This is a genomic window from Streptomyces sp. NPDC050759, assembly GCF_044456945.1.
Taxonomy (GTDB): Bacteria; Actinomycetota; Actinomycetes; order Streptomycetales; family Streptomycetaceae; genus Streptomyces.
In genome coordinates this window covers 1179221-1236891 of record NZ_JBITGI010000001.1, presented here as the reverse complement: position 1 = coordinate 1236891, position 57671 = coordinate 1179221, and the positions used below count along the sequence as shown (strand labels likewise).

At 70.6% G+C, this 57671-nt stretch carries 49 protein-coding genes and 1 pseudogene (1 of these 50 cut by a window edge); 25 read left to right on the top strand and 25 right to left on the bottom strand.

Annotated features, from left to right (window positions below; all coding sequences use genetic code 11):
- A protein-coding gene (locus ACIBJB_RS05475; protein WP_398926713.1) for a PaaX family transcriptional regulator C-terminal domain-containing protein crosses the window boundary here: on the top strand, positions 1 to 113 show its final stretch. The gene continues 739 nt to the left of window position 1, outside the view; the window shows 113 of its 852 coding nt (coding positions 740-852); the start codon falls outside the window, past its left edge; the stop codon is at positions 111 to 113.
- A 133-nt stretch (positions 114 to 246) separates the two neighbouring features.
- The gene (locus ACIBJB_RS05470) at positions 247 to 1821 is read left to right on the top strand and encodes an MFS transporter (protein ID WP_398926711.1); all 1575 of its coding nucleotides are present in this window, start codon (positions 247 to 249) and stop codon (positions 1819 to 1821) included.
- A gap of 251 nt (positions 1822 to 2072) precedes the next feature.
- Here ACIBJB_RS05470 and ACIBJB_RS05465 read toward each other — a convergent pair whose 3' ends face one another.
- Positions 2073 to 2879, bottom strand: coding sequence for an endonuclease I family protein (locus ACIBJB_RS05465; protein WP_398926709.1), 807 nt, complete (start codon positions 2877 to 2879; stop codon positions 2073 to 2075).
- Between the two features lie 188 nt (positions 2880 to 3067).
- Positions 3068 to 5263, bottom strand: coding sequence for a glycosyltransferase family 39 protein (locus ACIBJB_RS05460; RefSeq protein ID WP_398926707.1), 2196 nt, complete (start codon positions 5261 to 5263; stop codon positions 3068 to 3070).
- Between the two features lie 143 nt (positions 5264 to 5406).
- Here ACIBJB_RS05460 and ACIBJB_RS05455 point away from each other — a divergent pair, with 143 nt between their 5' ends.
- From ACIBJB_RS05455 to ACIBJB_RS05435, 5 genes are all read left to right on the top strand, one after another.
- The gene (locus ACIBJB_RS05455; protein ID WP_398926705.1) at positions 5407 to 6249 is read left to right on the top strand and encodes a serine hydrolase; all 843 of its coding nucleotides are present in this window, start codon (positions 5407 to 5409) and stop codon (positions 6247 to 6249) included.
- 48 nt (positions 6250 to 6297) lie between these two features.
- Positions 6298 to 7323, top strand: a complete 1026-nt coding sequence (locus tag ACIBJB_RS05450) for an esterase-like activity of phytase family protein (protein ID WP_398926703.1) — start codon at positions 6298 to 6300, stop codon at positions 7321 to 7323.
- A 107-nt stretch (positions 7324 to 7430) separates the two neighbouring features.
- Complete coding sequence (locus ACIBJB_RS05445) at positions 7431 to 11144, top strand: ABC transporter ATP-binding protein (RefSeq protein ID WP_398926701.1); 3714 nt, start codon at positions 7431 to 7433, stop codon at positions 11142 to 11144.
- Positions 11145 to 11247: 103 nt separating this feature from the next.
- Positions 11248 to 11607, top strand: a complete 360-nt coding sequence (locus tag ACIBJB_RS05440; RefSeq protein WP_398926862.1) for a hypothetical protein — start codon at positions 11248 to 11250, stop codon at positions 11605 to 11607.
- 109 nt (positions 11608 to 11716) lie between these two features.
- Complete coding sequence (locus ACIBJB_RS05435) at positions 11717 to 13156, top strand: S28 family serine protease (protein WP_398926699.1); 1440 nt, start codon at positions 11717 to 11719, stop codon at positions 13154 to 13156.
- A 24-nt stretch (positions 13157 to 13180) separates the two neighbouring features.
- Here the strand turns inward: ACIBJB_RS05435 and ACIBJB_RS05430 are convergent, their stop codons facing one another.
- Both ACIBJB_RS05430 and ACIBJB_RS05425 read right to left on the bottom strand, forming a co-directional pair.
- Positions 13181 to 13822, bottom strand: a complete 642-nt coding sequence (locus ACIBJB_RS05430) for a hypothetical protein (protein WP_398926697.1) — start codon at positions 13820 to 13822, stop codon at positions 13181 to 13183.
- A gap of 133 nt (positions 13823 to 13955) precedes the next feature.
- Positions 13956 to 15752, bottom strand: a complete 1797-nt coding sequence (locus ACIBJB_RS05425; protein WP_398926695.1) for a glycoside hydrolase family 3 protein — start codon at positions 15750 to 15752, stop codon at positions 13956 to 13958.
- A gap of 371 nt (positions 15753 to 16123) precedes the next feature.
- Here ACIBJB_RS05425 and ACIBJB_RS05420 point away from each other — a divergent pair, with 371 nt between their 5' ends.
- The 5 genes from ACIBJB_RS05420 to ACIBJB_RS05400 all read left to right on the top strand — a co-directional run bounded on the left by ACIBJB_RS05420 (position 16124) and on the right by ACIBJB_RS05400 (position 19658).
- On the top strand, positions 16124 to 16381 hold the full coding sequence (locus ACIBJB_RS05420) for a hypothetical protein (protein WP_398926693.1): 258 nt from the start codon (positions 16124 to 16126) through the stop codon (positions 16379 to 16381).
- A 60-nt stretch (positions 16382 to 16441) separates the two neighbouring features.
- Positions 16442 to 17713: a 3-phosphoshikimate 1-carboxyvinyltransferase gene (aroA, locus tag ACIBJB_RS05415; RefSeq protein WP_398926691.1), complete on the top strand. Its 1272-nt coding sequence runs from the start codon at positions 16442 to 16444 to the stop codon at positions 17711 to 17713.
- Between the two features lie 50 nt (positions 17714 to 17763).
- The gene (locus tag ACIBJB_RS05410; protein WP_398926688.1) at positions 17764 to 18516 is read left to right on the top strand and encodes a hypothetical protein; all 753 of its coding nucleotides are present in this window, start codon (positions 17764 to 17766) and stop codon (positions 18514 to 18516) included.
- A gap of 1 nt (position 18517) precedes the next feature.
- On the top strand, positions 18518 to 19153 hold the full coding sequence (locus tag ACIBJB_RS05405) for a GNAT family N-acetyltransferase (RefSeq protein ID WP_398926860.1): 636 nt from the start codon (positions 18518 to 18520) through the stop codon (positions 19151 to 19153).
- Between the two features lie 127 nt (positions 19154 to 19280).
- Positions 19281 to 19658 carry a hypothetical protein gene (locus ACIBJB_RS05400; RefSeq protein ID WP_398926686.1) on the top strand — a complete coding sequence of 126 codons (378 nt, stop codon included), beginning with the start codon at positions 19281 to 19283 and terminating at the stop codon, positions 19656 to 19658.
- 8 nt (positions 19659 to 19666) lie between these two features.
- Here ACIBJB_RS05400 and ACIBJB_RS05395 read toward each other — a convergent pair whose 3' ends face one another.
- A complete protein-coding gene (locus tag ACIBJB_RS05395) occupies positions 19667 to 19840 on the bottom strand; it encodes a DUF397 domain-containing protein (RefSeq protein WP_398926684.1) in 174 nt (57 codons plus the stop codon).
- The gene (locus ACIBJB_RS05390; RefSeq protein ID WP_398926682.1) at positions 19837 to 20655 is read right to left on the bottom strand and encodes a Scr1 family TA system antitoxin-like transcriptional regulator; all 819 of its coding nucleotides are present in this window, start codon (positions 20653 to 20655) and stop codon (positions 19837 to 19839) included. Before ACIBJB_RS05390 ends, ACIBJB_RS05395 begins: the two co-directional genes overlap by 4 nt.
- Before the next feature lie 126 nt (positions 20656 to 20781).
- Here ACIBJB_RS05390 and ACIBJB_RS05385 point away from each other — a divergent pair, with 126 nt between their 5' ends.
- Positions 20782 to 21177, top strand: a complete 396-nt coding sequence (locus tag ACIBJB_RS05385) for an ATP-binding protein (RefSeq protein WP_398926680.1) — start codon at positions 20782 to 20784, stop codon at positions 21175 to 21177.
- Here the strand turns inward: ACIBJB_RS05385 and ACIBJB_RS05380 are convergent.
- The gene (locus tag ACIBJB_RS05380; protein WP_398926679.1) at positions 21079 to 22068 is read right to left on the bottom strand and encodes a LysR substrate-binding domain-containing protein; all 990 of its coding nucleotides are present in this window, start codon (positions 22066 to 22068) and stop codon (positions 21079 to 21081) included. The two genes, ACIBJB_RS05385 and ACIBJB_RS05380, sit on opposite strands and share 99 nt — an antisense overlap.
- A gap of 92 nt (positions 22069 to 22160) precedes the next feature.
- Between ACIBJB_RS05380 and ACIBJB_RS05375 the strand changes: the two genes are divergently transcribed.
- A complete protein-coding gene (locus ACIBJB_RS05375; protein ID WP_398926677.1) occupies positions 22161 to 22739 on the top strand; it encodes an RBBP9/YdeN family alpha/beta hydrolase in 579 nt (192 codons plus the stop codon).
- Here ACIBJB_RS05375 and ACIBJB_RS05370 read toward each other — a convergent pair.
- Complete coding sequence (locus ACIBJB_RS05370; RefSeq protein ID WP_398926675.1) at positions 22723 to 23958, bottom strand: MFS transporter; 1236 nt, start codon at positions 23956 to 23958, stop codon at positions 22723 to 22725. The genes ACIBJB_RS05375 and ACIBJB_RS05370 overlap by 17 nt on opposite strands.
- An 81-nt stretch (positions 23959 to 24039) precedes the next feature.
- Positions 24040 to 25449, bottom strand: coding sequence for a PLP-dependent aminotransferase family protein (locus ACIBJB_RS05365; protein WP_398926673.1), 1410 nt, complete (start codon positions 25447 to 25449; stop codon positions 24040 to 24042).
- 77 nt (positions 25450 to 25526) lie between these two features.
- On the opposite strand from ACIBJB_RS05365, the gene ACIBJB_RS05360 reads away from it, so the two are divergent.
- The gene (locus ACIBJB_RS05360) at positions 25527 to 25754 is read left to right on the top strand and encodes a hypothetical protein (protein ID WP_398926671.1); all 228 of its coding nucleotides are present in this window, start codon (positions 25527 to 25529) and stop codon (positions 25752 to 25754) included.
- A gap of 92 nt (positions 25755 to 25846) precedes the next feature.
- On the opposite strand, the gene ACIBJB_RS05355 is transcribed toward ACIBJB_RS05360, so the two are convergent.
- The 4 genes from ACIBJB_RS05355 to ACIBJB_RS05340 all read right to left on the bottom strand — a co-directional run bounded on the left by ACIBJB_RS05355 (position 25847) and on the right by ACIBJB_RS05340 (position 29474).
- Entirely contained in the window at positions 25847 to 26647 is an 801-nt protein-coding gene (locus ACIBJB_RS05355; RefSeq protein WP_398926669.1) for a sugar phosphate isomerase/epimerase family protein, read from the bottom strand.
- 239 nt (positions 26648 to 26886) lie between these two features.
- Positions 26887 to 27819: a GNAT family N-acetyltransferase gene (locus ACIBJB_RS05350; RefSeq protein ID WP_398926667.1), complete on the bottom strand. Its 933-nt coding sequence runs from the start codon at positions 27817 to 27819 to the stop codon at positions 26887 to 26889.
- 76 nt (positions 27820 to 27895) lie between these two features.
- Positions 27896 to 28492, bottom strand: a complete 597-nt coding sequence (locus ACIBJB_RS05345; RefSeq protein WP_398926665.1) for a dihydrofolate reductase family protein — start codon at positions 28490 to 28492, stop codon at positions 27896 to 27898.
- A gap of 187 nt (positions 28493 to 28679) precedes the next feature.
- Positions 28680 to 29474 (bottom strand): DUF4253 domain-containing protein, encoded by a 795-nt coding sequence (locus ACIBJB_RS05340; protein ID WP_398926664.1) that lies wholly within the window; start codon positions 29472 to 29474, stop codon positions 28680 to 28682.
- A 141-nt stretch (positions 29475 to 29615) separates the two neighbouring features.
- Here ACIBJB_RS05340 and ACIBJB_RS05335 point away from each other — a divergent pair, with 141 nt between their 5' ends.
- From ACIBJB_RS05335 to ACIBJB_RS05320, 4 genes are all read left to right on the top strand, one after another.
- A complete protein-coding gene (locus ACIBJB_RS05335) occupies positions 29616 to 30233 on the top strand; it encodes a DinB family protein (RefSeq protein WP_398926662.1) in 618 nt (205 codons plus the stop codon).
- 198 nt (positions 30234 to 30431) lie between these two features.
- Positions 30432 to 33800 (top strand): RHS repeat-associated core domain-containing protein, encoded by a 3369-nt coding sequence (locus tag ACIBJB_RS05330; RefSeq protein ID WP_398926660.1) that lies wholly within the window; start codon positions 30432 to 30434, stop codon positions 33798 to 33800.
- 56 nt (positions 33801 to 33856) lie between these two features.
- Entirely contained in the window at positions 33857 to 34039 is a 183-nt protein-coding gene (locus ACIBJB_RS05325; RefSeq protein ID WP_398926658.1) for a hypothetical protein, read from the top strand.
- A gap of 546 nt (positions 34040 to 34585) precedes the next feature.
- Complete coding sequence (locus tag ACIBJB_RS05320) at positions 34586 to 34804, top strand: hypothetical protein (RefSeq protein ID WP_398926656.1); 219 nt, start codon at positions 34586 to 34588, stop codon at positions 34802 to 34804.
- Positions 34805 to 35092: 288 nt separating this feature from the next.
- Here the strand turns inward: ACIBJB_RS05320 and ACIBJB_RS05315 are convergent, their stop codons facing one another.
- Positions 35093 to 36139, bottom strand: coding sequence for a LacI family DNA-binding transcriptional regulator (locus ACIBJB_RS05315; protein WP_398926654.1), 1047 nt, complete (start codon positions 36137 to 36139; stop codon positions 35093 to 35095).
- Between the two features lie 265 nt (positions 36140 to 36404).
- On the opposite strand from ACIBJB_RS05315, the gene ACIBJB_RS05310 reads away from it, so the two are divergent.
- From ACIBJB_RS05310 to ACIBJB_RS05300, 3 genes are read left to right on the top strand one after another with little or no spacing between them, the layout of a single operon-like run.
- Positions 36405 to 37556: a Gfo/Idh/MocA family oxidoreductase gene (locus tag ACIBJB_RS05310; RefSeq protein WP_311719691.1), complete on the top strand. Its 1152-nt coding sequence runs from the start codon at positions 36405 to 36407 to the stop codon at positions 37554 to 37556.
- Positions 37553 to 38707, top strand: coding sequence for a dihydrodipicolinate synthase family protein (locus ACIBJB_RS05305; RefSeq protein WP_398926652.1), 1155 nt, complete (start codon positions 37553 to 37555; stop codon positions 38705 to 38707). The genes ACIBJB_RS05310 and ACIBJB_RS05305 overlap by 4 nt, the downstream gene beginning before the upstream one ends.
- Positions 38704 to 39534: a sugar phosphate isomerase/epimerase family protein gene (locus ACIBJB_RS05300; protein ID WP_398926650.1), complete on the top strand. Its 831-nt coding sequence runs from the start codon at positions 38704 to 38706 to the stop codon at positions 39532 to 39534. The genes ACIBJB_RS05305 and ACIBJB_RS05300 overlap by 4 nt, the downstream gene beginning before the upstream one ends.
- 52 nt (positions 39535 to 39586) lie before the next feature.
- On the opposite strand, the gene ACIBJB_RS05295 is transcribed toward ACIBJB_RS05300, so the two are convergent.
- The 8 genes from ACIBJB_RS05295 to ACIBJB_RS05260 form a co-directional block, all read right to left on the bottom strand.
- A complete protein-coding gene (locus ACIBJB_RS05295; protein ID WP_398926648.1) occupies positions 39587 to 40462 on the bottom strand; it encodes a DUF1963 domain-containing protein in 876 nt (291 codons plus the stop codon).
- An 83-nt stretch (positions 40463 to 40545) separates the two neighbouring features.
- Positions 40546 to 41745 carry a hypothetical protein gene (locus ACIBJB_RS05290; protein WP_398926646.1) on the bottom strand — a complete coding sequence of 400 codons (1200 nt, stop codon included), beginning with the start codon at positions 41743 to 41745 and terminating at the stop codon, positions 40546 to 40548.
- 72 nt (positions 41746 to 41817) lie between these two features.
- Entirely contained in the window at positions 41818 to 44697 is a 2880-nt protein-coding gene (locus ACIBJB_RS05285) for an NACHT domain-containing protein (RefSeq protein WP_398926645.1), read from the bottom strand.
- Between the two features lie 328 nt (positions 44698 to 45025).
- Positions 45026 to 45415, bottom strand: coding sequence for a D-ribose pyranase (gene rbsD, locus ACIBJB_RS05280; protein WP_398926643.1), 390 nt, complete (start codon positions 45413 to 45415; stop codon positions 45026 to 45028).
- The gene (locus ACIBJB_RS05275) at positions 45412 to 46317 is read right to left on the bottom strand and encodes a ribokinase (RefSeq protein ID WP_398926641.1); all 906 of its coding nucleotides are present in this window, start codon (positions 46315 to 46317) and stop codon (positions 45412 to 45414) included. Before ACIBJB_RS05275 ends, rbsD begins: the two co-directional genes overlap by 4 nt.
- 66 nt (positions 46318 to 46383) lie before the next feature.
- Positions 46384 to 48321, bottom strand: coding sequence for a substrate-binding domain-containing protein (locus tag ACIBJB_RS05270; protein WP_398926639.1), 1938 nt, complete (start codon positions 48319 to 48321; stop codon positions 46384 to 46386).
- Complete coding sequence (locus ACIBJB_RS05265) at positions 48311 to 49837, bottom strand: sugar ABC transporter ATP-binding protein (protein WP_398926637.1); 1527 nt, start codon at positions 49835 to 49837, stop codon at positions 48311 to 48313. The genes ACIBJB_RS05270 and ACIBJB_RS05265 overlap by 11 nt, the downstream gene beginning before the upstream one ends.
- Positions 49834 to 50874, bottom strand: a complete 1041-nt coding sequence (locus tag ACIBJB_RS05260; protein ID WP_398926635.1) for a LacI family DNA-binding transcriptional regulator — start codon at positions 50872 to 50874, stop codon at positions 49834 to 49836. The genes ACIBJB_RS05265 and ACIBJB_RS05260 overlap by 4 nt, the downstream gene beginning before the upstream one ends.
- 169 nt (positions 50875 to 51043) lie before the next feature.
- Between ACIBJB_RS05260 and ACIBJB_RS05255 the strand changes: the two genes are divergently transcribed.
- Both ACIBJB_RS05255 and ACIBJB_RS05250 read left to right on the top strand, forming a co-directional pair.
- Positions 51044 to 53299 (top strand): ATP-dependent RecD-like DNA helicase, encoded by a 2256-nt coding sequence (locus ACIBJB_RS05255; RefSeq protein WP_398926633.1) that lies wholly within the window; start codon positions 51044 to 51046, stop codon positions 53297 to 53299.
- A 231-nt stretch (positions 53300 to 53530) separates the two neighbouring features.
- Positions 53531 to 54820, top strand: a complete 1290-nt coding sequence (locus ACIBJB_RS05250; RefSeq protein ID WP_398926631.1) for a citrate synthase — start codon at positions 53531 to 53533, stop codon at positions 54818 to 54820.
- A 694-nt stretch (positions 54821 to 55514) separates the two neighbouring features.
- Here ACIBJB_RS05250 and ACIBJB_RS05245 read toward each other — a convergent pair.
- Positions 55515 to 55607: pseudogene (locus tag ACIBJB_RS05245) on the bottom strand (haloacid dehalogenase); the annotation flags it as partial.
- 58 nt (positions 55608 to 55665) lie between these two features.
- A complete protein-coding gene (locus tag ACIBJB_RS05240; RefSeq protein WP_398926629.1) occupies positions 55666 to 55905 on the bottom strand; it encodes a heavy-metal-associated domain-containing protein in 240 nt (79 codons plus the stop codon).
- Positions 55906 to 56069: 164 nt separating this feature from the next.
- On the opposite strand from ACIBJB_RS05240, the gene ACIBJB_RS05235 reads away from it, so the two are divergent.
- Positions 56070 to 57113, top strand: a complete 1044-nt coding sequence (locus ACIBJB_RS05235; RefSeq protein ID WP_398926627.1) for a zinc-dependent alcohol dehydrogenase family protein — start codon at positions 56070 to 56072, stop codon at positions 57111 to 57113.
- On the opposite strand, the gene ACIBJB_RS05230 is transcribed toward ACIBJB_RS05235, so the two are convergent.
- Positions 57094 to 57660, bottom strand: a complete 567-nt coding sequence (locus ACIBJB_RS05230) for a GNAT family N-acetyltransferase (RefSeq protein WP_398926625.1) — start codon at positions 57658 to 57660, stop codon at positions 57094 to 57096. The two genes, ACIBJB_RS05235 and ACIBJB_RS05230, sit on opposite strands and share 20 nt — an antisense overlap.
- Between the last annotated feature and the right edge of the window lie 11 nt (positions 57661 to 57671).

Sequence of the window (57671 nt, the reverse complement as noted above, 5' to 3'; positions counted from 1 at the left end):
CGGCCCGCGCGGAGGAACGCTTCCACGAGCTCGCGCAACGCTACGACGCCCCGGCTCGCCAGGAGGCCGCGAGCGCGCTGGACCAGATCAAGGTGACCGCGGCAGGCGAGTGACGGCCCTCAGCACCCACAGCGGAGAGGCCTGCGGACTATTACTGGGCAATCCATTGACCGCCGTCTGAAAACTGCCCTACATTCAGCGCGTTCTCGGCGCGATGCTCAGCCGCCGCTCAAAGGAGAGCCCCTAGTGCCCACCGAAACGCGTTCACTCCCCGATTCCACCGACGCCCGCCCCTCCGGCGGCCTCCCCGTCGGCACCCTCATCGCCGGCTGCTTCGCGGTCTGCCTGGCACAGATCGCGCTGGCCATGCCGGCGACGTTGAACGGCCTCTTCCAGGAGGACCTGCACCCCGTCGGCTCCCAGCTCACCTGGATCTCGGACGCCTTCCTGCTCCCCGTCTCCGTTCTGGAGCTGACCTTCGGAGTCCTCGGCGACCTCTTCGGCCGCAAGCGCCTGCTGGTCGGGGGCGGTGCGCTGATCGTGGCCGGCGAGGCGCTGGCCGCCTCGGCGACCGGCATCCACATGCTCTGGGTCGGTCAGGCCATCGCCGGTCTGGGTGCGGCGGCACTGTTCCCGACCTCGCTGGCGATGATCGCCGCGGGAACGCACTCGGCGAGGGACCGCGCCCGCACGATCACGATCTGGGCGGCCGCTCTGTCGAGCGGTGGCTTCGTCGCTCCGGTGCTGGGTGGCATCACGGGCAACTACGGCTCCTGGCGCTGGGCGTTCATCGTCGTGACCGGCCTGGCGGTGATCAGCACGGTGCTGAGCCAGCTGCTGGCGCACAACTCCAGTGCCCCGGAAGGCCGTTCACTGGACCTGGCGGGCCAGATCACGATCGGCATCGGCATGTTCGCCCTGCTGTACGCGGTGATCCAGGGCCCGGCGGACGGCTGGACGGCGCGGCCGGTGATGATCGCGTACGTGGTGGCCGGTTTGTTCATCGTCCTGTTCATAGTGGCCGAACTCCGCGCGGACTCTCCGCTGTTGAGACTGGACCTGTTCAAGAACCGGGCGTTCGCGGTCGCGTCGTTCGTCGCGGTGGTCGGCATGTTCAGCTACCTGGGCACGGCGTACACGACGAGCATCCGCCTGGGCCCCATCCAGCACCAGAGCCCCTTGCGTGGCTCGTTCGCCTTCATCCTGCTCAACTCGTGGACCCTGCTGCTGATGCCGCTGATCTCGCGGCTACTGGAGAAGGTCAGCCCGCGCTGGGTACTGGGGGCGGGTCTGGCGCTGATGGCGGGCGGGGACTTCATGGCCGCGACGCTGTCGGTCAACGATCGCGCGCTGACCTCGCTGATCGTCCCGATCAGCCTGGTCGGCATCGGCTTCGCGCTCACGGTCTCCTCGATCACGTCGACGGCCGTCAACACGGTGGAGGTCCACTACGCGGGCATGGCCAGCGCTTCGACGAGCCTGCTGCGCGACTTCGGGTTCACCCTGGGTCCGGCGGTGATCGGCGCGATCGCGCTGAGCCACGCCGCGAACGAGTTCACGCAGAAGCTCGGCTCCTCCAACCTGTCCGCGCAGGTCAAGGCGGCCGCAGGCCAGGTCGCGGCCGAGGGCGGCCCCCTCGCCTCCAACTCCGTACCGCCGTCGTCGCCACCGGGAGGCGCGGTGCCGATCGCGCTGGAAGCCCTCGGCAACGGCTATGCGATCGGATACGTGGTGTGCGGGATCGCAGCACTTGCCTGCTGCCTGCTCAGCGTGGTGGCGCTGCGAGGGAAGGGGGTCGGCGCACCCTCGGCCGTCGTTTAGCGCACGTCTTCGCAGGCCGCCAGTCCAAGCCGGCCGCCCTGGAACGCTACCCGCCCGGGTGCGCGACGGCCGGGGCGACCGGCCCGGCCGGGTCCCCCCGTGAACGGGCCCGCATCCCCTCACCTCACCCACAGGGCGCAGAATGGATCTCCGGGAACAGAGGGACGCACGGGGAGGCGCGGGCCGTGGTGGTGCACGTCGAGCCGGACTGAACTCCCCTCGTGACTAGGGGAGTTCAGTCGCAGCGCTGCCTACCAGATCGCCTCGACCCACTCCGGGTGGTCGATGAACGGGTTGCGGTTGTGCTGGTAGGTGTCGTAGATGACCTGGTTGCGCTTCTCCTCGAAGGCGCTCGGCGGGTCCGCCTCGTTCCAGGCCTTGAGGACGGACAGCTTGCCGATGTAGGGCTTGGAGCCGTTGCCGACCTTCTCGTTGGGCTCCAGGTCGGCGAAGCCGTCGCCGCCGTCGTAGCGCACGGCCATGTAGAGGATCATGCGGGCCACGTCGCCCCGGTCCGCGGCGCGCGGCGCGAAGGAGTCGGAGTCGACGGTGCTGCCGCCGCCGTTGGTGACGGCGCTGCCGCCGTTGTCGAAGTCGAGGTTGCCGCGGATGCTGTTGACCTGGACGTCCGCGGGGCGCAAGTGGTGCAGGTCGGTGCCGGGCCCGGTCACCTCGCCGAAGTCACCGTGGGACTTGGCCCACACGTGCTCGCGGTTCCAGTCGCCGACGTCACCGCCGTTGAGGGACTTGCTGCGGGAGACACCGCTGTACAGCAGGATCACGTTGCTGCTGTTGTTCGGGTCCTGGTCGGTGACCTTGAGCGCGTCCCAGACCGCGGAGTACGAGATCTTCGAGACGTTGGCGCTGATGATCGTGTGCAGGGAGGACTTCAGGGTCGTGCCCGTCTTGCCGACCGCGTTCTTGTAGTACGTCGAGTCGTACGCGGTCGTCGTGGCGGCGGCCGGGGTCGTGGTCACGACCGGGGCGGCGAGCCCGACCAGCACGGCGGCGGTGGTGAGCGCCACCGACTTCCAGCTGCGGATGCGTGTCGCCAGCATAGGGGGGTCCCATCTACGCGGGTTGAATGGAGGCGGCAGATGGGAGCGTGGCATGAGCATGCTGCCTTGTAAATGGATGGCGCGTGTCCATCAGGTGACCTGAAACGGCAAATCAGGCCGTGTCTACGCGAGTTGACACGCCGAGCGGCCCCCGACGCGTGACCGGGGGCCGCTCTACCGGGACTTGGTCAGCTGACGTCCGACGGGTCCAGGCGGTAGACCGTCGAGGTACTGGTCGAGGAGGAGGACTCCGACGTCGAGCTCTTGCTCGTGCTGTAGTCGCTCTCCTTCACCGCCGTGCCGTTCTTCTGCACCCAGCTGGTGATCTCCCGGCTCAGGCTGCTGTTGCCGCCCATACCGCCGCCGCCGAGCTGGATGTAGTGCAACTCGCCCTTCTTCACCAGCTCCTTGAGCCTGGCGAGGGTCATCGCCTTGTCGGTGCCGGTGAAACCCCACATGGAGATGACAGGCTTGTGCGTGCTGAGGATCAGCTGGCCGGCACTCTGCGAATTGGACACCGCGAGCAGCCACTTGGCGCCGTCCTGGTGCTTCTCCAGGTACGAGACCAGCTCGCTGTCGACGCTGCCGCCCATGCCGCCCCCGCCGCCGGGGCGGTCTCCCGCGGTACCGGTGCCGCCGGGAGCCGTGCCACCGCCCGGGAACTCCCCGTTCGCGCCGCCCTGCGGGAGCTCACCGGCGCCGCCACCGGGCTGCATGCCGCCCCCGCTGCCGCCGGGGAGCTCCCCACCGGCCTGGCCGCTGCCCTGCTGGGTGCCGCCCGGCATCTGACCACCGGGGCCACCCCCGTCGCCGCCGAAGCCCCGGCCACCCCCGCCCCCGGGACCGCCCATGCCGCCCCCGGTCGACGGACCCGCCGTCGGGTTGGTGCCGCCCATGCCGCCGGCGGTGGTGGAGAAGGCCGGCGAGGCGGCGTACGCCGTCGGGCCCGCGAGGGCCGCCACGATCGCCGCCGCGACGGACACCCCGAGCAGCCGGTGCCGCGTCCCCGAGCCCGCCGTACGGAAGACGAACAGGCCCACGATCGCCAGGACCATGACCACGCCGACGACCGGCCACAGCCAGGTGTTCCAGCCGGTGGCCCGGCGCAGCAGCACGATCGCCCAGATTCCGGTGACCGCGAGCCCGGCCGGCAGCGCCCAGGACCAGCGGGCGTCACCGGCGCGGAAGGCGCGCCACAGCATGACGCCGCCCGCGCCGGTCAGCGCCGCGATGCCCGGGGCGAGCGCGGTCGTGTAGTACGGATGCATGGTGCCCTCCGCCATCGCGAAGGTCAGGTAGTGCAGCACCAGCCAGCCGCCCCACAGGACGAGCGCGGCGCGGGTGGTGTCGGTGCGCGGGGCCCGGCCGCACAGCACCAGACCGGCGACGAGCGCGAGGAACGCGAAGGGGATCAGCCAGGAGATCTGGCCGCCGAGGATGTCGTTGAACATCCGGCCGAGGCCCGCGGTGCCGGCGAAGGTGCCGCCCCCGCCGCCCCCGCCGCCCCCGCCGTTGCCCTCGCCGCCGAGGACCCGGCCCAGGCCGTTGTAGCCCATGATCAGGTTCCAGGCGGAGCCGTCGGTCGAACCGCCGATGTACGGCCGGTCGTCGGCGGGCACGAGCGAGACCGCCGTCGCCCACCAGAAGCTGGAGACCGCCAACGCCACAGCCGCGAGGGCCAGGTTGACGGCCTTCCTCCGCCAGCCGAGTCGCGAGGCGTACACGTACACCGCGAAGACGGCGGGCAGGGCGATGTAGCCCTGGAGCATCTTGGTGTTGAAGGCGAGTCCGAACAGGACCGCGGAGCCGATGAGCGGCAGCAGCCTGTCGGTGCGCACCGCGCGCAGCGCGAGAGCCGCGCCGCCGGCCATCAGCAGGACGAGGAGGGTGTCGGGGTTGTTGTCCCGGTTGATCGCGACGGTGATCGGGGTCAGCGCGAGGACGAGCGCGGCGATCGCGGCCGCCGCGTGCCCGAACACCCGCTTCACAGAGGTGTGCAGGATCCAGATCGTGCCGAGGGCGGCCGCGACCTCGGGCAGCATCATCTGCCAGGTGCCGAAGCCGAAGACGCGGCACGAAAGGCCCATGACCATCAGCGCGAACGGCGGCTTGTCGACGGTGAGGAAGTTCCCCGCGTCGAGCGACCCGAAGAACCAGGCTTTCCAGCTCTGCGTACCGCTATAGACGGCTGAGCTGTAGAAGCTGTTGAGGCTCGATCCGGACAGGTTCCAGGCGTACAGGACGGCCGCCAGGGCGAGGATCGCGAGCAGCGCGGGCAGCGACCAGCGCGGGGCCCTGTCCGGGGATGCCGCGGGTGGGGCCGGCGGTGGCCAGTCGGCGGACACGGTCTCGGCGTGGGGGTGGGGATCGGTGGCAGATGTCACCCGGGCATCGTGCGAAGGGCGGTTGGGTGAGGGCTGTGACGTAGCTGGCGCCATCCTGTGAAAACGTCACGGGCTGGGTAACGACTCGCACAACCATTCCCCATGCGTACAACCCTTCACCCGGACCCGAGAGTCAACAGGGCATGACTCGGGGGATAGCAAGACACGCGAAATGGATCGCGACGGGCGCGCTGGCCGCGTGCGTCGCCGCCGCCACGCCGGCCGCCGCCGCGACCGCACCGGCCGTCAGCTGCACGTCCGCCAAGGCGGGCCTCGCCGACAAACTCAAGCGGGACATCACGTCCGCCCTCTCCCACCGCTCCGGCACGATCGCCGTGGGCCTCTACGACCGTACGACCAAGACCACCTGCACCCTGCGCTCCTCCACCGCCTACGACTCGGCGAGCGTCGTCAAGGTGACCGTCCTCGCCACGCTGTTGTGGGACGCGAAGAAGCACAACAGGTATCTGACCGACCGTGAGAGCACCCTCGCCAAGGCCATGATCACCAAGTCGGACAACGACGCGACCAGCAAGCTGTGGCGGCAGCTCGGCCTGACGAAGATCAAAGGCTTCCTCACCGCGGCCGGCATGACCCAGACCAAGCCCGGGGCGAACGGCTACTGGGGTCTGACCCAGATCACCGTCACCGACGAGCAGAAGCTGCTCAAGCTGGTCACCGCGAGCAACACGGTCCTGAGCGACAACGCCCGTGCCTACATCCTGAAGTTGATGGGCCAGGTCATCTCGTCGCAACGCTGGGGCACACCGTACGGCGCCGGATCGGGCATCTCCTGGCACGTCAAGAACGGCTGGCTGCAGCGCTCCACGCACGGCTGGCGGGTGCACAGCGTCGGCACCTTCAAGGGTGGCGGCCACGACTACATGATCACGGTGCTCACCCACGGCAACAGCACCATGAACTACGGCATCACGACGATCCAGGGCGTCGCGAAGGTCATCCACCGTGACCTGGCGGCGAGCTGACGCCTGCCGGACTCCCGGACGTCACCGACCCGCCCTACGGTGACGCCCATGCAGCTGAGAACCGTACTCGCCACCACCACCGCGGCCCTGGCGGCGGCGACCTGCCTCGCGGCCACAGGCCCGGCGCAGGCCGCCGCGCCGGTGAGCCACGCCTGCTCCCCGTCCGTCTCCCTCGACCGCTTCTCCGACGCGCTCGACAAGACGACGTACGACGGCACCTTCGTCGGCAACCTCTCCGCGCTCGCGGTGGACGGGGACGGCTCGCTCGCCGCCCTCTCGGACCGCTCCTCGCTGTTCGCCCTGGACGCGAGGACCCTCGCGCCGAAGGCGGTCGTCCCGCTCGTCGACGAGAAGGGCGCCGCGCTGGACTCCGAGGGCCTGGTGATCGACCGGGACGGCACCCGGCTGATCACGTCGGAGACCGAGCCGTCGATCCGCCGTTACGCGAAGGACGGCACGATCCTCGACCGCCTGCCCGTGCCGGCCTCCCTCCAGGTGGCCCCGGCGGGCCGCGCCACGTCGAACCAGACCTTCGAGGGTCTGACCCTCATGAACGGCGGCCGCACCCTGCTCGCCGCCATGGAGTACGCGCTCTCCGGCGACACGGCCGGCCTCGTCCGCTTCCAGACCTGGCAGCGGCACGGAAAGGGCTGGAAGCCCGGAGTCCAGTACGCCTACCGCACCGACGCCGCCTTCCTCGGCGTCCCCGAGGTCCAGGCCCTCCCCGACGGTCGCCTCCTCGTCCTGGAGCGCGGCTTCACCTCCGGCGTCGGCAACACGGTCCGCCTGTACCTGGCAGACCCCCGCCACGCGACGGACACGAGCGGCGTCGAGAACCTCACGGGCCAGTCCGACGTGCGCCTGATCAAGAAGACCCTGCTCACGGACATCGCGAGCTGTCCGACCCTGGGTGCGACGGCCAAGCAGCCCCAGCCGAACCCGCTCCTCGACAATATCGAGGGCATGGCCGTCACGGGCGCGAGCAAGGGCCGCCTCAAGGTCCTGCTGGTCAGCGACGACAACCAGAACGCGGTGCAGACGACCCGGTTCTACTACCTCAGGGTGCGGCTCTGATCCTCGGGACTGTTGCGGAGGGATGAAATCCGCTTGGTTTCGCGTTGGTGCCTTCCGGTAGATCAGGTCGAGTGGATCAGGTCGAGGGACACACCGGAGGGCACCGCGTGGAACCGCAACGGGGATGGGCACGACGACTGGCCGGGTACGCCTGGCGTTACCCCAAGGACGTCGTCCTCGCTCTGGTCTCGTCCCTCGGCGGCATGGCCGTCATGGCGATCGTCCCCCTGATCACCAAGGTGATCATCGACGACGTCATCGGCGACCACAGCAGGGACATGGCCCCCTGGGCCGGCGCCCTGATCGCCGCGGCGGTCCTCGTCTACGTCCTCACCTACATCCGCCGCTACTACGGCGGCCGCCTCGCCCTCGACGTCCAGCACGACCTGCGCACGGAGATGTTCGGCACGATCACCCGCCTCGACGGCCGCCGCCAGGACGAGCTGTCCACGGGCCAGGTCGTCGGCCGGGCCACCAGCGACCTCCAGCTGATCCAGGGCCTGCTCTTCATGCTGCCGATGACGATCGGCAACTTCGCCCTCTTCCTGATCTCCCTGGTCGTGATGGCCTGGCTGTCGATCCCGCTCACCCTGGTCGCCCTGGCCGTCGCCCCGGCGATCTGGTGGATCGCGAAGCGCTCCCGCTCCAAGCTGCACCCCGCCACCTGGTACGCCCAGGCCCAGGCCGCCGCCGTCGCGGGCGTGGTCGACGGCGCCGTCAGCGGCGTACGCGTGGTCAAGGGCTTCGGCCAGGAGGACCAGGAGACCGGGAAGCTCAGGGAGGTCGGCCGCCGCCTCTACGCGGGCCGCCTGCGCACGATCCGCTTCAACTCGAAGTACACCCCGGCCCTCCAGGCCGTCCCCGCCCTCGGCCAGGTCGCGATGCTGGCCCTCGGCGGCTGGCTCGCGGTCCGCGGTCACATCACGCTCGGCACCTTCGTCGCCTTCTCCACCTACCTCGCCCAGCTCGTCGGCCCGGTCCGCATGCTCGCCATGGTCCTCACGGTCGGCCAGCAGGCCCGCGCCGGCACCGAGCGCGTCCTGGAGCTGATCGACACCGAGCCGTATCTGAAGGACGGCAGCAAGGAACTCCCCGCCGACGCCCCGGCCACCGTCGAGTTCGACGACGTGTCCTTCGGCTACGACCATGAGCGCCCCGTCCTCGACGGGCTCAGCTTCGAGATCCGCGCCGGCGAGACCCTCGCGGTCGTCGGCTCCTCCGGCTCGGGCAAGTCCACCGTCTCCCTGCTCCTGCCGCGCTTCTACGACGTCACCCACGGCGCCGTCCTCATCGGCGGCCACGACGTCCGCGAGCTGACCCTGGACTCCCTGCGGGCCGCGATCGGCCTGGTCCCCGAGGACTCGTTCCTGTTCTCGGACACGGTCCGCAACAACATCGCGTACGGCCGTCCCGACGCGACCCAGGAGGAGGTCGAGAAGGCCGCCCGCGCCGCCCAGGCGGACCGTTTCATCGCCGAGCTCCCCGAGGGCTACGACACCAAGGTCGGCGAGCACGGCCTCACCCTCTCCGGCGGCCAGCGTCAGCGCGTCGCGCTCGCCCGGGCGATCCTCACCGACCCGCGCCTGCTCGTCCTGGACGACGCCACCTCCGCCGTGGACGCGCAGGTCGAGCACGAGATCCACGAGGCCCTCAAGCAGGTCATGGAGGGCCGAACGACCCTGTTGATCGCCCACCGCCGCTCCACCCTGAACCTCGCCGACCGCATCGCCGTCCTGGAGAACGGCCGCCTCGCCGACCTCGGCACCCACGAGGAGCTCCAGCACCGGTCGCCCCTCTACCGCCGCCTGCTCACCGACCCCGACGGCCTCGGCGGCACCTCCCCGGGCCACGCCCACCCGGCCGCCGTACAAGCCGTGGACGAGGACACCTCCGTACGCGACGAGCTGGACGCCGAGTTCGACGCCGAGCGCGGCGTCACCCCCCGCCTGTGGACCGGCGACCGTGAGCGCAAGGATCTGGCCCTCGCCGGCACCCCGGCCACCCCCGAACTCCTCGCCGAGGTCGACGCGTTGCCCCCGGCGACGGACACCCCCGCAATCGACGAGGCACGCGCGGTCACGCCCGAGGAGTCGTACGGGCTACGACGGCTGCTGCGGGGCTTCGGCCGCCCGCTGCTGATCAGCCTGGGCCTGGTCGCCGTGGACGCCGGCATGGGCCTGCTGCTCCCGGTGATGATCCGGCACGGCATCGACGACGGTGTCACGCGGATGGCCATGGGCGCGATCTGGACGGCGACCGTGCTGGCCCTGCTCTCGGTCCTCGTCCAGTGGGCGGCCCAGATCGGCGAGACCCGGATGACCGGACGCACCGGCGAGCGGGTCCTGTACTCCCTGCGTCTGAAGATCTTCGCCCAGCTCCAGCGGCTCGGACTCGACTACTACGAGCGGGAGTTGACGGGCCGGATCATGACGAGGATGACGACGGACGTCGACGCCCTCTCCACCTTCCTGCAGACCGGCCTGGTCACCGCGTTCGTCTCGGTCGTCACCTTCTTCGGCATCATGGGCGCCCTGCTGGTGCTCGACGTCCAGCTGGCGCTGGTCGTCTTCGCGACGCTCCCGCCGCTGATCGTCGCCACGTACTTCTTCCGCAAGGCGAGCGTGAAGGCGTACGAACTCGCCCGTGAACGCGTCTCGCTGGTCAACGCCGACCTCCAGGAGTCGGTGTCCGGGCTGCGGATCGTGCAGGCGTTCGGCCGGGAGCGGGACGGCGGGGCGCGGTTCGCCGAGCGCAGTGACAGTTACCGCACCGCCCGCATCCGGGGCCAGTGGCTGATCTCGATCTACTTCCCCTTCGTCCAGCTGCTGTCCTCGGTGGCCGCCGCGGCCGTGCTGATCGCGGGCGCGGGCCGGGTGGACGCGGCGACCCTCACGACCGGCGCCCTGGTCGCCTACCTCCTCTACATCGACCTGTTCTTCGCCCCGGTCCAGCAGCTTTCCCAGGTCTTCGACGGCTACCAGCAGGCGACCGTCTCCCTGGGCCGCATCCAGGAGCTGCTCCAGGAACCGACGTCCACGAAGGCGGCCGAGGAGCCCCTGGAGGTCCTCTCCCTGCGCGGCGACGTCGCCTTCGAGGACGTGCACTTCGCGTACGGGGACGACGAGGAGGCCCTCGGCGGCATCGACCTGAAGATCCCCGCCGGTCAGACGGTCGCGTTCGTCGGCGAGACGGGCGCGGGCAAGTCCACCGTGGTCAAACTGGTGGCCCGGTTCTACGACCCGACAGGTGGCCGGGTCACGGTCGACGGCACCGACCTGCGCGCCCTGGACCTGACCTCCTACCGCCACCGTCTCGGCGTGGTCCCCCAGGAGGCCTACCTCTTCCAGGGCACGATCCGCGACGCCATCGCCTACGGCCGCCCGGACGCCACCGACGCCGAGGTCGAGGCGGCGGCCCGCGCGGTCGGCGCCCACGAGATGATCGCCACGCTGGAGGGCGGCTACCTCCACGAGGTCGCCGAACGCGGGCGCAACCTCTCCGCCGGCCAGCGCCAGCTGATCGCGCTGGCCCGCGCCGAGCTGGTCGACCCGGACATCCTGCTCCTCGACGAGGCCACGGCGGCCCTGGACCTCGCCACCGAGGCCCTGGTCAACCAGGCCACCGACCGTCTCGCGGGCCGCCGTACGACCCTCGTTGTGGCCCACCGCCTGACCACGGCGGCTCGCGCGGACCGGGTCGTGGTCATGGCCCACGGCCGCGTGGTCGAGGACGGCACCCACGACGAGCTGCTCGCGCGGGAAGGGCGGTACGCCGAGTTGTGGCGGACGTTCGTGGGGGAGCCGGTCGAGGTGTCCGGCTGACGGTCGTGCAACCGTCCGACATACGCTCTGCGTCCGTACACCTGTACGCCCAAGAGCTGCGGGAGGGACGGCAGTGAAAAGTGGAGCGATGCGGCGGCTGGCGATGGGACTGGCCGTGACGGTGGCGGCCGGGATGCTCGGGGTCGCCGTGCCGGGACAGGCACAGGCCGCGGCCTCGTCCTGCGAGGGACGCAAGGTGAGATCGTTCCCGTTCTCCACCGGCACCGTGGAGGTGTACAAGCGGCGCGGCTACGTGTGCGCGGTCACCCTTCCCAGGCGCCCCGGGGTCCGGCAGTACATGAAGGTGAGCCTGCGGGCGTACGGGTTGCGGCCGGTCGAGGACGCGGGCCGGTACAAGTACCGGGCCGGACCCGTCACCGTGCACGCCGGGCAGCGAAAGGTGTGGGTGAAGGGCCAGGTCGGCCGGGGCACGTACGATTCGGACGGCTGGATCCGGCTCTGAGGCACAGCTTTCTCACAGGGTTTTCCCCACAAGGCGTCACCTCCCCTGGTGTTGACCGGACTTGCCCCGCTAGCGTCCGGCGCACATCTGTACTCACAGGGGAGGGTGCATGCGCAAGGCGCTCAGATGGCTCCTCACGCTGGCCGTGCTCATCGGCACGGTCAGTACGGCAGGGGCGGCCACCGCCGCCGAGCCGGAGGCCGACGGCACCAGTGCCGCCACCGACATCAAGGATCAGCTCCTCGCCGTCCCGGGGATGAGCCTGGTCGAGGAGAAGCCGTACACCGGCTACCGCTTCTTCGTCCTGAACTACACCCAGCCGGTCGACCACCGGCACCCGTCCAAGGGCACGTTCCAGCAGCGGATCACCGTCCTGCACAAGGACGTCTCGCGCCCGACGGTCTTCTACACCGGCGGCTACAGCGTCTCCACGACGCCCCGCCGCAGTGAGCCGACCCAGATCGTGGACGGCAACCAGGTCTCCATGGAGTACCGCTTCTTCACGCCCTCCCGGCCCGACCCGGCCGACTGGACGAAGCTGGACATCTGGCAGGCGGCCAGCGACCAGCACCGCATCTTCAAGGCGCTGAAGAAGATCTACTCGAAGAACTGGATCTCCACGGGCGGCTCCAAGGGCGGCATGACCGCCACCTACTACGAGCGCTTCTACCCGCGCGACATGGACGGGGTCGTCGCGTACGTCGCCCCCAACGACGTGGTGAACGACGAGGACTCGGCGTACGACCGCTTCTTCGAGAAGGTCGGCACCCAGGAGTGCCGCGACCGGCTGAACGCGGTGCAGCGCGAGGCCCTGGTGCGGCGCGAGCCGCTGGAGAAGAAGTACGCCCAGTACGCGGCGGCGGAGGGCTTCACCTTCACCACCGTCGGCAGCCTCGACAAGGCCTACGAGGCCGTCGTACTCGACTACGTCTGGGGATTCTGGCAGTACAACCTGCTGGCCAACTGCGCTGACGACGAGCTGATCCCGCCGAACGCGAAGACCGCGACCGACGACCAGATCTGGAACTCGATCGACACCGTCTCCGGGTTCTCCTTCTACACCGACCAGGGTCTGGAGCCGTACACGCCGTACTACTACCAGGCGGCCACCCAGCTCGGCGCCCCGACGATCCACTTCCCGCACATCGAGAAGAAGTACGTCCGCTACGGCTACCAGCCGCCGCGCACCTTCGTCCCGCGGGACATCCCGACGACGTTCCAGCCGTACGCGATGCGGGACGTGGACACCTGGGTGCGGAACAACGCCCGTCACATGCTCTACGTCTACGGTCAGAACGACCCGTGGGGCGGGGAGCGGTTCCGCGTCGACAAAGGGGCGAAGGACGCGTACGTGTTCACCGCGCCCGGTATGAACCACGGGGCGAACGTCGCCGGTCTGGTCGCCGACCAGAAGGCGTTCGCCACGGCCAGGATCCTCGCCTGGGCGGGCGTCCCGGCCACGGCCGTGGCCGAGGCGAAGCCGCTCGCGAAGTTCGACAAGAAGCTGGATGTCCGTGACGTGGAGCGCGAGCCCGCCCTGCGTCCGTAGTCCGCTCGCCGCGCCCGGCCGGGATCACAACGGCCGGGCGCAGCCCACCGGCTGAGCGCCGCCGAGCTGGACGTACAGGGCTGTCGACAGCGGGCACCGGCTGCGCTCGGCGGCCGCCTTCACCACCTTGTACTGCGGTTTCCTCGCGCCCTTGCCGTCACACGCGGTCTCCCTGACCTGCCCGCTGCCCGAGCCGTACACGCAGTCGCCGACGATGGTCCGCGGTCCGCCCCCGCCGCCGGGGTCACCGGGGTGCGGCGGTTGCAGGTTGCGCATGCAGGCGTATCCCTGCGGCACCGCCCCGTCGCCGTCCTCGTCGGAGATCTGGCTCTGCTCGCTGATGTGCAGCACGAAGTCGGTGGTCGCCGGGCACGGCGGCCCGCCTGCCGGGGTGCCGTCGTGCCGGGCCACGACCCGCGCCGCCGCCCGCTCACTGGTGCAGGGCACCTCGGTGAAACTGGCCTTGCCGAAGGAGCTGCACTCGTCGACCGCGAGGAACACCGCGCCGAAACCGGAGGCCCGGGTCGCGGACGGCGAGACCGGGGCCGTGGCGCCGGTCCCCTCGTCGCTCTCCCCGCCCGCCGCCGGCTGCGTGCACCCCGTCAGCAGGGCGGCGAGCAGCGCCAGCAGTACGTACACCGCCCCCGTGGACAACCTCTCGCGCATCGCCATCCCCCCGCACTACCCCCACCGCCCAGCGTGACCGTCGCGGCGGGGTCACGCCAGACGTGTGGGGTCCTTTGCGCCTTTCGGGGGTGATGTACGAGTTGCGAGTCGTACGCGAACTACGTCCCGCGCGCTATCGGTCGTACGACAGCCCGTACCCGACCGGGTACAGCACCTTCGCCGGATCGTCCGCCCGCTGCACCGGCACCGGCAGCCTCCCGCGCGGGGCCGCCTGTCCGGCGATCACCCGTGCCGCCGCCCGCAGTTCGACATCGGTCCAGGAGTAGGACGCCAAGTACGCCGGGACAGAGGGAAGTTGGGCCACGTCGTAGGGGTTGCGGATCGCGACGGCCACCACCGGCCTCCCGGTCGCCACGAGCCGCTCGACGAGTGTCTTCTGGGCGGCCGTGATGTTGTACGTCCCCACGATCACCGCGTCCGCATCCTGTGCGGCGGCGACGGCCTGGGCGACGGTGGCCGCCGAGGGGGCCGTACCGGTCGGCAGGGCGGTGGCCGTGAAGCCCAGTTCGGTGAGGGCGGCGGCGAGGACACCGGTCGGCGGGCCCGTCGTTCCCGAGGGAGAGGCGGGGTCGGCGCCCACCACCAGCAGCTTGCGGTGGGTGCGGCGGTCCAGGGGCAGCAGTCGCTGCTCGTTGACCAGCAGGGTCGTCGTCCGCTCGGCGATCCGGTCGGCCGCGGCGAGGTGGGCGGGGGCGCCGACGGTCCGGGTGACGCCGCCGTGGCTGACGTACGGCTCCTCGAAGAGGCGCAGCCGGGCCTTGAGCCGCAGGATCCGCAGGATCGACTCGTCCAGCCGCGCCTCGGTGAGCTCGCCGTCCCGTACGGCCTTCAGGACGGCGTGCCACGCCACGTCCAGGGACGGCGGGTTGAGGAGCTGGTCGACACCGGCCTTGAGGGCGAGGACGGGGACACGGTCGTCGCCGTACTTCGTGCGGACGCCCTCCATGCCGAGGGAGTCCGTCACCACGACCCCGTCGTAGCCGAGTTCGCCGCGCAGGATGCCGGTGAGGATCGGGTGGGAGAGGGTGGCCGGGTCACCGGAGGCGTCGAGGGCCGGGAACTGGATGTGCGCGGTCATGATCGAGTCGATGCCGGCGCGGATCGCGGCCCGGAAGGGAACGGCGTCCAGCTTCTCCCACAGTTCCCGGCTGTGGGTGATGACCGGGAAGCCGTAGTGGCTGTCGACGGCGGTGTCCCCGTGCCCCGGGAAGTGCTTGGCGGTCGCGGCGACCCTGGCGCCCTGGTATCCGGCGACCTCGGCGGCGACGAGACCGGCGACTTTTTGGGGGTCAGCGCCGAAGGAACGGACGCCGATGACGGGGTTGGCCGGGTTGACGTTGACGTCGGCGACGGGGGAGTAGTTCTGCCGGATGCCGATGGCTCGCAGTTCCTGCCCCGCGATCCGGCCGAGGGTGCGGGCGTCCTTCCGTGAACCGTCGGCGCCGATCGCCATGGCGCCCGGGAAGAGGGTGGCGGGCTCGCCGACCCGGCAGACGATGCCGTGCTCCTGGTCCGTGGAGATGAGGACGGGCAGTCCGCGCGGCTGCTGCAGTGACGCCTTCTGGATGCCGTTGGACAGGTCGGCGATCTGGTGCGGATCACGGGTGTTGTGCGCCCAGGTGAAGTAGATGATCCCGCCCACCCGGTACCTGGCGATCATCTCGGCGGCCGTACGGACGCCGATCTCCTTGAGGTTGGCGTCGATGTCGGCCTGGTCGGGGGCGGTGGCGGAGTGGCCGTAGACCCGCATCACGAAGAGCTGGCCGACCTTCTCCTCGAGTGTCATACGGGAGATGAGCGAACGGAGTTGCTTGTCGTGCTTCTTGTCGTCCGCGTGTGCGGTCCCGCTGACGGCGAGTGAGGCGGCGACGCCTGCTGTGGCGGCGAGGACGGTACGTCTGGAGGGCACGTGCGCTCCTTCCGGAGGTGATCCGCTGAAGGAAACTTTCGTGGGGTCACCAATATCCGGGAAGTTTCTGCCAGTCAAGGGAGCGCGCAGCAACCAGAAAGGGGCCGCCATCGGCGCAGTTGGAGGGGGGCGCGCCGATGACGGCGTGCTGCCGGCCGCAGTACGGAGGAGAGGGTTGGTCAGCGTTCGCAGCCAGCAGCGAGGCCGACGCCGCACCACGGTGACTCTCCGGCAGCTTGCGCATTGGACGAGCGGCGGCGGGGCGGGGTTCCCGGCTGCGGCCTGATTTCCCCAAGTTGGTGCGGCGGGGGCCAACGGGACGGATGAGCCGCCATATTCGGGCCGACCGCGCCCCGGCGTAGAGTCGGTGCATGAGCCAGTTGCTGCCGCTCCTGACCATCCTCGCCGGTCTTGCCGTGACCCTGGCCCTCTTCGCCCTGCTGGCCCGCCACGTCCGCCGCCGCGGGACGGCGGGCGGGGCCCTGCGCGGGGCGATGGCGGCGCACGACGAGATGTGGCACGCAACGGCGGCCGACTCGTACTACGAGCTCCAGGTCCAGACGGACCGCAAGGCGCCGCTGCCGGACGACCGGTGGAGGCGGGGGTCACGCCCCGGGCGTCGCCACTGAACGCGGTCCACCCCGTGGACGTCCCGGCGTCGGAGGGGGTCGTGGGCGATCATGAGGGGCATGCCCGCCGACACGCCCGCCCCGCAGAACCTCTCCCTCCCCGGCTCCAAGTCCATCACGGCCCGCGCCCTCTTCCTGGCCGCCGCGGCCGACGGAGTCACCACCCTCGTACGCCCCCTCCGCTCGGACGACACCGAGGGCTTCGCCGAGGGCCTGGTACGGCTGGGCTACCGGGTGGGCCGTACACCGGACGCGTGGCAGGTGGACGGCCGCCCGCAGGGACCGGCGGTCGCCGAGGCGGACGTGTACTGCCGTGACGGCGCGACGACCGCCCGCTTCCTGCCCACCCTGGCCGCGGCCGGCCACGGCACGTACCGCTTCGACGCCTCGCCCCAGATGCGCAGGCGCCCCCTGCTGCCCCTGTCGCGTGCGCTGCGCGACCTGGGCGTGGACCTGCGGCACGAGGAGGCGGAGGGCCATCACCCGCTGACGGTGCGGGCGGCGGGCGTGGAGGGCGGCGAGGTGACGCTGGACGCGGGGCAGTCCTCCCAGTACCTCACCGCACTCCTGCTGCTGGGCCCCCTGACCCGCCGGGGCCTGCGCATCCGCGTCACGGACCTGGTGTCGGCGCCGTACGTCGAGATCACCCTCGCGATGATGCGGGCGTTCGGGGTGGAGGTGGCGAGGGAGGGCGACGTCTTCGTGGTCCCGCCGGGCGGCTACCGCGCCACGACCTACGCGATCGAGCCCGACGCGTCCACGGCGAGCTACTTCTTCGCGGCGGCGGCGGTGACCCCGGGCGCCGAGGTGACCGTCCCGGGCCTGGGCACGGGCGCGCTCCAGGGCGACCTCGGCTTCGTGGACGTACTGCGCCGGATGGGCGCCGAGGTGTCCGTCCGCCCCGACGCCACCACGGTCCGCGGCACCGGCGAACTGCGCGGCCTGACGGTCACCATGCGGGACATCTCGGACACGATGCCGACACTCGCGGCGATCGCCCCCTTCGCCTCCGCCCCCGTCCGCATCGAGGACGTGGCGAACACCCGGGTGAAGGAGTGCGACCGCCTGGAGGCCTGCGCGGAGAACCTGCGGCGGCTGGGCGTGCGGGTGGCGACGGGCCCGGACTGGATCGAGATCCACCCGGGGCTCACTCCTTCGGCCGACACGCGCATCACGACGTACGGCGACCACCGCATCGTCATGTCCTTCGCGGTCACCGGGCTCAGGGTGCCGGGTATTTCGTTCGACGACCCGGGGTGCGTGCGGAAGACTTTCCCGGGCTTTCACGAGGCTTTCGCGGATCTCAGGGCGGGGTTCGCCGACCGACGTTGACGGACTACGGGCGATGGGGGGCGCGGGTGCACAGAACCCGAGGCGGAGGGGTGCGTACGGCGACGCTGCTGGCGGCGATGGCGCTGACATCCTGCACAGCCTGCGGCGACAGCGGCGAGGCGCGGGAGTTCCGGGACGCGCTCCGGCCGCTGCGGGAGGCGAAGTCGTTCCGGATGGTGGGGGAGTTCCGCGGCCCCGACGGGACGAAGACCGCGTTCGACGCCCGCCTCGACGGCCGGGGCGCGTGCGAGGGAACGGTGGGAGGCGCGGAGAGCCTCCTCGTCGGTGAACAGGTGTGGACGCGCTGGGACGACAGCGCGCTGCCCAAGGCCGTGAGCAGGCTGTCCGGGGACACGGAGATGGCCCCCCTCGACCCGGTCGCCGACCCGGCGGAGGACGAGCAGTGGGCCGCGGTCAAGCTGCTGCGGGGCGCGTACATGGTCACGGCCCTGCCCGGCGACGTACCGGAGACGGAGGGCATCGCCCCGGTGTGCCGGACGGGACTGCTGCTCGCGGGGGCGGCGACGGGCGCCGACGACGTGACCTCCGCTCCGGTGACCGTGCGCGGCGGTGAACGCCTGCGCCCGCTGTCCCGCAGCGACGGACCGGTGACCATCCGCGTCTACCTGCCGACGCGGGGCGGTCCCCGGGTACGGCTCGCCGAGTACGAGGTCGAGGGAGGCCGGTCCTTCTCCATGAGCTTCCGCGACCTCGGCGCCCCCGTGCGGGTCAGTCCGCCGAAGGGCGAGCAGACCGTCTCCTCCGACGACGTGACGACGGTTCTTCGCGAAGGCGGTGCGTGACGTGGATGTCCGGCTGGAGTGCCCCGTCCTGGAGGGCGGGCTCGTACGTCTGGAGCCACTGGCGCACCGGCACGCGGCCGATCTGGCGGTGGCGGCGGAGGAGCAGCGGCGGACGTACGCGTTCACCTGGGTGCCGAGGGCCGACGAGGTCGGCGACTACATCGACGCACAGCTCGCCCGGGCGGCGACGGGACGGCTCGCGCCGTACGCGCAGGTGTCGATGGCCTCGGGGCGGGCGGTGGGCGCGACGGCGTACTGGGAGCCGCGGTGCTGGCGGTCGGACGACCAACTCGACGCGGTGGAGGTCGGGTTCACGTGGCTTGCGGGCTCGGCCCAGGGCACGGGAGTGAACGCCGAAGCGAAACTCCTGCTCTTCCGGAACGCCTTCGAGGAGTGGGGCGTCTCCCGCGTCGACCTCAAGACGGACGCCCGCAACGAGCGCTCCCGGGCGGCGATCGAAAGCGTGGGCGCCCGCTTCGAGGGTGTCCTGCGCAACTGGTCACGGTCGTGGGCGCCGGGGGAGGACGGCCGGCTCCGTGACTCGGCGATCTTCTCGATCACGGCGGAGGAATGGCCTGGGTGTCGGGGGCGGTTGGAGGCGAGAGTGGCGAAATTCGCGCTCTGGAACGGGCCGTGACCGCTGTATGGCCTCGCCGTGTCAGAGGCGTGCGTGTGGAACGACGCCGTCCCCATCGCACACCAGTGCGCCACCTGCTCATGTCTGCCACTATGTGAGTCTTCAACATCACCTGGGGGCAAGGGTCATGCGGACCACGACAGCGCTCATTTCCACGGCAGCCCTGCTGTTGACGCTTGCCGCCTGTTCGGACGGATCAGGGGACTCCGGCAGCCCGGCGGACAGTGCCACAACTTCCTCCTCGGCGGCCACCACCGCGCCGCCGGCCGACACCGAGGCGATCCGCGCCTGCATGAAGGGCATCGACGCGCTCTACATGCCGGACTGGTCGCCGACGACCCCGCCGGAGACCCGGCCGGCCGGCTGCGAGTCGCTGTCGGTCACCGAATACGGCTACGCCTACCGGAGCGCCGTGGTGGCGATCACCAAATCGCTGGAGGAGGCTCGGGAGGCCCTCGAAAGCAGCGGAGTCATTCCCACCAGGGGGAGTTCGGGACACCGTTGAGTTGTTGGTCACCGGGTGAGGTGCGTGAGGAAGGACGCCCAGGTGGCGGGGGAGACGGTGAGGTGGCCGGCGTCGGGGGTCTTGGAGTCGCGGATGTGGATGGCGGAGGTGGTGGCGACCTCGACGCATTCGCCGCCGCCGGAATCGCTGTAGCTGCTCTTGATCCACGTCAGCTCACTCATAGCTCACCCGCCAACTGCTCGATCAGCTTTACGGATTCCTCCGGTCGGAGGGCCTGACTTCTGATCATCGCATAGCGGCGGCTGAGGACGCCCACCTCGGCGGGCTTGGACACCAGCAGGCTCTTGCCCAGGGCTTCCGTGTACACGAGGGAGGTCTGCTCCGGGGTCTCGATCACTGTCATGGGACCTCGCAGGCCCGCGTGCACGCCGAGCCGCGAGGGCATCACCTGGAGGACGACGTTGGGGCGCTCGGCGCACGCCCGCAGGTGTTCGTACTGGCTCCGCATGACCTCTGCGCCGCCGACCCGCCTGCGCAGTGCTTCCTCTTCGAAGATCACGTTGATCACGCAGACGGGCTTGCGGTCGAAGAGCGCCCGGCGTTCGAGCCGTGCCAGCGCCAGCTGATCGATCTCGTCCTCGTCCAGCGGTGGGAAGTCACAGCGGAACAAGGCGCGTGCGTACGCCTCCGTCTGGAGCAGGCCGTGAATCAGCTGCGTGCTGTACGAAGAGACGCTCAGCGCTTCCTGCTCCAACTGCACGAACCCCTGGAAGTACTCGGGGTACCTCTCCAGCCGCAGGAACTTGGCAGCCGCCGAAACAAGCCCCCCGGCATCCAACGCCTTCTCCGCCCCCTCGATGAACTCATCGGTCGCGGGCTTCGCGCATGTCTCCACCGCGCTCACCGCCGCCCCCGAGTACGCCATCAACTCACCCAACTCGTTCTGCGAGAGCCCCTTCGCCGTCCGCAACAGCCGCAGCACCTCCGCGAAGTACTGCGCGGCCGGTGAGGACGAGTTCTTATTGGTCTGGCCCATCGCGGTCGGCCCCCTCAACTCAACGCGACTCAACCCGGATCAACGCGCCCCCAACCCCGCTCGACACCGCGGACCGTCGACGCTCAGTCACTGTCGAAGGTAGCGAGCAGGACCGACAGTCGTAGGGTGAACACGGAAAGTAACTCCTGGCGTCGCTCCTTCATGCCGGTCGTCGAGAACATCCCCGAGGTCCGGCTGGGCGCCCGACTGGTCCTCGCCGCCTGGGCGGTGCCGGCGGACGTGAGCGAGACGGCAGTACTGATCCTGTCCGAGCTGGCGGCGAACGCCGTACGGCATGCACGGATCCCCGGCCGCACCTTCGACGTGACCCTCACCCATGACGACCAGAAGACCATCGAGATCGAGGTCGGCGACGGTTCGCCCCACCTCCCCGTGCTCAAGCCCTATGACCCGGAAGCCACTTCAGGTCGCGGCCTGCTCCTCGTGGAGGCCCTCGCCGACACCTGGGAGGTCCGGCACCGGGAGTTCGGCAAGACCGTGTGGGCCCGCGTCCTCGCTTGAGCCGGTCGACTCGGCGGCGGAAAGCCGTAGTTGGTCCAGGACCGTCGCCACCACCGGGTCGCCCTCCGCCCCCGTCCGTACCGCCGCGAAGACGTGCCGGGACGGGGCCTCGCCCTCGGTCGTCAGGAGGGACAGCCGACGGTGGCTGTACACCGGGCGGACCAGACGGGGGATCAGGGCCACGCCTTGGCCCGCCTCCACCAGCGCCGCCACCGCGGCCCAGTCGTCGACCGCGTGCCGGATGTCCGGAGTGAAGCCGGCCGCCGCGCACAGCGCCCGGGCCACCGCCCCGACGCAGCTGCGGGCGTCACCCAGGATCCACGGGTCGGCCGCCAGTTCCCGCAGCCGGATCCGGCCGCCGTCCGCCAGCCGATGGCCGGCCGGTACGGCGATGTCCATGACGTCCGTCAGGAGGTCCACCCTGCTGTAGCGGGCGTCGGTGTCCGGCGGCGTCAACGCGAAGTCCACCGCCACCGCCACGTCGATCTGGCCGCCGTCGAGCGCGGTGAACAGATCCGGCGGCGTCGATTCGACCACGTCGACGCGGACCCGCGGCAGCCGCTCGTCCAGCCCGCGCAGTACGTCGGGCAGCAGACCGAGGATCCCGCTCGACAGGCAGCCGATGGTGACCGCACCCCGGCCGCCCTCGCCGTACGCCGCCAAGTCGGCCCGCGCCCGCTCCAGTTGGGCCGCGACGAGGTCGGCGTGCGCCAGCAGGACGCGGGCCTGACCGGTCAGCCGTACGCCCCGCCCGTCCTTCTCCGTCAGTGGCACGCCCACCTCGCGGGCCAGCGTCGCGAGCTGCTGGGAGACAGCGGACGGAGTGAGGTGCAGGGCCTCAGCCGTCCTCGCCAGGCTGCCCCGGCGCTGTAGCTCGCGGAGGACGGCCAAGCGGCGCAGGTCAATAATGAAGGGCTCGCTTACCGGTTCCACTGTGAAAGATTAACTGGACCTGATGGCCGGTGATCGGAACCATCGACGCCATGACCGCCTACCTCATCCTCCACGGCTGGCAGAACCACCGGCCCGACGACCACTGGCAGCACTGGCTCGCCGACCGCCTCACCGACCTCGGCCACCACGTCACCTATCCCCAGCTGCCCGACCCCGACGACCCCGACCTCGACACCTGGCTCACCGAACTCGACCGGCATCTCGGCCGGCTGCCCGCCACCGGAGAGCGGGTCGTCATCGCCCACAGCGCCTCCGCCCTGCTGTGGCTGCACGCCGTCGCACGCGGGCTCGTGCGGCACGGCTCCGCCGACCGGGTGCTGCTCGTCGCCCCGCCCTCCGCCTCCGTCCTCGGACACCACCCGGAGGTCGCCGAATTCGCCCCGCCCGCCCTGGAGTTCACCCTCCCCGGGCCCACCCGCCTGGTCGCCGGCGACGACGACCCGTACTGCCCGGAGGGGGCCCGCGAGACCTTCGGCGAACCACTCGGCATCCCCGCCGACATCCTCCCCGGCGCTGCCCACCTCGACCTGGACGCCGGTTACGGCGCCTGGCCCGCCGTACTGGACTGGTGTCTGGACCCGGACGCGCGGATCACACCTCGTCCGTAGCCGGAACCGCCCGCAACTCCGGTGTGCTCACCCCGACATATCCCACCGCGGCCACACACATCAGCCCGCCCGTGATCAGCGCCGTCACGCCCGAACTCCAGCCCGCGACCAGGCCGCCGCGCAGGTTGCCGAGGTGCGGGCCCGCCTGGCCGACGATCGTCTCGGCGGCCGTGACCCGGCCGAGCAGGGCGTCGGGGGTGCGGGTCTGGACGATGGTGGTGCGGGACAGGACGGCGAGGGCGTCCGCCGCGCCGGCCAGCGCCAGGATGCCGAGGCCCGCCCAGGCACTGGTGGTCAGGCCGAACAGCGCGAGGGCCGCGCCCCAGGTCGCCGACGCGCACAGCATCACCGGGCCGGGGCGGGCCAGGCGGGTGACCGGGCCGGAGAAGACCGTCGCGGCGACACCGCCCACGGCGAGTGCGGACAGGAACAGGCCGAGCGTGCGCGGGTCGCCGCCGAAGCGCTCCTCGTTGACCAGCGGAAACAGGCTCACCGGCATGGACAGGACGGTGGCGGCCAGGTCGGTCAGCAACGCGCCGCGCACCACCCGGTCGCCGGTCAGAAAACGCAGCCCGTCCAGGACACCGTGCAGACCGGGGCGGGACTTCTCGCCCTCGGGCGGCAGCGCGGGCAGACCGTAGGCGCCGTAGAAGGACATCGCGAAGCTCAGGGTGTCCAGGATGTAGCAGACGCCGATGCCCCACCAGCCGAGCACGACCCCGGCGACCGCCGGGCCGACCAGCATCATCGCCTGGCCGGTGACCTGTTGGAGCGCGAGACCGGCGGCCACCTGCTCCCGGGGCAGCAGCCGCGGCACGAACACACCGGCGGCGGGTGCGCCGAGCGCGGCGAAGGAGGTCTGCGCCGCGACCAGCAGCAGGACGACCATCACCGGCGCGTGCCCGGCGAAGCCCTGCACGGCCAGCAGCAGGGAGCAGACCGCCGAGCCGACGGTGCCCGTGAGGTAGACCCGGCGCCGGTCGGCCCGGTCGACCCAGGCACCCGCGAACAGGCTCACCCCGACCATCGGCACCGCCTGCGCGACACCGACCGCTCCGCTCCAGATCGTGCTGTGGGTCATGTCCCAGACCTGGTACATGACGGTGACCATGGTCATGAAGGTGCCGAGCGTGGACACCGTGCGCCCGAACAGCAGCCGCCGGAAGACCGGGGAGGCGCGCAGGGGCCGTACATCGAGGAACGTACGGCTGAGGCTCATGACACGGGGACCGCGGCGGGGGCGGGGTTGGGCTGAGGCACCCCGGGACGGTAACGGGCCGCCCCCGTCCCGGCCACCGAATTACCGGCTCGCCTCGATCGCCGCAACCAGGTGCCCCACCGCCTGCTCCACCATGCTGTCGGCCAGGTTGCCGTAGCCGAGGACCAGGCCGTGGCCCGCATGGTCCTCGGTGGCGTGATAGGCGGCGAGGTCGGCGACGGCCAGCGACCGGGCGGCCGCCGCCCTGACCACGGCCGCGGTGTTCACGTCGGCCGGCAGCCCGAGGATGAGGTGGAGCCCGGCCGCGATGCCGGACACCGGGGCGTCGGGCAGCTGTTCGGCGAGGGTCCGTACGAGCGTGTCGCGCCGGTCGCGGTAGCGCTGTCGGCAGGCCCGCAGGTGACGGTCGTAGGCGCCCGACTCCAGCAGGGAGGCGAACGCGAGCTGGTCGAGGGCCGGGGGATGGGTCGCCGCCTGGTCGATCCGGTGCAGGATGTCGGTCCAGCGCGAGGGCGCCACCAGCCATCCGATGCCGAGCGCCGGGGAGAGGGTCTTGCTCAGGGACTTCAACAGGATCACCCGGGGCGGGTCCATGCCCTGCAGGGCCGCGACCGGGCGGCGGTCGTAGCGGAACTCCGCGTCGTAGTCGTCCTCCAGTACGACGCCGTCCACCCGGCGGGCCCAGTCGAGCAGCGCGGCCCGCCGCTCGGGCACGAGCACGGTGCCCAGCGGGAACTGGTGCGCCGGGGCGGCCAGCACGGCCCGCAGCCCGGAGTGTCCGGCGAGGTCGTCGACGCGCAGACCGCCGTCGTCCGTGCGCACGGGCACCGGCTCCAGACCGGCGGCGCGGATCACCTGCCGCAGCCGCGTCCAGCCCGGCTCCTCGCAGCCGACGGCGGTGATGCCCTGGGAGCGCAGGGCACGGCAGACGCGCCGCACCCCGTCGGTCACGCTCGTGCACACCGTCACGCCCTGGGCCGTCGTCGAGACGCCGCGGGAACGGCCCAGGTACGCGGCGAGCAGTCCTCTGAGTCGGGGGTGACCGCCGGGCGGCGGATAGCCGAACTCCGTGAACGCCGTGTTCGTCACCTGGGCGCGGACGGCCTCGGCCCACCGGCGGCGCGGGAACGCCCGTAGATCCGGCAGGCCCGGCGCGAGGTCGAAACGGGCCTCGGGGGCCTGGCGGGCCACGGGGCGTTCGGCGTCGCCGTCCCGGTCGCCGGACCAGCGCACCCGGGTCGCGGAGCCGCTGCGGGCCTCCAGATATCCCTCGGCCACGAGCTGGCCGTACGCCTCGGTCACCGCCCAGCGGGAACAGCCGAGGTCACCGGCGAGCTGCCGGCTGGGCGGCAGGGCGGTGCCGACCTCGACCCGCCCGCTGCGGATCGCCGAGCGCAGCGCCCGCTTCACCCGTTCGTGCAAGGGGCCCTCGCCCGCCCGGCCCAGATCGATCAGGAGATCGCCCGCCAGATTGGTCTGTGATACCCGCATGCCATTGGACGGTAGCAGCGGGCCGTTTCTTCCTACCTTCGACAGTGAGCTTCGGCAGACACACGGAGGAGAACGCGATGACCACACCGAGGAGTTCGCTGCCCGGCCAGGACCACCCGCTGTTCCAGGGCGTGTTCAGCGACTGGCAGGCGAAGGCCGGCGCCCTGTCCGCGCTGCCGGACGCACCGGTCGTCACGGACGCCCCCGGGACGCAGCGGCCGGTGTGGCACCGGTTGCGGCCCCTGCGGGGACGGGGGCGGAGCTGGTGGGGCGGGCGGGCGCCGCAGCGTGCTGCGGTCAGGTGAGCGCACCGAGCAGGCCTGTGCCCCGGCGCCCGGCGCAGTCTCAGCCCGTCCCGACTGCTTGACCACTTGATCGCTTGACCGCTCGATGCTGCTTACGCCGAGTCGTTCAGGAGTCGTGCCAGGTGCTCGCGGCCCGCTCCCAGCAGCTCCTCCAGCGGCGCGGCCGCCTCGTACCACCGCTTCTCGTACTCCCAGCACAGCCAGCCGTCCCAGCCGTGCCGGGAGAGGACCTCGACACACTCCGCGAGCGGCAGGACGCCGGCGCCGAGCGCGACCGGGGTGGTGTCGTCGGCCGACGCGATGTCCTTGACCTGGACGTATCCGAGGTGCGGGGCGAGGGCCGCGTAGGTCTCGGAGGGCTGCTCGCCGCCCAGCCAGGTGTGCATGACGTCCCAGAGGGAGCCGACCTGACGGTGGCCGACCGGACCGAGGACACGGATCGCGTCGGCGCCCGTGCGGTGCGAGTCATGGGTTTCGAGGAGGATGCGTACGTCGAGGTCGCCGGCGTACTCCGCGGCCGTACCGAGCCGCCTGGCGGCCGTGGTGTCGGCGTCCTCCCGGGACTGGTCGGACGCGGCGCCCGGGAAGACGCGCACGAAGCCGGCGCCGAGGTCGCGGGCGAGGTCCAGGAGACGGTGGATCTCCTCCACGACGGGTTCGTCGTCACCGGGCGCGGCCACGCGCGCGTACCCGGCGACACCGAGGACCTCCACGCCCGCCGCCTTGAACTCGGCGACCGCGTCGGCCCGTTCGGCGAGCCCGATACCGGGGTGCACCGGCTCCTCGGGATGTGCGCGCAGTTCTACGCCGTGATAGCCGTGCGTGGTCGCGAGCCGCAGCACGTCGGTGAGGGGGAGGCCGGGGACACCGAGGGTGGAGAACGCCAGTTTCATGCGCCCTACTCTCACCCGGTCGAGTCGGTGAGGTCCAGCCGGGAGCCAGGATGAGCCGGGGGGCTCCGGCCCAGCCGCCCGTATGAGCCGAGCCGCGTCCGGCCTGCCTTCTCGCCCCCCCTGCGCCGGTCGACTCCCGCCCGGCCGCCTGGATGAGCCGCCTCCGGCCTCCCTTCTCGCTCCCCCGCGGGTCAGCTCGCGCCCTGCCGCCCCGGATGAGTCGCCCCTCGGCCACCCCCTCACTCACCCGTACCGGTCAGGTCCAGTCGCCAGTCCTGCCCGTTCAGGTCCTTGCCGAAGGAGCGGTGCGGCTCCTCGGCGACCAGGACGAAGCCGTGGCGCTGGTAGACACGGCGGGCGGAGGTGAGGACGTCGTTGGTCCACAGGACCAGGTCGCGGTAGCCGACACCGCGCGCGAAGTCGACGACGGCCGACACCAGCCGGTCCCCGATGCCCAGGCCGCGCGCGTCGGGCTCGACGAGGAGCAGCCGTAGCCGGGCGGTCGCGGGCGCCTCGTCCCGGACGCACATCACGCACCCCACCGGACGCCCGTCCAGCTCGGCGATCCACACCCGCTCCAGATGTGGATCGTGGTCTTCCGCGAAGTCGGCGACGATCCTTGCGACCAGTCCCTCGTAGTCGGCGTTGAAGCCGTACTCGGCGGCGTAGAGGGCCGCGTTCCGGGCCACGATCCAGCCGAGGTCACCGGGTCCCGGCTCGCGCAGCAGGACGTCCTCGCGGCGCGGCGGGCGGCCGTCGGACAGGAGCGTACGGACGGTCCGCATCGCCTCGGTGAGCCGGGGCCGGTCGGCGGAGGGCACGGTCGCCAGGAGCGCGCCCACGGATTCGTCGGCGCGCTCGGCGAGCAGCGCGGCGGTCTCCCGGCCGCGCGCGGTGAGCGTCACCCGGCGCCGGCGCGGATCACGGGCCGAGGCCGTCCGCTCGATCAGTCCGTCCTGCTCGAACTTGTTCAGGATCCGGCTCAAGTACCCCGCGTCCAGCGAGAGTTCGGTGCGCAGATCGGCCGCGTCGGTGCGCGGCGAGTGCGCGAGCTCGTACAGGACGCGGGACTCGGTGAGGGTGTACGGGGCGTAGAGCTGGCGGCTGTAGTCGAGGGCGCCGATGACGTTCGTGTAGAAGCGGTTGAAGGCGCGGATGTCCTGGACGGTCATGTCGGTCGACCCCCGGATGCTTGACTCAGTCAGAGATACCGATGGACTGAGCGTAGGACGTCCGCGCCCGCCGCGGCTACCCCTCTGTAGCGGGCCGGTACACGCACACCTGCACGCCGGTCTTCCCGGTGACCGTGGACACCAGCTCGAACGGCCGCTTCGCCCCGTCCTCCGGGAAGATCGACTTACCGCCGCCGAGCAGTACCGGCATCACGATGAGCTGGAGCTCGTCGACGAGGCCCTCGCTGATCAGTGTCCGTACGAGGGTGGGGCTGCCCATCATCGCCAGCTCGCCGCCCTCACGCTCACGCAGCTCCCGGATCCGCGCGACGGCCTCGCCGCCCGGAATGCGCTCGGTGTTGTTCCACGTCAGCTCGTCATCACCGAGGGTGTCGGTCACGACGTACTTCTTCAGCGAGTTCAGCCGGTCCGCGAAGGGATCGCCGGCCTGCTCCGGCCACGCCCCCGCCATCGTCAGATACGTCTTCCGCCCGTACAGCAGCGCCTCGGCCCGCTCCATGCCCTCGGTGAACGCCGGTCCGAGCACCTCCTCGTCGAAGTACGGGTGCGACCAGCCGCCGTGCGCGAACCCGCCGTCGGTGTCCTCCTGGGGACCGCCGGGGGCCTGCACGACGCCGTCCAAGCTGATGAACTCGCTGACCACGATGCGCATGGGACTCACTCCAGTTCGTTGTCGGTTACGGCACTGCAGACCGAGGTGGGGCGCGGAACTCATCGGCACGGGACTCGCCGGGGTTCACCGGTGTTCGCCGGTATTGGCCGGGCTTCTCCGGGCTTCTCCGGTGGGAGCGAGCCTACGACGATGCCGCGCACCCCGCCTCAGTCCTGCTCGGTCCCGCTCAGTCCCACCAGAACCGCCACTCCGTCCGCCCCACGAGCTCGCGCGCGTACTCCGGGAACGGCGTCGGCGGGTCGTCCACGATGTTGTCCGCGGTGGTCAGCACATGCTCCAGCGCCAGCCGCTCCGCGTGCCCCGCGTCGAGCGGCGGCCGGGCGACGGAGACATGGACCTCACCGCCGTACGCCGCCACGACCCGCGCCCCGAACCGGTCCTCCCAGCTCCGCAGCAGGGCGGTGAGCAGCGGTATCGGAGCACCGTGGTCCCAGCCGACCACCGCCGGAACGTCAGCGGAGAGACGGGCGGGGACGAGGGCGAGGGTGAGCGAGGCCGCGTACGGGTCGGTGCACAGCAGCTCGGCTACGGCATGTGCCGCCGCCTCCTCGGGCCCCGGCCCGGCACCACCGACCGGCCCGGCGGGCGCGAGCCCCGGCCAGCCGCTGAACGGCGGCCCCGGATCGTGCGGCCAGGGCTCGACATCCTCCGGGGTGTCCTCGGACAACTCGGCGGTGGAGGGATCGGACCAGTACGGCAGCCGCTTCTGCCGGTACGCGGCGAAGTCGGCGGCCAGCACCGCATCGAGCTCTACGGCGTCGGCGGCGGCCGGGCTCCCGGGCCGCCCGTGATCGTCCGGCCGGCAGAGGTGGGGATACAGCCCGGTGACCGCAGCCTGCCGGAGCAGCCCTGCCCACAACTCTTCTACGCCGTCCGGTAGTTCGTCGCAGAGCCACACCTCTGTCGGCCCCCGGTACTCGAACCGTCCGGAAGGCAGCCTGTCGGGCAGTGAGAAGACCATGCCAGGACGATAGGGCCCGGCACTGACATTGATCCTGATACTCAGGTTCCGGTGGCCGTGGCTCGGGCACTGACTGACGTCCAGCGGACGGTGGGCAAGAAATCCGGTGGACAGGGATCACCCCGACGACAGACTCGTCCCATGACCGCTTCCGACCCCGGCACCGACCTCCGCCTCTACCTCCAGGACGGCCGCAACGCCGTCCTCCTGAAACTGGAGGGCCTGTCGGAGTACGACGTCCGCCGCCCGCTGACCCCGACCGGCACGAACCTCCTCGGCCTGGTCAAGCATCTCGCCGGGGCCGAGGCGATGTACTTCGGCGAGACCTTCGGCCGACCGTTCCCCGATGCCCTGCCCCTGTGGATCACCGGCGCCACGGAACCGAACGCCGACCTGTGGGCGACCCCCGACGAGACACGCGAGGAGATCGTCGACGGCTACCGCCGGGCCTGCGCCCACGCGGACGAGACGATCGCCGCCCTCCCCCTGGACACGCTGGGCCGCATCCCCTGGCCCCCGCACTCCGAACTCACCCTCCACCGCATCGTCGTCCACATGATCGGCGAGACCCATCGCCACGCGGGACACGCCGACGTCGTACGCGAACTCGTGGACGGGTCGGTGGGGCAGAGGTCGGAGGGCGACAACATGGCATCCGGGGACGCGAGTTGGTGGGCGGAGTACCGAGAGCGGGTGGAGCGAGCGGCGCGAAGAAGCGCTTTCGGTCAAGTCAACCGGCATATTCCAGACCGGAAGTGAGCATTCCTCACCTTCGCGGGTGAGATTCATGACCATGTGCCCCGTTTTGGAGATGCGAAGAGGTAGGGCCGATTCCTGCCCGCATGGGAAGGGAGTTGAAGGGCACGCCGCGCCGTTTTGTGTGTCTCTTGTGGCAGCTTGTGCGTCGCCTGTGACCGCCGTGGTCAACAGTTTCTGACTTCCTGTGGGGGGAAGCTGATGCATTCGCGTGCCGCACGCACGCCGTCTCGGCGTGCCCGGAGATCACCCAGAATCGCTCTCACCGCCGCCATCGCCACCGCGGCCCTGGTCGTGGCCGCCGCACCCGGCCTGGCGGCCCCTTACGAACCGCCCCTGCCCAAGCCGGAAAGCCCGTGGACGAAGCCGACGAAGGTCGACGTCCCGGCCACACCCGCCGGCGTGACGAAAGCCCCACGCTCCGAGGCGGAGGCCGGGGTGTCGTCCGAGGTCACCGCCTGGCGGGCGGCGCAGAAGGCCCGCACCACGGGCGGGACGGCCACGTCCCGGACCGCTGCCGCCGAGGCCGTCCCGTACCTGCCCGAGGGCCAGGGCCAGGTGCCCTGGCACCGCCGCCTCGACACCCGCCTCAGCGACACGACCGTCGCGCGGGTGAGTCTGTCCAACGGCAACCTGATGCTGGCCGCCACCGACTTCGACATCGCCGGCGTCGGCCAGAAGCTTCAGCTGGCACGGACGTACAACAGCCTGGAAGCCCCCTGGGGCAAGGTCTCGCAGCGCTGGTGGCAGGGCTACGAGCGCTACCTCCAGGTCAACGACGGCGAGGTGGACGTCTTCGACGCCACCGGCGACCTGCTGCGGTTCACCGAGAAGACCGGCGGCGGGTACACCACCCCGACCGGCTACTCCAAGGACCTCGCCAAGAACACGGACGGCACCTACACCCTGACCGACCGCAAGTCCGGCAGCCGCGACACCTACGACGCGAACGGCACCCTGACCAAGGTCACGGACAAGAACAAGGGCACGATCACCGTCGATCAGCACGACGAGACCGGCGAGCTCAAGGGCTTCAAGCTGACCGAGACGCGCTCCGGGCGCTGGATCGACCTGGTCAAGACGTACCCGAACCAGTGGCAGGCCACCGACCACACGGGTCGTACGGCCGTGTTCGACCTGGACTCCGCCGGCTATGTGGGCAAGGTGACCGACACCGCGGGCAAGGCCACCGACTACACCTACGACGGCGACGGCCGGATCATCAAGGTCATCACCCCGGAGGGCACCACCACCGTCTTCACCTACGACGACCACAACCGCGTCACCTCGATGCTGCGCGCCACGGAATCCACGAGCAACGGCCACACCGGCCCGACCTGGCGCTACGACTACTCGGCCGCCACCCCCGCCGAGGCGGGCACGACGACGGTCACCGACCCGGACGGCGACAAGACCGTCTACACGCACAACGCGGACGGCGAGGTCACCAAGGTCACCGACCCGCTCCAGCACTCCCGCCACACCAAGTACGTCAATCACCTGACCCAGACCGCCACGGACGCGATGGGCACCGGCGCCGACGGCACCGGCGGCAATGTGACGACGTACGGCTGGGACAGCCGCAACAACGCCACGTCCGCCAAACTGCCGCTGGGCGCGACCGCCGCGGTGACGGCGTACCAGACCATCGCGGGCACCGATCTGCCGAACGACTTCACCAGCGCGGACGGCCGCAAGGACACCTTCAAGTACGACACCAACGGCAACACGATGTCGGTGACCACCTCCGGTACCGCGGGCGCCACCCGTGAGTACACCTACAACAAGGCGACCCCGACCTGCGGTGGCTTCGAGGGACAGCGCTGCACCGCGAAGGACGGCAACGGCAAGGTCACCTCGTTCAGCTACGACGGCAAGGGCAACCTGGCCAAGGTGACCCCGCCCGCCCCGCTGGGCGCCACGACGTACACCTACGACGAACTCGGCCGGGTGGAGACGGCGACGGACGGCCGCGGCATCAAGACCGTCTACGCCTACGACACCCGAGACCGCGTGAAGACGGTCTCCTCCCCCAACTCCACGGTCACCTACTCCTACGACGGTGACGGCAACGTCACGTCCCGCACGGACGCCTCCGGCACCACTCGGTGGGACCACGACAAGCTCAACCGCGAGAGCGTGCGCACCCTCCAGAACGGCGCGCAGACCGTGCTTGCCTACACCCCGGGCGGCGAGGTCGACCACTACACCGACCCGACCGGCAAGACGGACTACACCTGGGACGCCGCGGGCCGCCTGGACTACCTGACCGACCCGGCCGGCAAGAAGACCGACTTCGACTACGACAAAAACGACAAGCGCACAGAGACCGTCTACCCCGGCGGCACCACACAGTCGTTCACTATCGACAAGAACGGCCGCCCCTCGGCTGTCAAGACCACCTCGGGCACGACCACCCTGGTCGACCTCACCTACAGCTACGCCAGCGCGGGCAAGGACACCACCAAGATCCGCACCCGCACCGACAACGCCACCGGCCGCAAGACGACCTACACCTACGACAGCCAGGAGCGGCTGTCCTACGCCCTGGAGGCCGACTCCGCGGGTGCCCGTACGGCGTCGTGGCTGTACTGCTGGGACAAGGCCGGCAACCTCACCGCGCAGGACGGCACCGCGTCGACCTGTCCCACCACGCCCACCTGGACCTACAACGACGCCAGTGAGCTGACCGCACAGAACGGCTCCACGACCGGGTGGTCCTACGACAAGACCGGCAACGAGGCGGCGGGCGGGCGCACGGCCGCCACCGCGCGGACGAACGAGACGTGGACGGACTACAGCCAGCTGTCCGGCATCACGGTCGGCGGCACGAACCGCGACGTGGTCCACGCGGGCACCGACAACTCCGAGCGGACGAAGCTGGGTTCGACGTGGTTCCACCACACAGCGCTGGGGCTGGCGTCCACGACGACGAACGGCGTGGACACCGGATTCATCCGTGAACCGGCGGGCACGTTGAATTCCATGACGACTGGGGGGAAGTCCTACTACTACCTCACCGACGCCACCGGCAACGTGCTCGGCCTGGTCGACGACGCGGGCAAGCGCACGCACACGTACGCCTACGGTCCGACGGGCCTGCCGCGCACGACCCCGACGGAGGCGGTGCCCCAGCCGTTCCGCTACACCGGCGCCTACCTGGACCCGACGGGCGTGTACAAGATGGGCGCCCGCTACTACGACCCCCAACTCGGCCGCTTCACCCAGCCCGACCCGTCGGGACAGGAGAAGAACCCGTACCTGTACGCGGGCGGCGACTTCATCAACAACAGCGACCCCACAGGACTCTTCAGCTTCCCTGACGTATCGGGAGCCCTCGAGTGGGCGTCCCTGACACAGAAGATCATGAGTGGTGACGAGCAGGGGGCCTACGCCGCCAAGGTCGGCATTCTCGTGGGAATAGGCACCGAGATGGTCTGCGGAGCGGCAGCTGCGGCAGGCGCCGCCGCCACGCTCGGTCTTTCCATCGGCGCCGGCATCACAGGCTGCACGATGCTGTCCATGGGACTCGGCGCGGCAGCGGCTGCCGGAACCGAGGCTGCGCTGTAACGAGGACGCCGTGAGCGAGTCGGGGGCCCGCAAGGGTCCCCGACGTGGAGGTTCACATGGTCAAAACACTGCTGTTCATTGCGACGGTCGCGGCCGTTCTCCTCATCGTGCTGGGAGTCTCCGCTCTGAGCCAGGGGAAGCCCGCCGCCGGCGCGATTCCGATCACCCTGGGAGTAGTCATTGCTGCCTGCTCTGTCTGGGTGCTCCGATTTCAGCGGAAGAAGGGGGGCGGCAGTTGAGCGATCTGGTCCCGGCGAAGACGACCGAATCAGGAATCATCGTTCCGTCGCTCGGTGCGTCGACGGAGTTGGTCATCGGAGCGTTCGTCATAGCGCTGGCCGTTATTTGCGCGTATTACTTCACGCGGAGAAAGTGACACTCGCTGCAGCCCGGGGGCGTGCGGCCGAAGCGTGCGGCGGGGCGAGGCCCACCGTGCGGGTGACCGGTTCACCGCCGGTCCGGGAGGGCGCAGGCCTCGCCGATCAGTGGGGCACCGCCCGCGTCCGCGTCGCCAGGCAGGACGCACGCGCCTGACGGTCGGCGGCACGAACCGCGACCTGGTGCACGCGGGCACCGACAACTCCGAGCGTACGAAGCTGGGTTCGACGGGGTTCCACCACACGGCCTGGGACTGGCGTCCACGACGACGAACGGCGTGGACACCGGATTCATCCGTGAACCGGCGGGCACGTTGAATTCCCGGAGCCCGTGGAACCGAAGCCTGGGCCCGCTTTCCGTGACCGGGGCGGGCTCAGGCCCCCACATCTCGACACCAGGAGGTTGGGATGCGCGTCTTCCTCTCGGGTTTCGGCATCCTCGCAGGCCTTGGGCTCATCATTTACAGCAAGAAATTCGCGCGCGCCGCCACGAATCAGCGCAACGTGTTCGGCAGGGCGAACGCAGCCGCCGGCGAGTCCACCGTGCGGACGGGTCCGCTGATCGTAGGACTCTTCCTGATCATCATGGGAGCCCTCGCGGCCACCGGAGTGGCTGGGGTCGAATGACACGACTGGCCGAGCCGGTTCCAACGCTGCTTTATGCGAAGCGACACTGCCGCAACCGACTGGCCGGTGCCCAACGCCCAGACCCGACAAGGCGCTCCCGCGGCCATTCCGGTGCTCGTTATCGGCTTGTCAGTCGGGATCTTCGTCTCAGAGGTCGAAACAATCAGCGACACCTGATGCGTCCAAGGCCGACGGGAACCGTTCACGGTGGTCATGGAACAGGCGTGAGCCTTGCGCTGGGCAAGCCCTGACCGACCCCGATGCCCCCCCAGCCGACCGACACCCCCCTCAGCCCCGAGGAACCCCCGAAGACCCCCGAACCATCAGCTCCCCCCGAACCGTCGCGATCCCCCCCGGCGGCGGCTCCTCCCGCCCCATCGCGATCCGCCCCGCCCGCGCCCCCGCCTCCGCCAACGGCAACCGCACCGTCGTCAGCGCAGGCACCGCGTCGATGCTGAACGGCAGGTCGTCGAACCCGGCGACGGACACGTCGTCCGGAATCCGCAGCCCCGAGTCCCGCAGCGCCGCACACGCCCCCAGCGCGACGGAGTCGTTCGCGGCCACCACGGCCGTCAACGACGGATCCCGCCGCAGCAGCTCCAGCGTGGCCTCGTATCCAGAGCGGCGGTCGTAACGGCCGTGCACGGTCCAGCGAGGATCCTCCTCGATCCCGTGTGCCGCGAGCGCCGCCCGGTGTCCCTCCAGCCGGTGCCGGGTCGTCGTCCGCTCCTCGGGGCCCGCGATGTACCCGAGCCGCCGGTGCCCGAGCCCGATGAGGTGCTCGGTGAGTTCCTTGCCTCCGCCCCGGTTGTCGAAGGTCAGCGCGAACGCCCCGGTCTCCGGCGCCGGCGGCCGCCCGCACAGCACGATCCGCGTGCCGGCGTCCGCGAGCTTGCGCAGCTTGGCGGACATCGCGGCCTTGTGCGGCGCGTCCTCCACCGCCCCACCCGTCAGGACGACCGCCGCCGCCCGCTGCCGTTGCAGCAGGGTGAGATACGTCAGCTCCCGCTCCGGGGAACCCCCCGTGTTGCAGACGACCCCGAGCCGCTCGCCGCCCGCGCGCCCGCCCGGCCCCCCGATCTCCGACTGGATCGCACCGGCCATGATCCCGAAGAAGGGGTCCGCGATGTCGTTCACGAGGATCCCGACCAGATCCGACGTGGCGGCGGCGAGCGAGCTCGCCGGACCGTTGAGCACGTAGTCCAGCTCGTCCACGGCCCGCAGTACCCGCTCACGCGTGGTCGCGGCCACGGGGTAGTTCCCGTTCAACACGCGCGACACCGTCGCGGGGGAGACCTGGGCGCGGGCCGCCACGTCCGCCAGGGTCACCGTCATCTCGTCGTCCTCCGGTCGCGCGCCGCAGCGCATGTCAGTCGTACTCCGTCGTACACGCGGGCACCAAGGTCCCGGTTCCGAGCCGACCTTAAGGCCATTACGCCCAGCTGTTCGCCCCCTCGAACAACTCACCCCGTTCGCGGTCTTGTCCAGACCGCTGGTCAGAGGCTAGCTTCTTCCTAGATAGAAAGCGCTTGCTGTAACGCTCATCAGTGGAGCGTGCGCGGCGCGCACGACCGCGTACGACTCCTACGAAGGGAATGACGTGACACGCAAGACGGTGCGGATCGCCATGAACGGTGTGACGGGGCGCATGGGCTACCGCCAGCACCTCGTCCGCTCGATCCTGGCGATCCGCGAGCAGGGCGGTCTCGACCTGGGCGACGGCACGGTGCTGTGGCCCGAGCCGATCCTGGTGGGCCGCCGCGAGCACGCCCTGAAGGCCCTGGCCGAGCAGCACGGCATCGAGCACATCTCCACCGATGTGGACGCGGTCCTCGCCGACCCGACCGTCGACATCTACTTCGACGCCCAGGTCACCTCCGCCCGCGAGCAGGCGATCAAGAAGGCGATCGCGGCGGGCAAGCACATCTACACGGAGAAGCCCACCGCCACCGGCCTGGAGGGCGCCCTCGAGCTGGCCCGTCTCGCCAATGAGAAGGGCATCAAGCACGGCGTCGTCCAGGACAAGCTCTTCCTTCCCGGCCTGCTCAAGCTGAAGCGCCTCATCGACGGCGGCTTCTTCGGGCGGATCCTCTCGATCCGCGGCGAGTTCGGCTACTGGGTCTTCGAGGGCGACTGGCAGACCGCCCAGCGCCCCTCGTGGAACTACCGGGCCGAGGACGGCGGTGGCATCGTTGTCGACATGTTCCCGCACTGGGAGTACGTGCTCCACGAGCTCTTCGGCCGGGTGAAGTCCGTCCAGGCCCTCACCGCCACCCACATCCCGCAGCGCTGGGACGAGAACGACAAGCCGTACGACGCCACCGCCGACGACGCCGCCTACGGCATCTTCGAGCTCGAGGGCGGCGCCATCGCCCAGATCAACTCCTCCTGGGCCGTCCGCGTCAACCGCGACGAGCTCGTCGAGTTCCAGGTCGACGGCACCGAGGGCTCCGCCGTCGCCGGCCTGCGCAACTGCCGTGTCCAGCACCGCAGCGCCACCCCCAAGCCGGTCTGGAACCCGGACATCCCCGCCACCGAGGTCTTCCGCGACCAGTGGCAGGAGGTCCCGGACAACGCCGAGTTCGACAACGGCTTCAAGGCCCAGTGGGAGCTCTTCCTCAAGCACGTCTACGCCGACGCCCCCTACCAGTGGGACCTCCTGGCCGGTGCCCGCGGCGTCCAGCTCGCCGAACTGGGCCTGAAGTCCTCGGCCGAGGGCCGCCGTTTCGACGTACCGGAGATCTCGCTGTGACCATCCAACTCCCTGACTTCCAGGGGGGCTTCAGGGCCTACGAGCCCCGGAAGGAACCCCTCGCCGCCACCCCCGGCACCCCCTTCACCTCCCGTACGGTCTTCTCGGCGGCGCACGTCGTCGCCGACCCGTTCGCCGACGTGTCGCCGGATTCCCCGGCCGCCGTCGACTGGGACGCCACCCTCGCCTTCCGCCGCCACCTGTGGTCGCACGGGCTCGGGGTCGCCGAGGCGATGGACACCGCCCAGCGCGGGATGGGCCTGGACTGGGCGGGCGCGGCCGAGCTGATCCGGCGCAGCGCCGCCGAGGCGAAGTCGGTCGGCGGTCTCATCGCCTGCGGTGTCGGCACCGACCAGCTCACCGGCCCCGCGACCCTCGCGGAGGTCCAGGCCGCCTACGAGGAGCAGCTCGCCCTCGTCGAGGAGTCCGGCGCCCAGGCGATCCTGATGGCCTCCCGGGCCCTCGCGGCCGCGGCGAAGGGCCCCGAGGACTACCTGGAGGTCTACGGCCACCTCCTGCGCCAGTCCGCCGAGCCGGTCGTCCTGCACTGGCTGGGCCCCATGTTCGACCCGGCCCTGGAGGGCTACTGGGGGTCGAGCGACCTGGACGCCGCCACGGACACGTTCCTCGAGGTCATCGCGGCCCACCCCGACAAGGTCGACGGCATCAAGGTCTCCCTCCTGGAAGCCCGGCGCGAGATCGACATCCGGCGCCGGCTGCCGCAGGGCGTCCGCTGCTACACCGGCGACGACTTCAACTACCCCGAGCTGATCGCGGGTGACGACCAGGGCTTCTCCCACGCCCTGCTGGGCATCTTCGACCCGCTGGGCCCGCTGGCGGCCGAGGCGGTCCGCGTCCTGGACACCGGGGACGCCAAGGGCTTCCGCGAACTCCTCGACCCCACCGTCGAGTTGTCGCGCCACCTCTTCCAGGCACCCACCCGCTTCTACAAGACGGGCGTGGTCTTCCTGGCCTGGCTGGCCGGCCACCAGTCGCACTTCACGATGGTCGGCGGCCTCCAGTCGGCCCGCTCCCTCCCGCACTTCGCGCGCGCGTACGAACTCGCCGACGGCCTGGGCCTGTTCCCGGACCCGAAGCTGGCCGAGGAGCGCATGAAGAACCTGCTGTCCCTGTACGGGGTGAACCAGTGACCGACCTGTCCCGCTTCTCCATCAACCAGATGACGGTCAAGCAGCTGTCCATGCCCGAACTGGTGGAAGCCTGCGGCCAGTTGGGTGTCGTCAACGTCGGTCTGTGGCGCGAGCCCGTCCAGTCGTACGGCCTGGAGGCGACGGCCAAGCTGGTCCGCGACGCGGGTCTCACGGTCACCACCCTGTGCCGCGGCGGCTTCTTCACGGCGATCGACCCGGGCGAGCGGGCCGCGGCGCTGGACGACAACCGACGCGCGGTCGACGAGGCGGCGACGCTGGGTACCGACACCCTGGTCCTGGTCTCCGGCGGTCTCCCGGCCGGCTCCAAGGACCTGCACGGTGCCCGCGAACGCATCGCGGACGCCCTGTCCGTCCTGGGCCCGTACGCGGAGGAGCACGGGGTGAGGCTGGCCATCGAGCCGCTGCACCCCATGTACGCCTCGGACCGCTGTGTCGTCTCGACGCTCACCCAGGCCCTCGACCTGGCGGAGCGCTTCCCCGCCCGGCAGGTCGGCGTCACGGTGGACACGTACCACATCTGGTGGGACGACAACGCGCCCGCGCAGATCGCCCGCGCGGGCGCCGGCGGCCGTATCCACACCTTCCAGCTCGCGGACTGGACGACCCCGCTGCCGGAGGGCGTCCTCAACGGCCGCGGCCAGATCGGCGACGGCGCGATCGACATGCGGGAGTGGCAGCGGTACGTCGAGGCGGCCGGGTACACGGGCGCCATCGAGGTCGAGCTGTTCAACGACGCGCTGTGGGCGCGGGACGGCCGCGAGGTCCTCGCCGAGACCGCCGAACGGTTCGTGGCCCACACCCTTTGAGGGTGAGACTGCCCCACCCGTCGCGGCCGAGGGTGGGGCAGCCGCGCTGAACCTACGGATTCCAGAACACCGTGGTGAAGGTGCGGTCGAAGCGCCGGGCGGCCAGGTCCGCGCGCTGGATCGACCAGTGGACGGTGGCGCCCTCCAGCCCGTCGATCCAGGGATTCCAGTCGGCGAGCAGCACCCAGTCCGCGGGGTCGCCCGACACCGGCTCGCCGCCGCCCCAACGCCCGGCTGCCGCCTCCTGCACCGCGCACCACACGGCCGTGCCGACGGGGTCGGTGTCGACGGCCTCCTGGTCGGCGTACCCGCCGAGCTGGAGCCGCCCCGAGGAGGCGATCTCGTCGTGGGTCTCCGCCCACACCGCGGCCAGTTCCTCGGAGCGCGGATGCCCGGGCAGCGGTACCCAGCGGGGCTCCTCGGGTATCTCGACCCAGTGGTGGTACGGCAGCGAGACGTCGACCGTCGCCCTGAGCGTCTCCTGCGGGAACTGCGCGAAGACCTCCTGGTACTCCTCGTCGTTCTCGAACCAGGCCCACCCCTCCTTGTCCCGCTCCTCCACGGCGGTCCCCGCCGGTACGTACACCGCGCTCCCCATGCTCTCCCGGTCACCGAAGTCCTCGGGATAGGCGAACAGCAACAGGTGGCCATCGGGCGGCAGGGGGAGATCCGTCGCGCCGGCGGGCAGGGCCGCGAGGTCGATGGACGCGACGAAGGGATGGAAGGGGTGCGGGACCCCCACGGGAAGCAGCAGCGGCCCCCCGAACCGCCCCACGACCGGCCCGGCCCCGCCCGCCGCCAGCGTCGCGCAGGGCCGGGCGGTGTCCATCCACCGCTCCACGTCCTCGACGGGGATCCCGCGCGCGAGCGCCTTGTCCCGGAAGGGCCGTAACCTGTCCCGCATTTCCTCAGGAGTCACAGGAGTCATGGAGAAACCGTAGAGGCGACCACTGACGCTCCCTCCACGAGGCCACGGAACCCGGCAAGATGCCTTCCGCAGCCCCACCAGGTTCACGGAAGGAGCCCGTGCAGCACGCCTGCCCAGCTGTCCAGTGCGGCGCGCAGGTCGGATCCGCTGGTCGCGGCGATGTTCAGGGCCGAGAGGGCCGACCTCAGAATTCCGCGGTTGCGCTGCTCCGGGGGAGCCTGTGCCGCCTGCGCCAGGTACTCGACGTTGTCGAGCAGGTCCCGGCGTCCGTCCTCGTCCAGTCCCGCCTGGGACAGCACCGCCTGCTCCAACGCCTTGAGCGCGTCGGCCACTTCGTGACCGCCTTGCCGTACGACACCGGCGATGGTCGAGTCGATGTTCGCGATCTGTGCGGCGAACTGGCCGCCGTAGATGGTGTTGCCGCTGATGTTCATCGAGACGCGGGGCTCCTGCCCGGACGCCTCCGCGTAGTCCGGCATCCGTTCTTGCACCTCTCTGAGGTAATCGAGGCCGAGGGACAGATAGGCACGGCTCAGGGCGCCCGGGTCGGCGACGAGGGGGCTGTCGCACTGGTGGAGGCCTCGGAGCAACGTGCTGAAGCCGACCGAAACCTCGCCCGAGAAGCCTGACAGGACCTTCCACGCGTCCGTCCACCAGTTCTTCACAGCGGGCACGCCGATGGCCGACGACGTCTCCAGGGCCTCGCCGGCCCCGATCTGTTCGGCGATGTCCTCGGCGAGCAGCCGGGCGAGTATCCCCTCGTTCACGCGCGCGTGGCGGGGCGGGTGGACCTGACCCGGAACGTCGAGGACGAGCTCGCAGACACGGAACTTCCGCCGGCAGCGCTGCTCGATGATGTCCAGGTAGGCGAGGACGGCCCGTGCGGGAGCGTTGAACTCCTCCTGTGTGGAGAACTCGCGGCGCCTGAACCACTCGGGATCGCGGATACCGTCCCAGGACATGAAGTTGAAGACCTCACCTCCGGAGGCGATGAGCCCGTAGCCGTTCTCGTCTTCGAGAGGCCATCCCAGATCCAGCGGGGTCTCGGAGTGGGTGACCACCCACTCACAGGCGTCGACGAGGGCCTTGCGGGCTTCGGGCTTGGTGCGACCCATGAACGTCAGCCCCCTGCCCACCCAGGGGGACAGGGTCGCGGCGACCTGCTTGGCTTTTCTGCCGCGCGCGGCCACCACCGGTTTCAGCTGTTCCTGCGCCCGGCGGGCCAACTCCGGTGCTGCCTGGTTCTGTTCGCGAATGATCCGTCTTGCCGTTCCCCCGTCCATGCCAGTGATGTTCCGTCAGGCGCGCCTCGGTGGCAAGACGGTCTCCGATGGCACCGTTGGGGCGCAGCCGCCTCATGGGACCGGGGACGACACGCTTCGTGGCACGGTGCTGTCGGTCTCCGTGCCTGCCGCCAGGCGCTGTTGGAGGCGTAGGTGGCGGAACTCGTAGGAGGCGCCGGACCGGCGGAGGACACCCCGTCGGTGCGCCTCGTCGAGGAAGGCCATGAGTCGCCACGGGGCCCGGCCGGTCAGAGCCAGCCAGATCCTCGCGGTTCCCGTCCGGCCCCAGGCGCTGAGCGCCGGTACGAAGGCGCCCATCGTCACCCACACTTCGGTGTGCATGGTGCCCAGCGTGCTGCCGCGCCCGGTCGCGGGGATCACCAGCAGACAGACCCCGCCCGCGAGGAGCGTGGCGAGCGCGCTGCGTGCGAGCGTGGCGGCGCGGTCGGTGCGCAGGGTGCTCAGAGGGCCCGCGGCGCGGATCGTGTCGGAGGGGGTGTTCAGGGCACGGTGGACGCCGGACGCGCAGCCGCCGATGGTGCCGATGAGCAGGCCGAAGCCGATGAAGGGCACCACAGCGTCGAGGATGACGGTCCCGACGGGACGGGACACGAGCCACACTTTGACGGGCTCCGGCAGGGCGAGCACCACGTTGTGGGCGTCGACGGGCTTTCCGCGCCAGGTGACCGTACGGCCGTCGCAGGAGACCACCCACCGGTCCTCCTCGTGACGGATCAGCAGCCTGCCCTCGACCGACGGGAGCTCCCCGTCCCGCGAGACGCGGGCCCCGTTCATCACGGCGAAGGGCTCATCGAGCCCCGCACGCGTCAGCACCATGACGGTCCTCGGCGTGGTGGAGCGGACGGAACGGTCGTCGCCGTCCGACAGGGGAACCCATCCCTTGGTCCCCGCGCCGTTCGGCCACGAGGGCGCCGAGTGGATCTCGACCGCGGCGAAGGCACCGGTGATGCCGCCGACGACAGCCCCGGCGGTGACGCCGATGAGCGTGCAGGCGACGAAGCCCCGCAGCAGTCCCCGCCGGAAGGCGCGCACCACGGCGGCCGGGCGGGTGTACCCGACCGCTGCCCGTTCACCGCGCCGCGGCACGGCCAGGTACAGCAGCGGCCCGGCCACCAGACAGATCACGGCCGGGAGCTCCTCGCCCGTGTATCCGAGGATCGCGAGGCCGACGAAGACGAGCAGGCCGCCCAGCGCGCGTACGGCCACAGGGCCGGTCGCGGTGCCCGCCCACGGCAGGCCCACTGGGAGCGGATGCCGGGGCAGCCCGGCGACGGCGATCATCATGCATTGGACCAGTCCCAGGCAGCATCCGTTGAGGAACCAGGAGGCACTCGGTGTGACGACGGCACCGAGGCGGGAGCCGACCAGTGGCGGCACGAGCACCCCCATGGCCAGTGCGACGGCCGAGGCTCCCGCGGTCATCGTCAGTGCTGTCCTCGCCAACCAGGGCCGCCCCTGAGGGGTAGCCGCCGTGGTGGGCAACAGGAAGGCCAGCCCGAAGCACAGTCCCAGAAGATCGCCCGCGAAGTTGAGCACGGTCGACATCTTGCTGTCCCAGTCGGCGACCACGCCTTTCCCGAACTTGGCCAGCGGCACCAGCAGCGCGGCCGTGGCGAGGACCGCCAGTACGGCGGGGCCCAGCACGCGCAGTGCCCTGGGCATCGCGGCGGGCAGCTCCCACCAGGCGAGCCGCCAGGTGCCGGTGGAGTCCGCGGGTGCCGGTTCGCGGGCGAGGCGACGGAGCCAGCGGTGCGCCGCCTCCGGGGGCCAGGGGGCCTCCGCGTCGGCGAAGGCCGCCGGTACGAAGGCATCCAGCAGATGCCTCTCGATGTGTTCCACCGTGGGGAAGCGCGCGGGGTCGGTGAGTTCGGTGGGGCTGCGGGACGTGTCCCCGTACACGGTGCGGGCCAGCGCCACCATCAGCGGGGAGCTCAGGGCCAGGGTCAGCGGTGTGGAGGGCGCGTCGAGGACCGGCGTCCAGACGGTGGCGCCGGTGCGGTTCGAGCGTGCGGTGCCCTCCAGATAGGTGCGCGCGGTGTCGAAGTCCAGCGGTCGCAGCCGTACGACCTCGGCTGCCGTCAGGACGTCGCTGCTGTGCGTGGCGTGGACCCAGGCTGCGGTACGGCAGGTGAGCAGGAGGGGCAGCCGCTCGTCCAGTTCGCGGTTCAGACGCCGCAGCGCGTCCCCGTGCACCGGCGCGGGGAGTTCGTCGAAACCGTCGAGCACGGGCACCAGCAGGCCGGCGTCCAGCAGTTCGCGGGCCAGTGTCCGCTCACCCCGGACGGCCGCCAGCGGTCGGTACTCGGCCGCCAGCCGCTCGGCCAGCCAGTCCCGCAGACCGGTGGACCGGGGATCCCAGCTCGCCAGCGGGAAGAGCACCGGGACGGGGTCGCCGGACTGCCGGGTGGCGAGAGCGCCCAGGACGAACCGCACGGCCAGCACGGTCTTGCCCGCGCCCGGCTTGCCGAGCACGACCAGCCGCCTTGAGGGGAGTTCCCGGAACGTCTCCACGATCCGGTCCGGCCGCTGGGCTCCGTCCCGTGGCGCGGGCAGGGGCAGCCCGCGCCGGATGTTCCGCTCGTGATCCGCGAGCGGCGGCCCCTGGCGGACCCAGTACACGCTCAGGGGCTCCGGATCCTGCAGCCGACGCAGCTGGGCCTCCGCCGTCCACTGGGCCGCCACCGCCTCGGCGAGTGCGTCTGCCGCCCGCTGCCGTCGCTCGGCGACAGGGGCGTCCGCCGCAGGCTCCCGCAGCAGGTCGGCCGCGAACGCGCAGACCGAGACGAGCGCGGAGACCGCCGAGATCCACATCGACGCCTCGTCGGCTTTACCCCGGCAGGCCAGGACGGCGGCCAGCGCGACCAAGGCCACGGCGACCACGCCCAGCCCGACGCGCCGCCAGGTCCGTGCCTCGTTGAGTGCTGCCCACATGGCCTGTGGCCCCTTCGTACCGCCGATCGACCGTCCCAGGGGAACGAGGCGCGGAGCGAGCCCGTATCGGCACCGCGGGAGGCGCACAGAAGCGTGACGGGGGCACTCGGCGGCTGGTCGGGGTGGAACGGGTCGCGCACGGCGGGACATGGCCGGGAAAAAATCCGGAGAGCCGTACAACCCTCCCCCCACCTCGCCGGTCGTACTCGGTGTCAGGACTCTTGGAGGGGGATCTGGGGGGATCGCGGGGGTTCTGATGGGGAGGGAAAAGCCGAGGGGGCCCGGTCGTCAGACCGGGCCCCCTCGAAACATGTGCGGCGGGGCGGCGTCAGAAGAAGACCCCGCACGTCAGCAGCACATTCGCATACGGCCGTGCCTCACCCGTGCGCACGACCAGCCGCGCGCCCGCCGACAGCTCCTTGAGCTTCTCGTGGGAGACCAGGTGCAGTGCGGGGAGCCGGGTGTCGAGCAGTTCCGCGGCCGCGGGATTGGCGCCCCGCACCTCCTCCGCCGCCGTCCCCCCTTCCACGACCAGCTCGGCGAGCAGCCCGTCGAGGACCTCCGCGAAGGACGGCACGCCCGCCCTGAAGGCCAGGTCGACCACGCGCGGCCCGTCGGGGATCGGCATACCGGCGTCACACACCAGCACCCCGTCCCCGTGGCCGAGCTCGGCGAGCGCGCCGGAGAGATGGCGGTTCAGTATCCCGGCCTTCTTCATACGGCGTCGACCTCCTCCGCCGTGGGGAAGGAGTCCTGCGCACCCTTCCGGGTCACCGCGACCGCCCCGACCCGGGACGCGTACGCGGCCGCCTCCGCCAGTGCGGCACCGGCCCCGAGCCGGAACGCCAGCGCCGCCGTGAAGGCGTCCCCCGCACCCGTCGTGTCCACGGCGTCCACCTTCACCGACGCCACCCGGGTCACGGCCCCGGAAGAGGAGGCCACCAGCGACCCCTGCGCGCCCAGCGTCACCACCACCGACCGGGGCCCCTTCGCGAGCAGCAGCCGCGCCCAGTCCTCCGGCGCGTCGCTCACGCACGCGTCCCCGAGGATCACCTTCGCCTCGTGCTCGTTGACGATCAGCGGATCACAGGCCGCGAGGACCTCGGTCGGCAGCGGCCGCGGCGGGGACGGGTTCAGCACGAACCGGCTGCCCGGCGCCAGATTCCGTACGACCTCCACGACCGTCTCCAGCGGGATCTCCAGCTGGGTCGACACCACGCGCGAGGCGTGGAAGAGGCTGACCGCGGCCCGTACGTCACCGGGGGTGAGCCGCCCGTTGGCGCCCGGCGACACCACGATGCTGTTGTCCCCCGACGGGTCGACGGTGATCAGCGCGACCCCCGTCGGCGCCCCGCCCACCAGCACGCCCACCGTGTCGACCCCGGCCGCCCGCAGCGAGTCCAGCAGCAGCCGCCCGTGACCGTCGTCGCCGACGCGGGCCAGCAACGCCGTACGCGCGCCCAACCGGGCGGCCGCGACCGCCTGGTTGGCGCCCTTGCCCCCCGGATGCACGGCCAGGTCCGAGCCGAGCACCGTCTCGCCGGCACCCGGCCGCCGCTCCACGCCGATCACCAGGTCGGCGTTGGCCGACCCCACGACCAGAAGGTCGTAGTCGTCCATGAATGACTCCCCTAGTCAGTGACGCGGGGCGGGCGGTCGAAGCGACCGCCCGCGCGTGCGCCGTCGTCAGCCCGTGAAACCGGCCACGTTCTCCTTCGTGACCACCTTCACCGGCACCTTGATCGTCTCCTCGACCTTCCTGCCCTGGAGAGCCTTGAGCGCGTTGTCCACCGCGATCTTGCCCAGCTGGGAAGGCTGTTGTGCCACAGATGCGTACAGCGTGCCGTCCTTCACCTCGTTCAGGCCGTCCGGCGTGCCGTCGAAGCCGACCACCGAGACCGACGTGCCGGCCTTGGAGCCCAGCGCCTTGATCGCGCCGAGCGCCATCTCGTCGTTGGCGGCGATGACACCCTGGACGTCCGGGTGGGCCTGGAGCAGGTTCGACATCACGTCGAGCCCCTTGGTGCGGTCGAAGTCGGCGGGCTGCTGCGCGACGACCTGGATGCCCGGGTACGCCTTGAGGCCCTGTGCGAAACCCTGCGCGCGCTCGCGGGCGGCCGACGTGCCCGCCTGGCCCTGCAGGATCACGATCTTGCCGTTGCCGCCGAGCTTCTCGCCGATGGTCTTGGCGGCGAGCTCACCGCCGGCGACGTTGTCGGAGGCGACCAGCGCGTCCGTGTTCGCGTTGTTGACGCCCCGGTCGACCGCGATGACCGGGATCTTCGCCTTGTCGGCGGCCTTCACCGAGTTGCTCGCCGCGTCCGAGTCCACCGGGTTGACGATGATCGCGCCGAGGCTCGAACTGGTGAAGTTCTGCAGTTGGTTGGCCTGCTGGGAGGCGTCGTTCTGGGCGTCCGTGACGGTCAGGTCCAGGCCCAGCCTCTTCGCCTCGGCTTGGGCGCCGGACCGGATCTGCACGAAGAAGGGGTTGTTGAGGGTCGACAGCGACAGACCCACCTTCGGGTTCGTCGTCGAGGACGAGCCGTTGTGCAGGAAGGAGGTCGCGCCGACGATCGCCACGGTGACCACGGCCGCGAGACCGTACGTCGCCGTCTGGCGCCGCTTGCCGCCCTGCGAGGCACCGGTCACCGGGGTCGCCCCGGCCTTGCGGCGCAGGGTGTCCAGGAGCACGGCCAGCGCGATGACGACACCGATGACGACCTGCTGCCAGAACGCGGACACGTTCAGCAGGTTGAGGCCGTTGCGCAGCACCGCCAGGATCAGCGCGCCGATCAGTGTCCCGGACGCCTTTCCGGTGCCACCGGCCAGCGAGGCACCGCCGATGACGACCGCGGCGATCGCGTCCAGCTCGTAACCGTCGGCGGCCTGCGGCTGCGCGGACGACAGCCGGGCGGCGAGCACGACACCCGCGACGGCGGCGAACACACCGGACAGCGCGTAGATGGCGAGCTTCTGCTTCTTCACCCGGAGGCCGGACAGGCGGGCCGCCTCCTCGTTGCCGCCGATCGCGTACATCGAGCGGCCGATGTACGTCCGTCCGAGCACGAAGGCCGCGAGGAGCCCCATGACGACCATGACGAGCACGGGCACCGGCAGCCAGCCGCCGAGCGTGTCACCGAGGTGCGAGACCGAGTCGGGGAAGGCGATCGGGGAGCCCTCGGAGATCACCAGCGACAGACCGCGGGCCACCGAGAGCATCGCCAAGGTCGCGATGAACGGGGGGAGTTTGCCGTACGCGATCAGGAAGCCGTTGACGAGACCGGCCGCTATGCCGGTCACGACGGCCAGCAGGACCGCTATGAGGACCGGCACCCCGTGCGAGGTCGCGCTCCAGGCGAGGACGGTGGCCGACAGGGCCGCCACCGAGCCGACCGACAGGTCGATGCCCGCCGAGACGATCACGAAGGTCACACCGAAGGCGAGGATGGCGGTCACGGCCGCCTGGACACCGACGTTGAGCAGGTTGTCGGTGGTGAGGAAGTCGCCCGACAGCGCCGACATGGCGATGAGGAGGACGATCAGCGCGGTCAGCGCGCCGTTGTCGAGGAGGAGACGGCGCAGGCCACCCGCGCTCGCCCCGCTCTTGAGCGTGTCAGTGGCCACGGGGGGCCTCCTTGTCGGTCTTTACGGTGTTCGTGCTGACGGCGAGTGCCATCACGGAGTCCTGCGTGGCCTCGTCGGCGGCGAGTTCGCCGGCGATCCGGCCCTGGGCCATCACCAGCACCCGGTCGCTCATGCCGAGCACCTCGGGCAGATCGCTGGAGATCATGAGGACGGCGGCACCGGCCGCGGTGAGTTCGTTGATGAGCTGGTAGATCTCGACCTTGGCGCCGACGTCGATCCCGCGCGTGGGCTCGTCGAGGATCAGCACCTTGGTGTCGGCGAGCAGCCACTTGCCGATGACGACCTTCTGCTGGTTGCCGCCGGAGAGCGTCCGGACGTGCTGGTGCAGGCCCGCCATCCGCACCCCGAGCTGCTCGGCGATCCGCGCGGCGGCCTCCCGCTGCCCCTTGAGGTCGACGAGCCCCGCGCGCGTGGCGGCCCGCATGGTCACCAGGCCCAGGTTCTCCTCGACCGACTGGTCGAGCACGAGACCCTGGCCCTTGCGGTCCTCGGGGACCAGACCGATCCCGGCCGCCATGGCGGCGCCCACGTCATGTCCCTTGAGGGGCGCCCCGGAGACCTGCACGGCCCCGTTGTCGTAGGGGTCCGCGCCGAACACGGCCCGCACCACCTCGGTACGGCCCGCTCCGACCAGCCCGGCGATGCCGACGACCTCTCCGGCGTGCACCTCGAAGCCGATGTCGTGGAAGACGCCGTCGCGGGTGAGCCCCTCGACCTTCAGAAGGGCCGCTCCGGTGTCGCCGCGCTCACGCGGGTACTGCTGCTCGATCGACCGCCCCACCATCAGACGTACGAGCTCGTCCTCGGGCGTGGAGGCGGGCACCTGCCCGACCGACCTCCCGTCCCGGATGACCGTGACCCGGTCGCCCAGGGCGGCGATCTCCTCCAGATGATGGGTGATGAAGACGATCCCGACCCCGTCCTCGCGCAGCGTGCGCACGATCGCGAAGAGCTTGTCGACCTCCTCGGAGGTGAGCACGGCCGTCGGCTCGTCCATGATCAGTACGCGCGCGTTCAGGCTCAGCGCCTTGGCGATCTCGACCATCTGGAGCCGGGCGATGCCGAGTTCACGCACACGCGCGCGTGGCGACACGTTGACCCCGACGCGCTTTAGCAGCACCTCGGCGTCGGCCTCCATCGTCCTGCGGTCGATCATCCCGAAGCGGCGCGGCTGCCTGCCCAGGAAGATGTTCTCGGCGACCGTCAGATCGGGGACGAGGTTGAACTCCTGGTAGATGGTGGCGATCCCCAGCCGCTCGGCGTCCTGCGCCCCGCGGATGTGCACCGGATGGCCGTCCACCAGCACGCGGCCCGCGTCGGGGTGGTAGGCGCCCGACAGCATCTTGATCAGCGTGCTCTTGCCGGCGCCGTTCTCGCCGAGCAGTACATGCACCTCGCCCCGGCGCAGGTCGAAGTCGACGCCGTCGAGCGCGACCACGCCGGGGAAGGACTTCCGTATGCCCTCGATGCGCAGCAACTCGTCCTCGTTGCTCACGGCTCGCTCCTGTTCGTTACGGGGTTCACTGCGACGTTCTTCGGGGAGGGCTCGCCGCAGGAACGGCGAACGACGAGACGGGCGGGGAGGGTGACCGACTCGGGGGGCCGCCCCTCGATGCGGTCGACGAGCGCGCGCACCGCGGCCCGCCCCAGCTCGCCCGTGGGCTGGGAGATCGCGGTGATCGGCGGATCGGTGTGCACGAACCACGGGATGTCGTCGAACGCGGCCAGGGCGATGTCCTCGGGTACGCGCAGCCCACGCGCGCGTACGGCGTCCAGCGCGCCGAGCGCCATCAGGTTGTCGGCCGCGAAGACGACCTCGGGCGGCTCGGGCAAGTCGAGGAAGCCCTCGGTGACCCGCCGCCCGCTCTCGGCCTGGAAGTCGCCCTGCCCTATGTAGGCGTCGGGCAGATCGAGGCCGTACGCCTGGAGGGCCTCCCGGAAGGCCGCGACCCGCTCCTGGCCGGTGGTGGTCGCCGCCGGGCCCGCGATGATGGCGAGCCTGCGGTGCCCCAGCCCGTGCAGATGGGCGACGAGATCGCGTACGGCGGCCCGCCCGTCGGACCGGACGACCGGCACGGCCACGCCCGGCATCCACCGGTCCACGAAGACCATCGGCGTCCCCGCGCGCACGGCGTCCAGCATCAGCGGGGAACCGCCGTCGGTGGGGGAGACCAGGAGTCCGTCGATCCGCCGGTCGAGGAGGTTCCGCACGTGATGGTCCTGGAGGTCGGGCCGCTCGTCGGCGTTGCCGATGATCACGCTGTACCCCAGCGCGCGGGCCTCCTCCTCGACGGAGCGGGCCAGCTCGGTGAAGTAGGGGTTCATCACGTCGCTGATGACCAGGCCGAGGGTGTGGGTCTGGTCGGTGCGCAGAGAGCGGGCGACGGCGTTCGGGCGGTAGCCCAGCGTCTCCACGGCGGCCAGCACGCGCGTGCGTGCGTCCGCGCTGACCGACGGATGGTCGTTCAGGACCCGCGACACCGTGGCGACGGAGACCCCCGCCTCGGCAGCGACATCCTTGATGCTCGCCATCGCCGCTCCACCTCCTCGTGGAACCTGTGGAATCGATTACACGACCCCTTGTAGGGAGGATTGGAATCGATTACACGGCGGTTGGCAAGACCCCGAGACCGGATCGTGATCTCCCTGTGCCCGAACGACCTGACCGGGCGCTGTCGGTGCCGGGCGGTACCGTCGGATCATGTCCAATCAGGCGGGGGCCTCCACGGGTGAACGACGACTGGCCGTACTCGAAGGCGTGCTGGAGCGGATCACGTACGCCAACGAGGACAACGGCTATACGGTCGCCCGCGTCGACACCGGCAGGGGCGGCGGTGACCTCCTCACCGTCGTCGGCGCGCTGCTCGGCGCCCAGGTGGGGGAGTCCCTGCGGATGGAGGGGCGTTGGGGCTCCCATCCGCAGTACGGCAAGCAGTTCACCGTCGAGAACTACACGACCGTCCTGCCGGCCACCGTCCAGGGCATCCGCCGCTATCTGGGCTCCGGGCTCGTCAAGGGCATCGGGCCCGTCTTCGCCGACCGCATCACCCAGCACTTCGGGCTGGACACCCTCCAGGTCATCGAGGAGGAGCCCAAGCGCCTCATCGAGGTCCCCGGTCTCGGGCCCAAGCGCACCAAGAAGATCGCCGACGCCTGGGAGGAGCAGAAGGCGATCAAGGAGGTCATGCTCTTCCTCCAGAGCGTCGAGGTGTCCACCTCCGTCGCCGTGCGCATCTACAAGAAGTACGGCGACGCCTCGATCTCGGTCGTGAAGAACCAGCCCTACCGGCTCGCCTCCGACGTCTGGGGCATCGGCTTCCTCACCGCCGACAAGATCGCCCAGTCCGTCGGCATCCCCCACGACAGCCCGGAGCGCGTCAAGGCGGGCCTGCAGTACGCCCTTTCGCAGTCCGCCGACCAGGGGCACTGCTACCTCCCCGAGGAACAGCTGATCGCCGACGCGGTGAAACTGCTCCAGGTCGACACCGGCCTGGTCATCGAGTGCCTCGCCCAACTCGCCCTGCCCGACGAGGACTCCGGCGAGCCAGGTGTCGTACGGGAGAAGGTGCCCGGCTCGGAGCCCGGATCCGAGCCCGTCACCGCCATCTACCTCGTCCCCTTCCACCGCGCCGAACTCTCCCTCTCCGCCCAGGTGCTGCGGCTCCTGCGGACCGGCCAGGACCGCATGCCGGCCTTCCACGACGTGGCCTGGGACAAGGCGCTGGGCTGGCTGAAGTCCCGTACCGGAGTGGAGCTCGCGCCCGAGCAGGAGGCCGCCGTCAAGCTCACGCTGACCCAGAAGGTCGCCGTCCTCACCGGCGGCCCCGGCTGCGGCAAGTCCTTCACCGTCCGCTCGATCGTGGAGCTGGCCCGCGCCAAGAAGGCCAAGGTCGTCCTCGCGGCCCCGACCGGCCGAGCCGCCAAGCGCCTCGCCGAACTCACCGGTGCCGACGCCTCCACCGTCCACCGCCTGCTGGAGCTGAAGCCCGGCGGCGACGCGGCCTACGACAAGGACCGCCCGCTCGACGCCGACCTGGTGGTGGTCGACGAGGCCTCCATGCTGGACCTGCTGCTCGCCAACAAGCTGGTGAAGGCCGTACCTCCGGGCGCGCACCTGCTGTTCGTCGGGGACGTCGACCAACTGCCCAGCGTCGGTGCGGGGGAGGTCCTGCGGGATCTGCTCGCCGACGGCGGCCCGGTCCCCGCGGTGCGCCTCACGCGCGTGTTCCGGCAGGCCCAGCAGTCCGGTGTGGTGACCAACGCCCACCGGATCAACGCCGGGCAGCATCCCGTCACCGACGGCATGAAGGACTTCTTCCTCTTCGTCGAGGACGACACGGAGGAGGTCGGCCGGCTCACGGTGGATGTGGCGGCCCGTCGGATTCCGGCCAAATTCGGCCTCGACCCGCGCCGGGACGTCCAGGTGCTCGCCCCCATGCACCGAGGCCCCGCGGGCGCCGGCACGCTCAACGGTCTGCTCCAGCAGGCCATCACCCCGGCCCGTCCCGACCTCGCGGAGAAGCGGTTCGGCGGCCGGGTCTTCAGGGTCGGCGACAAGGTCACCCAGATTCGCAACAATTACGAGAAGGGCGCCAACGGTGTCTTCAACGGCACCGTGGGCGTGGTCACCTCGCTCGACCCGGTCGACCAGCGCCTCACCGTGCTGACGGACGAGGACGAGGAGGTGCCGTACGAGTTCGACGAACTGGACGAACTGGCCCACGCGTACGCGGTGACCATCCACCGTTCACAGGGCAGCGAGTATCCCGCCGTGGTGATCCCGGTCACCACCAGCGCCTGGATGATGCTGCAGCGGAACCTGCTGTACACGGCGGTCACGCGGGCGAAGAAGCTGGTCGTCCTCGTCGGTTCGCGCAAGGCGATCGGTCAGGCGGTGCGCACCGTCTCGGCGGGGCGGCGCTGCACGGCGCTCGACTTCCGGCTCTCGGGCCCGTGACGAGCGTCAATGGTGAGACAACACAAAAAATGATCGATCAAATGAGTCACGTGGGTCACAGAGCCCTTCCGGAAGCGGTTGCGGACGGGCAGGATGAACAAGTTGGCGGCACTCAGTGCCGCCGATACGCCCAACGGCCGACCCCGAGTGCACTCTCCTGCGCCAAATGGGGGATGGTAGAGACAGTCAGGGCAACCTCGAAGAAGAGGCACAACGTCGGTGAGGGATGACGTGAGCGACAACTCTGTAGTACTGCGGTACGGCGACGGCGAGTACACCTACCCGGTGATCGACAGCACCGTCGGCGACAAGGGCTTCGACATCGGGAAGCTCCGCGCCCAGACCGGTCTGGTCACCCTGGACAGCGGCTACGGGAACACCGCCGCCTATAAATCCGCCATCACCTATCTCGACGGTGAGGCGGGCATCCTCCGGTACCGCGGCTACCCGATCGAGCAGCTGGCCGAGCGCTCCACCTTCCTGGAGGTGGCCTACCTGCTGATCAACGGTGAGCTGCCGACCGTCGACGAGCTCGCCACGTTCAAGAACGAGATCACGCAGCACACCCTGCTGCACGAGGACGTCAAGAACTTCTACCGTGGCTTCCCGCGCGACGCCCACCCGATGGCCATGCTGTCGTCGGTCGTCTCCGCGCTGTCCACGTTCTACCAGGACAGCCACAACCCCTTCGACGAGAAGCAGCGCAACCTCTCGACGATCCGGCTCCTCGCCAAGCTTCCGACGATCGCGGCGTACGCGTACAAGAAGTCGATCGGTCACCCGTTCGTCTACCCGCGCAACGACCTCGGTTACGTCGAGAACTTCCTCCGTATGACCTTCTCGGTCCCGGCGCAGGAGTACGAGCCCGACCCCACCGTCGTGGCCGCGCTGGACAAGCTGCTCATCCTGCACGCCGACCACGAGCAGAACTGTTCGACCTCCACGGTCCGCCTCGTCGGCTCGTCCCAGGCGAACATGTTCGCGTCGATCTCCGCCGGCATCAACGCCCTGTGGGGCCCGCTGCACGGCGGTGCCAACCAGTCCGTGCTGGAGATGCTCGAGGGCATCCAGGCCAGCGGCGGCGATGTCGACTCCTTCATCCGCAAGGTGAAGAACAAGGAGGACGGCGTCCGCCTGATGGGCTTCGGCCACCGGGTCTACAAGAACTTCGACCCCCGCGCGAAGATCATCAAGGCGGCCGCGCACGACGTCCTCTCGGCCCTCGGCAAGTCCGACGAGCTGCTGGACATCGCGCTCAAGCTGGAGGAGCACGCGCTCTCCGACGACTACTTCGTCTCGCGCAGCCTCTACCCGAACGTGGACTTCTACACCGGCCTGATCTACCGCGCCATGGGCTTCCCGACCGAGATGTTCACGGTCCTGTTCGCCCTCGGCCGCCTTCCGGGCTGGATCGCCCAGTGGCACGAGATGATCAAGGAGCCCGGCTCCCGCATCGGCCGCCCGCGCCAGATCTACACGGGCGTGGTCGAGCGCGACTTCGTCCCGGTCGAGCAGCGCTGACACCAGGTCGATCGGGGGGCTGGCCGCCGGGTTCCGGGTGACTGGTCCGGCTCAAGGGACGCGGGGAACTGCGCGACCAGCCCCCCACCGGCCAGGCAGCCGGAAACAGCCTGAACTCCCCCGAGCCCCCGGTTCAATCCGCGAAGCTTCAATCCGCGTAGCGCAAAGCGGAAGGCGCCCTGGCGACGGTCCCCCCACGGGCCGGCGTCCAGGGCGCCTTCCCATGTCCCGGTGCGGATTCCCCCCACGGGATCCGGCCGGGCGTCTGAGAGACCAGCGCCTGAAATCGCTGTCTTTCCGGTACTGCTGGTACTGCTGTTGAGCAGAACGAGCAAAACTCCTCGTACTACTCCTGTGTGCGGTCTGCCGGGACAGCGCACGGTCGGGAGGGCCGCTCAAAGCTTCCCTAAGTGCGTGCCCCGGCAACGCAGCTCCGAGGAAGTCCCCCAAGACATCCTCAGATGCCAGTCAACGCCCCCCAAGACGCTGCCTGACATCGCCAACTTAGACCGTTGAACCCCTTCGATGGTTACGTTCACATCACTGTGATCTGCGTCTCTTGCAAATGTCCGTTAGATACGCAAGAGCCCGGATACGGCGAACGAGACCCAAGCGTAAGGACGATGCGCGAGTCTTGTGAAGAGCTTATGTGAGCGTGGCCCCGGACTCCAGAGGGGTCCGTCAAAAGGAATCCTCAACGAAAGTCACGCAGCCGCAGGCTGTCGGTCACCACGAACACCGGGGAGAACACCATCGCCGCCCCGGCGATCATCGGGTCCAGCGGCCCGCCAGGGTGCCCGCGAGCCGCAGTGATGTGCGGCTCCGCACCTCCTGTTGGGGCGTTCTCAGGCCCGTCCGGCAAGCTCGAACCCGGCCTCGTCCACAGCGGCGCGTACCGCCTCCTCGTCCAGCGGCGCGGAGGAGACGACCGTCACCTCCCCGCTGGAGGCGACCGCCTTCACCGAGCTGACCCCGTCGATCTCGGAGATCTCCCCGGAGACGGCGCCCTCGCAGTGTCCGCAGCTCATCCCGCTCACCTTGTAGACGGCGGTGACGGAGCCGGCGGTGTCGGTGTGAGTGGTCATGTCGTTCTCCTGATGACTCATGAGAGGTGTGCACGGTTTATGGTGAGCAACCTATACCCCTAGGGGGTATATCGCAAAGAGGTGAGGTCGGACTGATGCGGCTCCGCCGCGGGGCGCGACGGGCCACGATGTACCGGTAGCGGAAAACGGCGAGGGGACGGCAGATGCGAGCGGTGATCTTCGAACGGTACGGCGAACGTCCGGAGGTACGGGACGTCCCCGATCCCCACCCGTCGGACCACGGCGTCATCGTCCGAGTGGAAGCCACGGGCCTCTGCAGAAGCGACTGGCACGGCTGGCAGGGGCACGACCCGGACATCGCCCTCCCTCACGTACCGGGCCATGAACTCGCCGGCGTCGTGGAAGCCGTCGGCCCTCGCGTGAGCGTCTGGCACCCCGGTGACCGGGTGACCGTCCCCTTCGTCTGCGCCTGCGGCACCTGCGCGTCCTGCGCCGCCGGTGACCACCAGATCTGCGAGCACCAGACACAGCCCGGCTTCACCCACTGGGGCTCCTTCGCCCAGTACGTGGCGCTGGACCACGCGGAGGTGAACCTCGTGGCCGTGCCGCAGGACATGTCCTTCACCACCGCCGCGTCCCTGGGCTGCCGTTTCGCCACGGCGTTCAGGGCGGTCGTGCAGCAGGGCGGGGTCACCGCGGGGGAGTGGGTCGCGGTGCACGGCTGCGGCGGCGTGGGCCTGTCCGCGGTGATGATCGCGGCGGCTTCCGGAGCCCGCGTGGTGGCCGTGGACGTGTCTCCCCAGGCCCTGGCTCTGGCGAGGAAGTTCGGCGCGGCCGAGTGCGTGGACGCGACGGGCACGAAGGACACCGCGGCGGCGATCCGTGACCTGACCGGCGGCGGGGCCCATGTGTCCCTGGACGCCCTCGGCTCACCCGCCACCTGCGCGGCCTCCGTCAACTCCCTGCGCCGCCGCGGCCGGCACCTCCAGGTCGGCCTGCTGCCCTCGCCGGACGGCACGACCCCGGTGCCCATGGCCCGTGCGATCGCCCTGGAGCTCGAACTCCTCGGCAGTCACGGCATGGCCGCCCACACCTACCCGCCGATGCTGGAACTGGTCCGGGCGGGCGTACTGCGACCGGATCTGCTGGTCACGTCCACGATCACCCTGGACGCGGTCCCGGACGCCCTGGCCGCGATGGGCACGGCACCCGGAGCGGGGGTGACGGTCATCGAGCCGTGGAGCTGAGGGCGGCCCACTCGCGGTCGAGGATGCCCATGATCACCCAGTCCACCCACTCACCGTCCCGCAGGTCGGCCTCCCGCCGCACACCCTCGACCACGAATCCGGCCTTCTCGTAGACCCGCAGGGCACGGGCGTTGTAGCCGTAGGCCTCCAACTCGATCCGGTGCAGGCCGAGGTGCTCGAAGCCGTGGCCGACGATCAGGCGGGTGGCCTCGGTGCCGAGGCCGCGGCCACGTCCCCGGGGGCCGATGAGGGTGCGGAAGGTGCAACTGCGGGCGATGCTGTCCCACTCGTACAGGACGACCTCACCCACGAGTTCGCCGGTGGCGCGGTCGGTGACGGCGAGGTCGAGACGGTCGGGCTGCTCGGAGCGGGTGCCGTACCAGGACCGCAGCCGCTCCAGGGTGAGTTCGCCGGAGGGAGCACCGGTGAAGCGGACGACCTCGGGATCCTCGATGATCTCCGCCATGACCTCGGCATCCGCCTCCGTGAACGGCCGCAGAACGGTCCTGTCGCCGGTCAGCACGGGTTTGACGGAGAAGTCGCTCACGAGCCGACTGT

Coding starts and splice junctions, on each gene's coding strand:
- ACIBJB_RS05355 (WP_398926669.1), bottom strand. CDS start 26,647: ATGAAACTGGCGTTCTCCACCCTCGGTGTCCCCGGCCTCCCCCTCACC.
- ACIBJB_RS05435 (WP_398926699.1), top strand. CDS start 11,717: ATGCGCAAGGCGCTCAGATGGCTCCTCACGCTGGCCGTGCTCATCGGC.
- ACIBJB_RS05350 (WP_398926667.1), bottom strand. CDS start 27,819: ATGACCGTCCAGGACATCCGCGCCTTCAACCGCTTCTACACGAACGTC.
- ACIBJB_RS05430 (WP_398926697.1), bottom strand. CDS start 13,822: ATGCGCGAGAGGTTGTCCACGGGGGCGGTGTACGTACTGCTGGCGCTG.
- ACIBJB_RS05375 (WP_398926677.1), top strand. CDS start 22,161: ATGACCGCCTACCTCATCCTCCACGGCTGGCAGAACCACCGGCCCGAC.
- ACIBJB_RS05325 (WP_398926658.1), top strand. CDS start 33,857: ATGGTCAAAACACTGCTGTTCATTGCGACGGTCGCGGCCGTTCTCCTC.
- ACIBJB_RS05330 (WP_398926660.1), top strand. CDS start 30,432: ATGCATTCGCGTGCCGCACGCACGCCGTCTCGGCGTGCCCGGAGATCA.
- ACIBJB_RS05465 (WP_398926709.1), bottom strand. CDS start 2,879: ATGCTGGCGACACGCATCCGCAGCTGGAAGTCGGTGGCGCTCACCACC.
- ACIBJB_RS05390 (WP_398926682.1), bottom strand. CDS start 20,655: ATGGGCCAGACCAATAAGAACTCGTCCTCACCGGCCGCGCAGTACTTC.
- ACIBJB_RS05455 (WP_398926705.1), top strand. CDS start 5,407: ATGACTCGGGGGATAGCAAGACACGCGAAATGGATCGCGACGGGCGCG.
- ACIBJB_RS05345 (WP_398926665.1), bottom strand. CDS start 28,492: ATGCGCATCGTGGTCAGCGAGTTCATCAGCTTGGACGGCGTCGTGCAG.
- ACIBJB_RS05420 (WP_398926693.1), top strand. CDS start 16,124: ATGAGCCAGTTGCTGCCGCTCCTGACCATCCTCGCCGGTCTTGCCGTG.
- ACIBJB_RS05320 (WP_398926656.1), top strand. CDS start 34,586: ATGCGCGTCTTCCTCTCGGGTTTCGGCATCCTCGCAGGCCTTGGGCTC.
- ACIBJB_RS05275 (WP_398926641.1), bottom strand. CDS start 46,317: ATGGACGACTACGACCTTCTGGTCGTGGGGTCGGCCAACGCCGACCTG.
- ACIBJB_RS05395 (WP_398926684.1), bottom strand. CDS start 19,840: ATGAGTGAGCTGACGTGGATCAAGAGCAGCTACAGCGATTCCGGCGGC.
- ACIBJB_RS05335 (WP_398926662.1), top strand. CDS start 29,616: ATGACCGCTTCCGACCCCGGCACCGACCTCCGCCTCTACCTCCAGGAC.
- ACIBJB_RS05370 (WP_398926675.1), bottom strand. CDS start 23,958: ATGAGCCTCAGCCGTACGTTCCTCGATGTACGGCCCCTGCGCGCCTCC.
- ACIBJB_RS05285 (WP_398926645.1), bottom strand. CDS start 44,697: ATGTGGGCAGCACTCAACGAGGCACGGACCTGGCGGCGCGTCGGGCTG.
- ACIBJB_RS05235 (WP_398926627.1), top strand. CDS start 56,070: ATGCGAGCGGTGATCTTCGAACGGTACGGCGAACGTCCGGAGGTACGG.
- ACIBJB_RS05365 (WP_398926673.1), bottom strand. CDS start 25,449: ATGCGGGTATCACAGACCAATCTGGCGGGCGATCTCCTGATCGATCTG.
- ACIBJB_RS05340 (WP_398926664.1), bottom strand. CDS start 29,474: ATGGTCTTCTCACTGCCCGACAGGCTGCCTTCCGGACGGTTCGAGTAC.
- aroA (WP_398926691.1), top strand. CDS start 16,442: ATGCCCGCCGACACGCCCGCCCCGCAGAACCTCTCCCTCCCCGGCTCC.
- rbsD (WP_398926643.1), bottom strand. CDS start 45,415: ATGAAGAAGGCCGGGATACTGAACCGCCATCTCTCCGGCGCGCTCGCC.
- ACIBJB_RS05440 (WP_398926862.1), top strand. CDS start 11,248: ATGGGACTGGCCGTGACGGTGGCGGCCGGGATGCTCGGGGTCGCCGTG.
- ACIBJB_RS05240 (WP_398926629.1), bottom strand. CDS start 55,905: ATGACCACTCACACCGACACCGCCGGCTCCGTCACCGCCGTCTACAAG.
- ACIBJB_RS05295 (WP_398926648.1), bottom strand. CDS start 40,462: ATGACTCCTGTGACTCCTGAGGAAATGCGGGACAGGTTACGGCCCTTC.
- ACIBJB_RS05260 (WP_398926635.1), bottom strand. CDS start 50,874: ATGGCGAGCATCAAGGATGTCGCTGCCGAGGCGGGGGTCTCCGTCGCC.
- ACIBJB_RS05290 (WP_398926646.1), bottom strand. CDS start 41,745: ATGGACGGGGGAACGGCAAGACGGATCATTCGCGAACAGAACCAGGCA.
- ACIBJB_RS05315 (WP_398926654.1), bottom strand. CDS start 36,139: ATGACGGTGACCCTGGCGGACGTGGCGGCCCGCGCCCAGGTCTCCCCC.
- ACIBJB_RS05450 (WP_398926703.1), top strand. CDS start 6,298: ATGCAGCTGAGAACCGTACTCGCCACCACCACCGCGGCCCTGGCGGCG.
- ACIBJB_RS05255 (WP_398926633.1), top strand. CDS start 51,044: ATGTCCAATCAGGCGGGGGCCTCCACGGGTGAACGACGACTGGCCGTA.
- ACIBJB_RS05400 (WP_398926686.1), top strand. CDS start 19,281: ATGCGGACCACGACAGCGCTCATTTCCACGGCAGCCCTGCTGTTGACG.
- ACIBJB_RS05360 (WP_398926671.1), top strand. CDS start 25,527: ATGACCACACCGAGGAGTTCGCTGCCCGGCCAGGACCACCCGCTGTTC.